This is a genomic window from Ruminococcus bicirculans (ex Wegman et al. 2014) (assembly GCF_000723465.1).
Lineage (GTDB): Bacteria > Bacillota > Clostridia > Oscillospirales > Ruminococcaceae > Hominimerdicola > Hominimerdicola aceti.
In genome coordinates this window covers 115,343-173,013 of sequence record NZ_HF545617.1, presented here as the reverse complement: position 1 = coordinate 173,013, position 57,671 = coordinate 115,343, and the positions used below count along the sequence as shown (strand labels likewise).

Genomic DNA, 57,671 nt, shown 5'->3' with positions numbered 1-57,671 from the left:
CGCTGAAAACAAACTTTCCGCTTGACGCGTCATAGTTTCCTGCACCCTCAGGTGAAACAGTGAAGCTTCCGTCAACAGCATCCTTAAAAAGCTTGTCCTCGATCCTGTCAAGAGGCTTCTTTGCAGGATTGTCCACTGTGATAGTCCACCTAACTCCGTCAGCAGTTTCGCTTGCGTCCTTTATAGCAGACATAGTGAGCGGAGTAAAACCGTCTATTTCAACCGTCTGACCGCCTATCTCAACTGTGGTCTTATCACCTGTATCTGTATCCTTACGCTTTACATTACCCTCAAAGCTTGCCTTGCCGCTTATAGCGTCCTTCTCATTTTTATGTTGATACCGCTCGTCAAACTCAATAAAAAGATACTTCTTTCCATCTATCTCGTCGACTCTGTACTTACCTGAAATTCCATGTCCTTCATCGAAGTGGGTATCCTCGACATCGCCCCAGGTTCCGTCTGACGGTATACCGCCCTCGGGCAGGCTAACATTATCGTCGATAGGGAAATAAATATACCTATTGGTCATTGCGCCCTTGTCAAAATTAAATTCCACATTGAATTCGATCTTTTTAGATTGGTCTTTTCCTGAACCGACCGCATCATAGGATTTTATCGTGACGCTATTCGCATCCTTATAAGAATAGCTTCCGCCGTTATAGGAAACATCCCCACCTGCCACGGAAGTACCCTCAGTGGCACTTATTGCAGGCATAACAAGACTTGCCAGCACTGACACTGTCATAACTACAGACAGCACCACACCGAACAAGCGGCTGCGTTTTTTCCTTTCATTTTCTTTTAGATATTGCCGAACTTTACCGTTAAAATTCTGCAAAACGGATCACTCCCTCCGAAATTATACACTATTTATAATAAACGCTAGTCCACTGTGCCTATCCTTTTAAAAGGATATATCCTCAGTGAGACCTTTCCAAGCACTGCTTCCTCAGCAATACAGCCTATCCTCTTTGTACGGCTGTCAACAGACGTAGATCTGTGGTCGCCCATAACGAATATTCTCTCGTCAGGCACCTGATAAGGCAACTCGATATCACATTCTCCCAGAGCTTTACCATCAACATACGGCTCATTCAAGGTTTTTCCGTTGACGATAACAGTACCGTCCTCCTTGATATCCACCACATCTCCTGCTGTAGCGATAACACGTTTCAACAGTATCTTATTATTGTAATAAAACGCAACTATATCGCCCTTCTGAAAGCTTCCACGCTTTCTGCACACCACCAGCTCGTCGTCATGCAAAGTCGGCGTCATACTTGTACCCGTTACTCTCAAAACAGGCAAAAATAACATTGATATAATAACTGCTGCCGCTGCCACAACAAGAAGCGACGCCACAGTACTGCGGAGTATCCTCAGATATTCCCGCCTTTCATGACGCTTTTTTACCACACGCTCAAGTGTCTGGACATCAGGAAGCTCAGGTTTTTTTAACACCTCGTTCTTGCTATCTGCCGCCATGATCTTCCTCCGCTACCGGCTGCTCAACAACCAGCTTGTGACCTGTCAGTGCAGCTACCTGCCGCTCCAGCCTGTCAAGTCGGTCAGTGATACTTTTTTTATCTTCGAGCTTTTGAAGAAGCTTTTCATTCTCTGCGTTAAGCTTATCATATTCTTTTCGCAGATAAAGCATTAACTCGAGCAGCTCATTTTTCGACAATTTTTCAAGCGCCTTATCCTTCAAAAGCCTCACCTCCGACGCAGTATGCCTATATAATTACAAGTATTATATCACTTGATTTTCCATTTGTCAATCCCACAATATATCATATTTGTATTTTATTACATATAAATATACTGATAGTTTACACAATATTGATTTATCATTTTCATAGTGTCGGCAGATGATAAAACGGCATATTTATTAGCCTTGAACATGAAACAATACGAAACCTGCGTTTTTACGCTAATTGCAACTTTCCCCCAAAAAAACTTTCCTATTTTGATTATAGCAGCCTGCATAGTCAATATTTTAACATTGTATACTAATACTGTATTTATTAATATTTTGTAAACTTTGATAAATAACTTTCTATCATTAGCCAAATATTAATTCAACCCCAGATTGGTCCTTGTTTAGCGACAAATGTTCACTGCAAAGCAAACAAACTTTACACATCTATATTGACAAGCTTTCGAACTTTACACGTTCAACAAAGCAAGAAAAAATCGGCAAATTTCATGTATTCACCGATCTATCATCAATTTTGCTTTCTCACAACAGCATATTCATCATCAAGCCTGTAATAAGGACAGCTATATTCGCTGTCGCTCATTGATCTGTATGCTTCGTCCTCATCAAGATCGACCATGCAGCAGTAACATTCACAATCCTCATCAAAAACGTAATTCACACAGCTTTCGCAACGGCTGACTATTTTCTTTGCCTTTGTCATAACAGCCTCCTATTTAAGCACCTTTTTAAGTATACTATTTATAAATACAAGTGCGTCCTTCATTTTTTTCATATCACTATCTGAAACGCTGGAAAATTTACCAAGTATATCATCAAGTATCTCGTTTTTCATCTTTTCCATAAAGCGCATAGCTTCGTCAGTGAGCCTGATGTTGATAACTCTGCGATTATCAGGGTTTTGCATTCTGATAACAAAGCCCTTGTCAACAAGCTGTGCCACTGCCCTTGTTGCCTGCTCATTAGAAGTGTTTATCTTGCTTGCAAGCTGTGACATTGTGAGCGTTCCCTCAATACATAGTGACAGCATTATTATCTGCTGAGTTCTTGTTATATCATACTTTTTCTTATCAAACGTATCAAATACCAATTTTCTGCTGAGAGGGTATATCTCATACATTGACATGATACATTCACGACGTACATTGTCTACCATTTTTACTTCCTCCACATAAAGCTAATTACAACATATTTTCGTTGATTTTTCCACACACAGTAATTATAACATACGCTTATCATTTGTCAATAGCAGAAATATATCAATATTTGATTTTGTTAAGTCATTCTTTTAGGGGTTTTGTTTATGAAGATAGATTATATTCACATGACAAGTTTTATAATTTTACATATTAACAAAAAGTTCAGTCAAAATTTTGTAAATTATAGCTGCCAGCTTAACACAAGACGGTAAGAATGTGGTATAATAATTAATGAAGTAAAAATAGATTATGGAGGTTTAAAGTATATGTTGTGTACTGAGTGTAAAAAAGAGCAAGAAAAACGTATTTCTAACGAGGAAAAAGAAAATGCACAGCCCGCCGAAAAAGTGTGCAGCGACGTACATACAACACTGAAATCAAAGCGTTCAGCCGCTTTGATACTTTTGACTGGTGCAACGCTTATGCTTATAATGGTGTTCATTCTTTTTTGGCTTATCATGTTGCCGAATCTGCCACAAGACAACAGCGTCCTTGCGAATAACTGTGCAAATATATGCCAGACCGCTAAGGAATATATCGGGATCTGATCTTCAAGACGATCTGCTCCTGCCTTCGGGCGGGAGTTTTTTTGTTTTATGGCGATTTTACAAGCTTTTTACGGCACCTGCATTGACATCATATTCGTTTGGCGGTATAATAATACAGTATGATATAAGATGCCTTTCTTACGATAGGAGTTAGGAGAAATAAGAATATGAATAACAGGGTCTACGATAACAGAGAGTTATCATGGCTTAAATTTAACGAGAGAGTTCTTGAAGAAGCTCAGGACAGTGCTACACCGCTTCTTGAAAGATTGCTTTTTCAGTCGATATTTGCAAGCAATCTTGACGAGTTTTTTAGGGTGCGTGTGGGCTCGCTTTATGATTCCTCGCTTGTGGACGACGATCATAAAGACAACAAGTCTAAAATGCGTCCATCTGAACAGCTTTCAGCAATATTTGAGCGTGTTCATGAGCTTATACCAATAAAAGATAAGACATACAAAGCTATCTGCGAGGAACTGGAGCTTAAAAATATAGTACATAAAAACATAAAGGCTCTCACTGAACAGGATAAGAAATTTCTTGAAGCTTATTATGCCTATGAGGTCAAGCCGTTTCTTAATGCGTTTATCATTGATAAAAGACACCCTTTCCCATTTCTTGCAAATCAAAGTATTTATGCGGTCGCAAAACTCGCTTCAAAATCTGCCGTCACAGTGGGTATAGTTAGCTGTAACGAGAAATTCCAGCGTGTGATCTTTCTTCCTGATGACGAGGGGTGCATAAGCTATATCCTTGTAGAAGAGCTTATTCTCCATTATGCTGACAAGGCATTTGAGGGCTATAAAATAGAAGAAAAGGCTCTTATGAGAGTGACACGAAACGCCGATATCGACGTTGACGAGGGCTTTGACTCGGAACTTGATTTCAGACAAAATATGTCTGAGCTTATCAACAAGCGTAAACGCCTTTGCCCTGTGAGATTACAGCTTTCAAAGCAAATATCCGACACTGTGCTGAACGAACTGCTTTCAAGGTTGGAGCTTTCAGAAAAGCAAGTCTTTGTGGAGAAAACTCCCCTTGATATGTCCTATGTGTTCGCTGTGTTTGACAAGGCGGCAGACAGAAAAGAGCTTTTTTTTCCGAAGCAGGAGCCTCAGCCCTCTGCGATGATAGACCCGTCAAGGTCAATGATAGAGCAGATAGACGAAAAGGATCTTTTTCTGCACTATCCTTATGAGTCCATAAAGCCTTTTATCAGGCTGCTTGACGAGGCGGCAAAGGATGATAGCGTTACGTCTGTCAAAATGACTTTGTATCGTGTGGCGAAGAACTCCAAGGTCATAAAGGCGTTGTGCAACGCCGCAGAAAATGGCAAGGACGTGCTTGTGCTTGTGGAGCTGAGGGCACGTTTTGATGAGGAAAACAATATAGGCTGGTCAAAGCTTCTCGAGGAGTCAGGCTGTCATGTAATGTATGGTCCGCAGGGACTTAAAGTCCATTCAAAGCTTTGTCTTATTACAAGAAAAGTTGGCGACAGCGTAAAGTACACTGTTCAGGTGGGTACAGGAAACTACAACGAAAAGACCGCAGGGCTTTACACAGACCTTTGCCTTATGACATCAAACAATGACATTGCTCAGGACGCTTGCGAGGTGTTCAGAACGCTGTCAATGGGCGAGCTTGTGGAAAGCTCAAAGGCACTTATGGTCGCTCCCCACTGTCTGCAAAATAAGGTAGTGGAGCTTATGGATAATGAGATAAGCATTGCAAGAGCAGGCGGTGAGGGATATGTTGCCGCAAAGCTCAATTCTCTTACTGATAAGGTGCTTATGGACAAGATAATAGAATGTTCTCAGGCAGGCGTGAAGGTAGAGCTTGTTATAAGAGGTATATCCTGCCTTGTGGCAGGCGTGGAGGGCGTTACTGACAATGTGCAGATACGCTCCATAGTAGGACGATATCTTGAGCACGCAAGGATATATATTTTCGGCACAGGTGTTCGCAAAAAGGTATACATATCCAGCGCAGACTATATGACAAGAAACACCACAAGGCGAGTTGAGGTCGCCGCACCTATCCTCAGTGAAGAAGTAAAAAAACGTGTCCTCGATATTTTTGACACCCAGATGCAGGACAACGTAAAAGCAAGGATAATGCAGCCTGACGGAAAATATGTCCGTGCAGAGCGTGGAGATATCGCCATTGACGCACAAAGCAGATTTTACGCTGAAGCATACGCCAATGCACCAAAGCCTGCTCCTGTTAATGATTCAAAGGCTGTTGAGCCTGAAAAGGAGAAAAAGGGCTTTTTAGGCTGGCTCAAAAGGCTTTTCAGAAGAAAAAAGAAATAATATACAATGCGGTCATATTCTATATGGCTGCATTTTTTGTACAAAAAAAGGGGCAGACTTTCACCTGTCCCTTAAATTTTTATTCATTACTTCTTATCTGCAAAAGCGTTGTTGATAGCTGAAACAAGACCCTTGATAGAAGATACGATGATATCTGAGTGTCTGCCGACGCCCCAATACATCTTATCACCGCAGGAAATTCCAACATACGAAACAGCCTCAGATGTTGACTTTCTTTCAAGAGCGTGTTCTGTGTATGTTTCCACGGTAAAATCAAAGTTCAAAGCCTGCTTGATAGCATTTGCCACAGCGTCAAGACGTCCGTTGCCCTCTGCTGTATGATCGTCTGTTACACCGTTTACTGAAGCTGTGATAGCGGCGCAGATAGTGCCGTTCTGCTTCTGAACATAGTGTGCTTCAGGAATGTCAACAGGTGCGCACTTGTTGAGGTACTCGTCCTTGAATATCTTGTAGACCTCATCAGGCATAAGCTCCTTGTGCTTGTGGTCTGAAACAGCCTTTACCTTGTAGCCAAAGTCCTCTCTCATCTTCTTTGGAAGATCATAGCCGAACTGATTTTGGAGGATAAAGCCAATTCCTCCCTTGCCTGATTGCGAGTTTATTCTGATAACGTCACCGTCATACTCTCTTCCAACATCATGTGGGTCGATAGGCAGATAAGGAACAGTCCACTTGTCACAGCTCTTTTCTTTTCTCCAGTTCATGCCCTTTGCGATAGCGTCCTGATGTGAGCCTGAGAATGCAGCGAATACAAGTGCGCCTGAATATGGGCTTCTGTCATAAACCTTCATTCTTGTAACTCTCTCATAAAGCTCTACCAGTGCAGGCATATCTGAGAAGTCCAGCTTAGGGTCAACTCCGTGAGTGTACATATTAAGTGCGATAGTAACGATATCGGCATTGCCTGTTCTCTCACCATTGCCGAAACAAGTACCCTCTATTCTGTCAGCACCTGCAAGCAGACCCATTTCGCAGTCTGCCACTGCACAGCCTCTGTCATTATGTGGGTGAAGTGAAACTATAACGTTCTCTCTGTTGTGAAGAGTGTCGCACATATACTCTACCTGCTGAGCATAAACATGAGGCATTGACATTTCAACTGTTACAGGCAGGTTGATGATGACCTTGTTATCAGGTGTAGGCTGCCAGATGTCGATAACAGCGTTGCAGATATCTCTTGCAAACTCAGGCTCTGTGCCTGTGAAGCTCTCAGGAGAATACTCGAATACGATATTGCCCTTTGCGTGCTTCTTATACTCGTTACAGAGCTTTGCACCGTCTGTAGCTATCTTTATTATCTCTTCCTTAGACTTTCGGAAAACCTGCTCTCTCTGTGCAACAGATGTTGAGTTATAAAGGTGGACAACAGCGTTCTTTGCACCGTCGATAGCTTCAAATGTTTTCTTTATGATATGCTCTCTTGACTGTGTGAGCACCTGAATAGTAACATCATCAGGTATCATGTTCTTCTCAATAAGTGTGCGGCAGAACTCATACTCTGTTTCAGAGGCGGCAGGGAAACCTATCTCTATCTCCTTGAAGCCTATCTCAACGAGCTTTGTGAAAAACTCCAGCTTTTCTTCAAGGCTCATAGGAATGATAAGAGCCTGATTTCCATCTCTCAGGTCAACAGAACACCATGCAGGAGCGTGGTCAACATACTCTTTTTCAGCCCACTTCATGCACTTTACAGGAGGCATATAATAGCCTCTCTCATACTTTTCTACGTTTTTCATGTCAGATCCTCCTTATAAATATAAAGCCGATAATTATTTTGATAGTGATGTGGAAAAGGGCATAAAAAAATCGCCACTCCTACCGAAAAGGAGAGACGAGCTTCGCCGTGTTACCACTCTCATTCATATACGGCTCACACCGCATATCTCAGCCGCATCTATCAATGCGTATCTCTATAACGGGAGAACCCGTGAGCGGCTAATAAGATTTCACCGTTCAGGCTCGGGGACGAGTTATCACAAATTCCGCATACCGACTTGCACCCACCGACGGCTCTCTGTAATGTCAGAACTTTGCTTTTGTTCCTGTCAACGCCTTTATCATATTGTTTTTATTATACTCATACTTCCCGCTTTTGTCAATAGGACAATTGCCGATTTAACAATTTGTTAATATTCGGTGCTAAATCGTTTTCCCTGACGTTAAATGTAGGGGCTGGCGTCCCCTGCAAAATAATCTTAAAATATTCTTATTACGCTTTTCAAATGCTTAAAAGTATCTTAATTAGCCTGTCTGTCGGTTGACAAAGAATAAGCAATGGTCTATAATAATAGATGCTGGCTGAGGGGGTTACCACTCATACTTTTGTACAAAAGGGGATCTATAACATGATATTTGAAAGCATTAAAAAGCTTGTAACATATGGTCTGGAAAGCGGACTTATTGAGGAGAGCGACAGAGTTTATACTACAAACAGGCTTCTTGAAGCCCTTGACCTTGAGGAATATGACGAACCAGCGGAGGAGTTTTCTGACGTTGATCTTGAAAGCACTCTCAAAGAGCTTCTCGATTACGCTGTGGAAAAGGGCCTTACAGAAAATTCTATTGTATACAGAGATCTTTTCGACACAAAACTCATGGGGCTTCTTACTCCAAGACCGTCAGAGGTAGACACAAAGTTCTGGGGACTTTACAACCACCAGTCTGCAAAGGTCGCAACTGACTATTTCTACAAGCTTTCGCAGGACACGGACTACATAAGAAGATACAGAGTTAAGAAAGATATGCGCTGGATAGCTCCAACAGAGTACGGCGACCTTGATATAACTATCAATCTTTCCAAGCCTGAAAAAGACCCGAAAGCCATTGCAGCGGCAAAGCTTGCAAAGCAGTCGGGATATCCTAAGTGCCTGCTGTGCTATGAGAACGTGGGATATGCAGGACGAGTGAACTCCCCTGCAAGACAGAACCACCGTGTTATATCCCTTAAAATAAACGGCACAGACTGGGGACTTCAGTATTCCCCATATGTTTATTACAACGAACATTGTATCCTTTTCAATAAGAAGCATACTCCTATGGTAATAGACCGTTCGGCATTTGAGAAGCTTTTTGACTTTGTTAGACAGTTTCCGCACTACTTCATAGGTTCAAACGCTGACCTGCCTATCGTTGGCGGATCTATCCTTTCGCACGAACATTTTCAGGGCGGTCATTATACTTTTGCAATGGCGAAAGCCCCTGTTGAAGAAAAGATAGTTTTCAAGGGCTTTGAGAACGTTGACGCAGGTATCGTTAAATGGCCTATGTCCGTTATCAGGATAAACAGCGAGGACAAAAACGCTCTCGTTGACCTTGCTGACAAGATACTCAAAGCTTGGAGAGGCTACACCGACGAAGAAGCGTTCATTTACGCTGAAACTGAAGGCGAGCCGCACAACACTATCACCCCTATCGCAAGAATGAGAAACGGCAGATATGAGCTTGACCTTGTGCTTAGAAACAACATCACAACCGAGGAATATCCTCTTGGCGTTTATCACCCCCATCAGGAGCTTCATCATATAAAGAAAGAAAATATCGGTCTTATCGAAGTAATGGGTCTTGCAGTGCTTCCGTCAAGACTTAAAGGCGAAATGGAGAAGCTTGCTCAGGTTCTGGTCACAGAGGAAACAGCGGGTGTACGCCGTGACAAGCTGATAGAAAAGCACGCTGACTGGGCTGAGGAGATATCAAAGAAAAACAATATAACAGCCGAGAACGTTCATGAGGTCTTGCAGAAAGAAATAGGCATCGTGTTCGCAAAGGTGCTTGAACATGCAGGCGTTTATAAGAGAAACAAAGACGGAAAAGCTGCATTTGAAAGATTTATAGACTATGTGAACAACAAGTAATAAAGAAAGAGGTGAACGCCCGTATCTCGCAGAAGGGATCCTGCAAGGGTGCGGGCATTTTTATGCTCAGATTTACAAGACGGCATATAAAGGAAACAGCAATAATTCTGGCAATAGTCATTTTTATAGGCACACTGTGGTTTTTAGGCTACAAAAGGCATATAAGAGATACGATCAATCAGGCTTACGACGTTACGCCTATATCCGCCATACAGTTACAGCTTGCTTCGTCATCAAAGGCTGATAAGCTTATGATAGTGGCTCACCCTGATGACGAAGTGCTTTGGGGCGGAGGACATCTTTATGATAAAGGCTATCTTGTTGTGTGTGTAACAAACGGAAGAAATAAGGTGCGTTCTCAGGAGTTCAAGGACGTGGTGACTGCCTCGGGCAACGAGTGTATAATGCTTGAATATCCTGATAAAGTCAGGGGTAAGCGTGACGATTGGGCGCTTGTTAAGGACGGTATCGAATCTGACCTTGAAAAGATAATGACCTGCAAGGATTGGAAGCTTATAGCTGTGCATAATCAAAAAGGCGAATATGGTCATATCCACCATGTAAACGTGCATAATTACGTCACTGAGATATACGATAAGAACGATATCCAGTGCGACCTTTACTGCTTTGGCAAGTATTACAAGGCTAGCCGTCTGAAAGTGGTGGGCAACACTTTGCCAAAGATATCAAAAGAGAGATACGAGTTCAAGAAAAAGCTTGCGGATATGTATACCTCTCAAAAGAAAACTGTAAACAAGCTGTGGCATATGGCTTATTATGAGGATTGGACGCTGTATAAACGCTACAGCGAACACCCTGAAATGAAAAAACAAACTGCAACTGCGCTGGGAGTGGCTGTGAATGAAGCTCAGTAAGAAAAATATAATACATCTTTGTGTGCTTACGGGGATATATCTTCTGTTTGTCCTTGCGCTCACAAGGTTTAAATACGCCTATGGCTCTGAGCTTGATTGGGGCGGACAGCACTATGCTATCCCTGATTATTTCAGAAAGCTCTTTTACAAAACAGGTGACTTTTTTCCCTCCTTCGCCCCGAACATAGGTTGTGGTGAGAACATCTATAATCTGTCATATTATGGGCTTTATTCGCCTTTAATACTTTTTTCTTATCTTCTGCCCTTTGTGAAAATGTCCACCTATATACAGATAGTATCCATAATAGGCATTATAGCAAGCCTGTGGATATTCTATATATGGATGCGTCAGAAATTCACAGACAACACAGCGTTTGCACTGAGCTTTGTGTTTCTCTTTTCAGCACCCCTTATCTTCCACAGTCACAGGCACATAATGTTCGTGAATTATATGCCGTTCCTGCTTTTAGGTTTTATGGCTATCGAGGATTATTTTGAGGGCAAGAGAAAATACATGGTGACGCTTTGGGCATTTTTGATGCTCATGACAAGCTATTTCTTTGCAGTGTCGGGTCTTGCGGCAATGGCAGTGTATGGCGTTTATCGCTGGCTGAAAATAAATGAAAAGCCAACTTTCAAGAAGTTCTGCAAAGACGGAACAGCATTCGCTTTCAGGCTTATCCTGGCAGTGATAATGGCGTGCGTACTTATCCTGCCGACACTGCACTGTATGCTCTCCGGCAGAGAGGCAGGCAACAGCCATGTTGATCTCAAGTCGTTCATACCAGGTGTAAACTTGAAATTCCTGCTCTATTATCACTACTCAATGGGACTTTGCCTTTTCACAGTGCTTAGCATAATATCGGCGGTGTTCTCAAAACAACGCTATAGAAGATTTCTCGGGATCGTTATGATGGTAATAGCCACCTGCCCTATAATAGTCTATATGTTAAACGGCACACTGTATGTTGACCCGAAAGTTCTTATACCTTTCCTTCCTCTTGGTATGCTCCTTTTCGGACACACCTATTTTGATATAATAAGAGGAAAGCTAAAGCTTAAACCACTTGCAGTGATAACCCTTTTAGTTGCATTGGCAGGAGTTTTCTGGTTCAAGACCACCAAAAAAGTGGAGTTTTATATTATCCTTGACTTTGTTGTACTTATGTCGAGCCTGTTTGTATACAGACGCTGCAAAAAAGAGTTCATACTTAATATAGGAATGTCCCTTTGCCTAGTGGTATCCACAGTATATGCAAACTTTGCAGACAAGCTCGTGCCTTTAAGTGAGCTTGAATATGATAACAGCAGTGATATGAATACACTTGCAGATTATGTCGGCTCGCAAGAGGAGATATCGAGGACTTCAAACTGCGTTGACGAAGTGAACACAGTGAACATGATATATAATGCAGATTATTACACCATGTCAATATATTCCTCACTGCACAATAAAGATTACAACAAATTTTATTACAGCGAGATATACAACGAAAATTCATACCGCAACACTTCCCTGACCACTCAGACACGAAGCCTTATTGCTGATATGTATTTTTCAAACAGATATCTTATCACTGACGACCCGGTAAAGGCAGTGTCAGGCTACAAGAAGATAAAAGAGAGCGGAAGCCTTTCACTTTATGAAAACAATGACGTTCTGCCTTTCGGATATGCTACCAATGCTCTTATCGGCAGAAAAGAATATAATTCCCTGAATTATCCTTACTCAGTGGAAGCTCTTTTCAATAATATAATAGTTGAGGATAAGACGGAAAAGTCATTTTCATCTGATATCAAAAAGGTACGCTCCATCAACTTTACAGAGTGCGGCCAGATAAAGCGTGAATGGGGAAAATACACCATTGACGCTAAAAAGCCTTTCACTCAGGAGATAACGCTTCCCGAAATGCTCACGAACAATGAGATAATGTTTGTATCTTTCAATGTGAACAACGATATAAAGGGTGGCAGAAAGGACGCTTGGGTGTCCATAAACGGCAATAAAAACAAGCTCACTGCACCTGATTGGAAGTATTACAATAATAACAGACGTTTTGAATATGTCATAACCACAGGTCAGGACTATAGTGCAGACAGCGTTAAAGTGAATTTCTCTGACGGCAAGTATGAGATAACCAACGTTCGCTGTTATGTCATCGACAAAGACAGCCTTGTGCGTGACGTTGACCCGTTCATGATAGACAAGAAGACCTCTCACGGAGATGTGATAAACGGCACTATAGACGTTAAAAATGACGGCTATTTCACCATCTCCATTCCGTATACCGACGGTTTCACCGCCGAGATCGACGGCAAAGAAGTGCAGTGTGAAAAGACCGACACTGCATTCCTTGGCTTCAAGATACCAAAAGGCAGCCACAGCATAAAGATAACCTTTACCGCACCGTTGCTCCACAAGGGCATAGTTCTCTCAGGGGCAGGATTGCTGATATTCATAGCATGCGTTATTATTGACAGAAGAAAAACAAAAGCTTCAAAGTAGGAAAAAAATAAAAGCGACAGAAATCCAGATCTGTCGCTTTTTTTGTCGTATGTTTAGGTTTGTCTATTCACTTATTACATAAAATATGATAAAATAACAGAGTGATTGTGTGACTTTTGTCAAAGGTTCTGTCTGAATCCCTCACCAATGGTAACATTTTCGTATGCAAGCTCACGCATTTTCAGCATTACGTCATGTGGAGTTTCTCTCATTCCGCCCGTTGCCCAATCTATTATTATTCCGCAATAGCCATGAGAATAAAAATCGGCAAAGAACTTCGCCTTATCGGAACGCTTTCTGGTTATAGCAACAGCGTGATAGAAAAATCTGATGAACAGCTTGTGCATACTTCTGAAAAGATAATGCTCAAATATCTTTTCGTTGCTTTTTAGCGTGTTTGAGTAAAAGCGCTTGTCTTTGAGCATATTTACAAGAAATCCTTCAAGACGCTCATACCAGTTGTCGTAGTTTACGCCTTTGGTGATGTCAGCGAAAAGCTCGTGAAGATAGATATAGCTCAAAAGCTCATATTTATCCTGAAAATGGTAATAAAAAGACTGGCGGTTAAGACCGCACTCACCTGTTATATCGGATATGGATATTTTATCAAAGGGTTTTTGCTCGCAGAGTTTTTTCAGTGAATCACACAAAGCACTTTTGGTTATCGCAGAGCTTGACATTTAACTACATTCCTTTCAGATTCATAACGACAAAAGGTCTTTTTTGAGAAAAAATCAGACTAAGCTGAATTAATGTCAAAAAAGCAGACAATTCGCGCTAACTTTCATTATATCATAAATTTATGAAATTTCAATAACTTTTTATAAATATTTTATCATTATCATATTTTTCACAGGGGGAAACGGCATGAAAAACAATATCATCACAGAATTTATAAATGGTCAAAGCTGTAGAGCGTATGAAGCCCTGGGGGCAGTAAAAATAGAGAACGGCATAAGATTTTCCACCTATGCGCCCCATGCAAGGAAGGTAGAGCTTTGCCTGAATGGAGATATTATCCCTATGGAATGTGATGAACGTGGGGTATGGAGCGTTGAACGCCCTGCAAAAGAGGGTGACATTTATCAGTATGTTATCACAACGCCTACTCTTGAAAAGCACTACCGCTCAGACCCTTTTGCGGTGTACAGCGAGGTAAGACCGAAAAATGCGTCTGTGGTGTATGATATCAACAGCTATAGCTGGAATGACCAAGAATGGCTCTCAAAGCGTGACAAATGCTATGAAAAGCCAATGAACATATATGAGGTACATTTCGGCTCGTGGCGCATAAAAGAGGGAAAAGAAGAAACCGACCGCTTTTACACCTATGAAGAAATGATAGACCTGCTCATACCTTATGTAAAGGAAATGGGCTATACCCATATCGAGCTTCTGCCACTGACGGAATATCCTTATGACGGCTCATGGGGCTATCAGGTGTCGGGATATTTCTCCGCAACCAGCCGTTACGGCGACCCTAGAGGGCTTATGAAGTTCATAGACGCTTGTCATGCGGAAAATATCGGCATTATTCTGGACTTTGTACCCGTACATTTTGTCCGTGATTTCTATGCCCTGCACATATATGACGGAAGCTTCCTCTTTGAAAGCGACAACGAGTATGACAGATACTCCGAGTGGGGTACTGCCCTGTTTGACTACACAAAGCCTCATGTGCTTAGCTTTGTAAAATCTTCAGTTAATTTCTGGATAGAAAAATATCATGTTGACGGATTGAGATATGACGCAGTTGCAAACCTTATCTATCGTCACGGCCACACTGATGACGCTGTGAACGACAGCGGTATATGGTTCTTGAAGAACACTAATTACGCCATTCAGAAAATGCACCCTGACGTTATGCTTTTCGCAGAAGATTCCACAAACTACACAAAGGTAACTGCCCCTGTTGAGTTCGGCGGTCTTGGTTTTGACTATAAATGGGATCTGGGCTTCATGAACGATACCATCAATTATATAAAGACTCCGCCTTTTGAACGCAGAAATCATCACAATAAAATGACTTTCTCAATGAGTTATTTCTATAATGACCTTTTCATTCTTCCTTACTCCCACGACGAGGTAGTTCACGGCAAGAAAACCATGGTGGATAAGGTGTTCGGCAGTCAGCAGGAGCAGTTTGCTACCATAAGAGCACTGTATACTTTCCAGTTCACTCACCCCGGCAAGAAACTCAATTTCATGGGCAACGAGCTTGGCGAATATCTTGAATGGCGTGATGAAAAAGAACTGGGCTGGAATTTGCTCACATATCCTATACATGATTCATTACACGAGTATGTGAAAGCACTCCACAAGCTTTATCTTGAACAGCCTGCACTGTATAAGTCCGACTATAATTCCACATCTTTCCGCTGGATAGACGCAGACAACAAAAATCAGTGCATTTATGCCTACCGCAGAAGCGACCCTTCCGGCAAGACGCTTTATATGGTGTTCAATTTTTCCGGAAGCTATCAGAACTATAGCCTGAAGGTCGAGCAAAACGGAGCCTACAAAGAGCTTCTCAACTCTGACCGTGATATTTATAGTGGATCAAACTGCATAAACAGCGGTCTTTATACCACAAACTATAAGCTGCCACTCAGACTCGCACCTCTCAGCAGCGTTATAATTACCACAGAATGAGAAAAAAATATTAAAAATCATAAAATACTATTGCAAAATGGCGAAATATGCGTTATAATATGAGTGTATGTAATATACAACATTTACACCAAAATCATTTGAGAGGAGTTATGTAAATAATGGTTTATTCTCACGAAGTTGAAACAATGTGCCCTATCGCTCAGGGCGTTGCTCACGGTGCAGCTCCAATTCCAGAAGAAGCAAAGTGGGTAAAAGCTAAGGAAATCAAGGATATCTCAGGCTTTACACACGGTATCGGCTGGTGTGCTCCACAGCAGGGCTGCTGCAAGCTGACACTTAATGTAAAAGAGGGCGTTATCCAGGAATGTCTCGTTGAAACTATCGGCTGCTCAGGTATGACACACTCTGCTGCTATGGCATCAGAGATCCTTCCAGGCAGAACAGTTCTCGAGGCTCTTAACACAGACCTCGTTTGCGACGCTATCAACACAGCTATGAGAGAGCTTTTCCTCCAGATCGTTTACGGTCGTTCACAGAGTGCATTCTCTGAGGGCGGTCTTGTAGTAGGCGCTGGTCTTGAGGACCTTGGTAAGGGACTTCGTTCACAGGTAGGTACTATGTATGGTACACTTGCAAAGGGTCCTAGATACCTTGAAATGACAGACGGCTATGTTACAGGTCTTGCACTTAACGAAGATGACGAGATCATCGGCTACAAGTTTGTAAACTTCGGCAAGATGATGGACTTCATCAAGGCTGGCGACGATGCTAACACTGCTTTTGAGAAAGCACAGGGTCAGTACGGCAGAGTAGCTGACGCTGTTAAGATCGTTGACCCAAGAAAAGAATAAGGAGGATTTGTTACAATGGCTTTATTTGAATCATATGAGAGAAGAGAAAAGCAGATCCTTGCTGTTATCAATCAGTACGGTATCAACACTATCGAAGAGTGTGCTGACGTATGCAAGGCTAAGGGTCTTGACATTTATAAGCTCGTTGAGGGCATTCAGCCTATCTGCTTTGAGAACGCTAAGTGGGCTTACACAGTAGGCTGCGCTATCGCTATCAAGAAGGGCTGCACAAGAGCTGCTGACGCTGCTGCTGCTATCGGCGAGGGACTTCAGGCTTTCTGTATCCCTGGCTCTGTAGCTGACCAGAGAAAGGTTGGTCTTGGTCACGGTAACCTCGGCAAGATGCTTCTTGAAGAGGATACAGAGTGCTTCGCATTCCTCGCAGGTCACGAATCATTCGCTGCCGCTGAGGGTGCTATCGGTATCGCTGAGAAGGCTAACAAGGTTAGAACAAAGCCTCTGAGAGTTATTCTTAACGGTCTTGGCAAGGACGCTGCACAGATCATCGCTAGAATCAACGGCTTCACATATGTTGAAACAGAAATGGATTACTACACAGGCGAAGTTAAGGAAGTATTCCGCAAGGCATACTCTGACGGTCTGAGAGCTAAGGTAAACTGCTACGGTGCTAACGATGTTACCGAGGGCGTTGCTATCATGTGGAAAGAGAACGTAGACGTTTCTATCACAGGTAACTCAACAAACCCAACAAGATTCCAGCATCCAGTTGCAGGTACATACAAGAAGGAAAGACTTGAGAAGGGCAAGAAATACTTCTCAGTAGCTTCAGGCGGAGGAACAGGTAGAACTCTGCACCCAGATAACATGGCTGCTGGTCCTGCTTCTTATGGTATGACAGATACAATGGGAAGAATGCACAGCGACGCTCAGTTTGCTGGTTCTTCTTCAGTTCCTGCACACGTTGAGATGATGGGTCTTATCGGTATGGGTAACAACCCAATGGTTGGTGCTACAGTTGCTTGCGCAGTTGCAGTTGAAGAGGCTATGAAGTAAGGTTTTAAACCACTTCACAAGTCTTGTAATGTGGACAACGATAAGACTTCGTGTTCAAAAGAATATCAGTAAGGCGTTAGATTTTGTTCTAACGCCTTATTTTTATGCACAAAAAGACCTCCCAATGCTGTAAGAAAGGTCTGACGGCCAAACTAAAGCGCAGGAAGGTCAATATCACAAATACAAGCTAAAAACGCATAACGACCATATTAAAAGAACTTTGCGATGTCCTCAACAGCTCTCCTTTTAGGTCTGGCAGGGGCTTCTGCAGGATAACCAACGGCTATAACCGATACTACGATCTCGCTTTCAGGTATTTCAAGCACCTCACGAAGCTTTTCTCCGTCCCTGATGCCCATTACAAGCGAGCCTAAGCCAAGCTCAGCCGCTTTGAGAAGAAGTATCTCATTGTGCAGACCAAGATCGTAAAAACCCCAGCCATTGCCGACTTCATTATCAGGATCACCCTCTTTGTCAAAACCTGCTCTTGTATGTACAAAAGTCGTTACAAGAAGCGCTGCATTTTCGGACCTTTCTCTGTTAAATCCGGGCAAGCACTCCTCTCTTACCCTCTTTGTCATCTCATCACTGAGAACGCAGTAATACCTTGCAGTTTCAGAGTTTTTCCACGATGGTGCTTCTGTTGCGGCAGATATGAGCGTTTCTATCTGCTCTTTTGTTACCTTTTTACTGCCGTCATATTTTCTTATGCTTCTTCTGCTTTCAATAAGCTTCTGAAATTCCATTTATATCTCTCCTTGTCAAAATGTGAGGCTCACGCCTATTTCAGATACAATTATAACATATCACTTCCACCATTTCAAGTAGCAAAAGCCCTTGAAATGTTCATATTATTGTGATACAATAACGTAAAGACAATATGGGGGTGCAGACTATGAGCTTTGTAAAATTCGAGAACGTTTATAAAAGATACAAAATGGGCGAGATAACCATAAATGCCGCAGACGGTGTTTCATTTGAGATAGAAAAAGGCGAATTTGCTGTTATAGTAGGCGCAAGCGGTGCAGGAAAAACTACTATACTTAATATGCTCGGCGGCATGGATACCTGCGACGAGGGCAAGATCCTTGTTGACGGCAAGGACATTGCCACTTTTAATAAAAAGCAGCTCACAACATACCGCAGATATGACATAGGCTTTGTTTTTCAATTCTATAACCTTGTGAATAATCTTACTGCTAAGGAAAATGTAGAGCTTGCCACACAGATATGCGCACATGCCTCAAAGCCTGAAGAAGTGCTGAAAAAAGTGGGACTCGAGGACAGAATGAACAACTTCCCCTCCCAGCTTTCAGGCGGCGAGCAGCAGCGTGTTTCTATCGCACGAGCATTGGCGAAAAATCCTAAGCTTCTTCTTTGCGACGAACCAACGGGCGCTCTTGATTACAACACAGGTAAAAATATCCTCAGACTTTTGCAGGATACCTGCCGAAATGACGGTGTGACAGTTATAGTCATCACCCACAACTCCGCTATCGCACCAATGGCTGACAGAGTTATAACCGTCAAAAACAGCAAGGTAGACAAAGTTGAGATAAACAAAGACCCTGTTGACGTTTCTACTATCGAATGGTAACGGAGAAATATATGAAACTTCTTTCACCTGTCAAATACGAATATGGCAATCTGAAAATAGGCGGAGGCGGCTTTGTGACAGGTATCACTTTCCACCCCACCGACAGCAAAACGCTTTATATACGCACCGACATCGGTGGTATCTACCGCTATGACTTTGATAAACAAACTTGGGCGTATCTGGCAGACAAAGTTACCGCAGACGACCCTGCACAGACCTATCCCCTTGCAATAGCCCTTGACGAAAACGACCCAAATAAGCTGTTTTTCACCTGCGGAGATAAACGCTCAAATTATATCTGCATATCTGATGACAAGGGAGAAAATATAATTCAAAAGACACTGCCATGCAGCGTTCACGGAAACGAAGTTGGCAGAGCCACAGGCGACAGACTTATTTACAAAAACGGCAGGCTGTATTTCGGCTCGCAGACCGCAGGAATTATCTATTCTGAGGATATGGGCGAAAGCTGGCAAAACATAGACCTGTTTGGTGAGAAAAACATCTCGCTTATATGGACAAACAGTGAGGGCAAACTTTTTATAGCAGGCTGTTCAGGTGAAGCAAACTCCCCTGACGGTGTAACAAGAGGTCACACTCTGTATTGCTCCACAGACGGCTTGAAAAGCTTCGTTCCCCTCACCGCCCCCGATCCTGTGAAATACGAAAACTCCTCCTATTATGGCTTCGTGCCACAGCGTATCACCAGCGACAGCAGATATATATACATCACTTTTGCTTCAAGCGGAGAAGTATTCTACGGTGGCATGGGTGCTTATGCTTGCGACACAGGCTCGCTTTCAGGCGGCAAGGTATACAGATACCGCATCGAAAATGGAGTGACTGTTTTTGACAAAGACATAACCCCCGAGGACCATATCCCATGCGGCTACAGCGGAATATGTTCCAACGGCAAAATGCTCTTGCTATCAACTGTCTGCCGAAAAAATGGCGGAGATATGATCTATACAAGCACCGACAGCGGTGAAAGCTGGAAGATAATAATGAATAGGCTTGAATATAGCCGATTCGATTGGAATATCCCATACATGAAGCCTTCATACAACGGCGGCGGAAACTGTGTCCACTGGATAAGCGACATAAAGTTTTCACCTTTTGACAGCGACACAGCCTTGTTCAACACAGGAACAGGTCTGTTCATGATAACAGGTCTTGCAAGCGGAGATGTGCTTGTCAAACCATTCTGCGAGGGCATAGAGGAAACTGTTCACCTTAATGTATACACCACTCCCCATGGCAGGAATCGCATTATAGATATCATTGGCGACCTTGGTGGCTTTGCCTTTGAAGATTATGACAGTGAGTGCGAAAATTCCTTTGCAAACGAAAATGGCGACCGCTACATCACCTGCCTTAATGCTGATCTCACCCTCAGCGACCCCGAATACATCGTCGCAACTCCCCGTGGCAACTGGACAGGCAAAACAAAAGGTGGTCTGATCTTATCCAAAGATTGCGGTTCAACATGGGAAAGACTTCCCATGCCCCGTGGGCTTTCTGAGTTTATAGACAAAAAACTTGACAACATCGAAAAGCCTAATGTAGACTCAGGTTGGACAGCGATATCTGCCGACGGCAAACGCATAATGTGGGCTGTTGCAGGCGGCAGAGGCTTTTCTAACAAGGCTGTCTGCTATACCGACGATGAGGGCAAAACATGGCAAAAGTCCATTTTTACGGACAGTAGTGGAAACTCAGCAGATGAACACAACGTAAAAATTTTCTCGGACTATTACAACAGCGATCTTTTCTTCGCCATAGCAGAACGAGGAAATCTGGGGCTTTACATCAGCCGTGACAAAGGTGCAACTTTCAGAGAAGTGTCCATAAAAACGGACATAAAGTGTCCACGATACGCTCACTATCAGCTTTCAAGACAGCCAGATAAAAGCGGAGTATTCTGGCTTGCAAACGGCATAAAGGGACTTTACCGCTTCGAGATAAAGAGTGACAGCGTGTGGATAAGTGACATTCTCCCTAAGGACAGGATAAACTGCATAGGCTTTGGAAAAGGGCTTGAGGAAACTCCTGCAATGTATGTCACAGGAAATATCAGTGGTGAATACGGCTTTTATATTTCTGATGATCTGGGCGAAAGTTTCGCACGTATAAATACCGATAGACAGCAATACGGTGTTATACACTCAATATGCGGAGATATGCGAGAACACGGCGTTTTCTGCCTTGCCACAGGCTCTCACGGACTTATGTTCGGCAGACAAAAAAGCCTTGCAAAGCCGTGAAAAATGTGGTATAATCAAAGTAACATAATTGAAAGGAAGTTCAATATGACCTACAAGGAAGAATTTATAAAATTTATGGTAGACAGCGGAGTTCTCACATTTGGCGACTTCACTCTTAAAAGTGGCAGAAAAGCTCCGTATTTCATCAACTGCGGAAACTATAAAACAGGCGAACAGCTTGCAAAGCTGGGCGGCTTTTACGCTGATTGCATAGCTGACAACAAAATACCTGTTGAAACACTTTTCGGACCTGCATATAAGGGTATCCCTCTTGCTGTTTCAGCCGTTATCGCACTTGCAACAAAGTATGGCATTGACGTTTCTTACTGCTTTGACAGAAAGGAAGCTAAGGATCACGGCGAGGGCGGAATGTTCGTTGGAAAGAAGCTTGCAGACGGAGAAAAGGTAATAATCATCGACGATGTTATGACATCAGGAAAGGCTCTCAGAGAGTCAATGCCAAAGCTCAAAAGTGCCGCAGACGTAAACGTAACAGGCATGGTGATAACAGTTGACAGAATGGAAAAGGCACTGGATACTGACCTGTCAGCTGTTGAACAGGCTTATAAAGACTTTGGCGTAAAGGTATACTCTATCGTAAACATCAACGATATCATCAAGGCTATTCAGGACGGTGTTGTTGAGGGCAAAGAGTATCTTGACAAAATGCTGGAATACCGTGCAGCATACGGAGTTGACCACGAATAACAAGCCTGCTTTGAGGAAAATTTAAGATTATTTTAAAGTTACAAATTGAAATAATTTGTAACAGTATTGTAGTGAAATGTAACTTGTCTGTTCTTGAAGTTACAGCCTCTAAAGGCTATAATATGTAATGTAGAACAGAGAAAGAAAAAGAATGTAAACACTAAGATCAAACTCTTAGCTCGTTTCATCCTCTCCAAAATTTTTACACAAGCAAAGGGCAGCCGATGGGTTGCCTTTTTGTTTTGTCGAAACGAGCAGGATAAATGTAAAAAAAGTGTTAAGTGCTTGACAAGTGACGTATATAATGGTATAATAATAAAGCTGATTTATTCAGCATATTGATAAATACTACATAGAACTACTGTCTAAACTGAAATGATGGGCTTCTATGAGTCATAATTTTAGTTTGGAAGGAGGAAGTCAAATGAGAGAAGGAATTCACCCAAAGTATGAGGAAACAACAATTACTTGCGCTTGCGGTAATGTTATCCATACTCGTTCTACAAAGAAGGATATCAAGGTTGAAATTTGTTCTAAGTGCCACCCATTCTACACAGGCAAGCAGAAGCTCGTAGATACAGGCGGACGTGTTGACAGATTCAAGAAGAGATTTAATCTTGACTAATTTTCAAAGGGAACGGATAATTCCGTTCCCTTTTTTCTTTTATATGAGGAAACCAAATGGGATATACAACAATCTATGAGGAAGCTCAGGCGAGCTTTACGGAGAAAAAGTCCGAATTTATCGGGCATATCGCACCTGTCAGCACCGCTGATGAGGCTGTCGCATTTATAAACAGGATAAAAGCCGAAAACCGCAAGGCTAGGCACAACGTCTATGCCTATGTGTTGAGAGAGGGTAACGTTTCACGATACAGCGACGACGGCGAGCCACAGGGTACAGGCGGAGTGCCTGTGCTTGATGTAATAAACAAATCTGGGCTTACAGACGTTTGTGTGGTGGTGACACGATATTTTGGTGGAATACTTTTGGGGGCAAGCGGTCTTACAAGAGCCTATTCTCAGGGTTGTTCAATGGCGGTGAACGCTGCAAGAAAAATGAAAATGTGTGAGTGTTCAAGAATATCCTTTTCCTGCGACTATACACTTTATGGCAAAGTCAGCTATGCGCTGCCTGAATATGGCGTGATTATGGAAAAAGAGGACTTTGCCGATTCTGTAGATCTTGCGTTTCTTGTGAAGTCTGAATTTTCAGACAAGCTGAAAAAACAGCTTACGGATATATCCTGCGGCAAGCTTGAATTGTCAGAAGAAACAAATCTTCTCGCCGATTTTGCATGAAATCTGTACGACTATACAAAAATATTCAGCCTTTATGTAAAAATAAAGGCTTTTTTGAACTATTATAGTATATATTATGTAGAGTTAGTATGTTTTATATACTGTAAGGGGGAATTTTTGTGCTGCCGAGAGAACAAACCGAGTTGTTTGAAAAACAATTTCTGAACGAAAACGCCTGCTTGTCTGTGGATTCAAAAGGGCGTAAAGAACCTTGCGAACCTTGTCCGCTGAGGACGTGTTTCCAGCGTGACCGTGACAGGATACTTCACTGCAACTCTTTCAGACGGCTGAAGCATAAAACTCAAGTCTATCTGTCCCCTGCAGGCGACCATTATAGAACACGACTTACTCATACCCTTGAGGTAAGTCAGATCGCACGGACTATCTCACGGGCTTTGCGGCTCAACGAAGATCTCACCGAAGCTATCGCACTGGGTCATGACCTTGGTCATACGCCTTTTGGTCATGCAGGAGAAAGGGCTCTCAACGAGCTTAGCCCTGACGGCTTTCACCACTATGAGCAAAGCCTGCGTGTAGTGGATATTTTGGAAAAAGACGGCAAGGGTCTTGACCTCACAGAAGAAGTCCGTGACGGAATATTAAAGCACACTAACATGATAGCCGACACGAAAGAGGGCTATGTTGTGCGATTTGCAGACGTTATCGCCTATATAAATCACGATATCGACGATTCCGTTCGTGCAGGCATTATGACCGAGGAGGATATTCCGAAAAACATCACAAAGGTTCTTGGCGGATCCAAGTCTGAGAGGATAACCACTCTTGTGACCTCGCTTATCAAGGGCGGAGCCGAAAGCCTGCATATGGACGACGAAGTGAGTGACGCCTACACTGCACTGCATAGATTTATGTTTGACTTTGTGTACACAAATCCAAAGTGCAAATCAGAAGAAGTCAAGGCTAAAGACATGATAGCAAAGCTCTATGACTACTATGTTCATCATATCGAAAAGCTGCCTGCCTTTTATATGAATCTCGCCTATCAGTTCGGAATTGACCGTGCTATCTGTGATTACATATCAGGCATGACAGACGGCTTTGCCATTGAAACCTTTAAAAATCTGTTTATCCCATTGGGGTGGACAAAGTATTAGCGCATACCCAAGGAGGAAGAAATTTGCCGCTGCCTATAGATTTTATAGAAAGACTTAAAGCTGCCAACCCTATCGCAGAGGTCATGAGCAGCTACGTCACCCTCAAAAGAACAGGCAGAGATTATGTTTGCCTCTGCCCTTTTCACAACGAAAAAACCCCGTCCTGCCATATTCACCCTGACAAAGAGTATTTTCACTGCTTTGGCTGCGGAGCAGGCGGAGATGTTATCACTTTTACAATGAAGTACAATAATCTGGACTATTGGGAAGCTGTCAAGCTCCTTGCAGAACGTGGCGGAGTGCCGCTTCCGGAGGATAACGGCTATGACAGCAAGCGCACCGATACCAGAAAGCGCTTCTATGAAATGAATAAAACAGCCGCAAGGTTTTTCTATCATCAGCTAAAGACACCACAGGGCAAGGAATGTCTTGACTATCTTATAAACAAACGTAAGCTCAGTATTGAAATCATAAAGAAATATGGAATGGGCTTTGCTCCAAACAGTTGGTCTGCCTTGAAAAGCTATATGCTCTCTGAGGGCTTTACCGAGGAAGAATTGGAGCAAGGCTCGCTTATCTCACGTTCACAGAAGAATACCCGAAATACGTTCGATTTCTTCGTAAATCGTGCAATGTTCCCTTTTATCGACCTTGCAGGTCATATAGTGGGCTTTGGCGGAAGAGCGCTCACACCTGACGATAAGAGAAAATACCTTAACTCAAAAGATACCATTGTGTATTCAAAAAACAGATTTCTTTTCTCCATGAACTTCGCAAAAAACGCCGCAGTGAAAGATAAGACCATTCTTCTGTGCGAGGGTAACCTTGATGTTATTTCCCTTAATCAGGCAGGCTTTGAAAATGCCGTAGCTTCCTGCGGAACTGCGCTCACCCCTGAGCAGGCGAAGATAATATCCAACTATGCAGACAACGTTGTCATATGCTATGACGCAGATGGCGCAGGTCAGAAAGCCACAACGAGAGCAATAAAAATTCTAGGTGAAACTGGTCTTAAGACCACAGTTATAAAAATGAACGGTGCAAAAGACCCTGATGAGTACATAAACAAATTCGGAGCAGACCACTTTCGCCATTTGCTGAAAAAATCAGACGGCGCAATAGAGTTTGAGCTAGAAAAATGCAAAGACGGCATTGATATGGACACTGATATAGGCAGGATAGATTATCTCAAAAAAGCCTATAAAGTCCTTGCGGATATAAGCTCCCCTACTGAGCGTGAGATATACGCAAAAAAGGTGGCGGCTGAACAGAATGTGAGCATCACAACTGTCAATGCAGAACTTAATGCTATACTTAAAAACCGTCGCTATCAGTATAGCAAAAAGGAATGGACCCGCACTATAACCTTCGCTGACAAGCGTGACACCATAAACCCCGAAGCCAATGAACACAGACGAGAATCCGCCGCCGAAGCGGGTATCATATATTATCTCTACAATAATCATGACGCCTGCGGAGATGTTCTCAAAAGGCTTCCGCCCGACAAATTCGTTACCAGCTTCAATAGGCGTGTTTACGAAAGCCTGACGAGCAAGATAACCGATTTGCAGGATTGCTCTGTATCATCTTTTAATGGTGAATTTTCACCCGAGGAAGTGGGTAAGATAACGGAGATACTGGAAAAATACAGCGAACTGGGCATTGACGCCAAGGTCGCTGAGGATTATATAAATGTGCTTTTAAACTACAAGCCGAAGGAGAAACAGGAGGATATATCCGACGATGACTTCTTCAAAAAGTTTGAAGAAATGCGCAAAAAGAATTAGCAAAGATCAACCGATGTAAAAATTGAGATTGGAGTGTTTGAAATGACAGACAAGAAACAGATACTTGATAACCTTATGGAACACGGCAAGACTACAGGCAAGCTCACTACAAAAGAGATAACTGACGCTCTTGAAAAGCTCGACTATGACGTCGAGCAAATGGACAGCTTCTATGATAGCTGTGCCGCAAATAATATTGAGATAATTGATGATATCATCACCGACGACAGCCTTGACATGGTAAACCCAGAAGACGATCTGGATCAGGACGGCGTTGATATTTCCCTTTCAACCGACGGGATCGCTATCGACGACCCGGTTAAGATCTACCTTAAGGAAATAGGCAGAGTGCCGCTTCTTACCTCCGAGGAGGAGATACAACTTGCAGAAAAGATGTCTAGCGGCAATGAAAAGGACGCTAAAAAAGCAAGAAAAAGACTTGCAGAAGCAAACCTCAGACTTGTTGTTTCTATCGCAAAGAAATATGTGGGCAGAGGAATGAGCTTCCTTGACCTTATCCAGGAAGGCAACATGGGTCTTATCAAAGCCGTTGAAAAATTCGACTATACAAAGGGCTTCAAATTCTCCACATATGCCACATGGTGGATAAGACAGGCTATAACAAGAGCAATCGCCGATCAGGCAAGAACTATCAGAATACCTGTACACATGGTAGAAACTATCACAAAGGTAAAGAAAGTATCCTCACAGCTTCTCCACAAGAACGGTCATGATCCGTCACCTGAGGAAATAGCAAAAGAGCTTGATATGAGCGTTGAAAGAGTAAGAGAGATAATGCGTATCGCTCAGGACCCTGTTTCTCTTGAAACACCTATCGGTGAGGAGGAGGACTCACATCTTGGCGACTTTATCCCTGATGATGACGCTCCGGCTCCGGCAGAAGCCGCTTCACTTGTGCTTCTTAAAGAGCAGATAAATCAGGTGCTTTCCACTCTTACAGAGAGAGAAGAGAAGGTGCTCAGACTGCGTTTCGGCCTTGAGGACGGACGTTCAAGAACTCTTGAAGAAGTAGGTCAGCAGTTCAACGTTACCCGTGAGAGAATACGTCAGATAGAGGCAAAGGCTCTCAGAAAGCTCCGTCACCCTAACAGGAGCAACAAGGTAAGAGATTATCTTGACTAAGTTTCGGAGGAAATAAATGTTTATAACACTTGAGGCGGATTACGCAGTAAGAATAGTATCCGTTCTATGCCGCGAAAGAGACAAAATGGACGCAAAGACCATTTCCAATGATGCCTGCGTTACACTTCGATTTGCGCTGAAGATACTGAGAAAGCTTGTTGCGGCTGATATAGTGAAGTCATATAAAGGCACGCAGGGAGGCTATATCATAAATAAAGACCCTGCACAGCTTACTTTGAAAGACGTTCTTGAAGCCATAGAGGGTACATATTATTTTTCAAGATGTCTTTCCCCAGACTGCACCTGCAACAGAGGTGCAGACGGTATCTGCTGTTATCAGAAAGCTTTTAACGAGATATCTGAAATGGTAAGGAACAAGCTTGACACATATACCTTTGCGGAGCTTATCGCAAATTCTGAGGAATTTAACCGAGAGGATACTGCTAATGAAACGCAGCAAGAAATTCAAGCTTGACAAGGAAGCAATAAACAAAATAGACAGCGAGTATGACGATCGTGACCTTTCAAACTACACAAATTACGAGGTCTACGAGGAAGAAAAGCCGCGTCACAGATTTCTGAAAAAGCTCGTAAAACGGCTGATAATACTGTGTGCAGTTGTGCTTGTGATAAACCTTGCGGTGCTTTTGTATACAGGCAGACTGTGGTTCAATGAGCCGAAAAAGCGTGACTATCCAATAAGAGGACCTGTTGTAACAGAGTCAATGGGCGAGATACGCTGGAAGAGTTTTGCTAAGCAGAATATCCAAACCGCCTATATTAGAGCCACCAAAGGCACTACCTTTGAGGACGGTGCGTTCCGTGACAACTGGAACGGCTCAAAGGACACTGATATATCAGTGGGAGCATATCATGTGCTTGAGCTTGATACTGACGGCACTAAGCAGGCAGAGCATTTCATAAATGCTGTGGGCGAGGATCTAAGCGGCAGGCTTATCCCTGCAGTGGAGGTAAGACTGAGAGGACTTTACAGACTTCTGCCCCCTGACTATTACGAAGCCGCAGATAACCTTGCAGACTTCTGCGACAGGATAGAAAAGCAATACGGCATAAGACCTGTCATATACTGCACAGAACGGACGTACAAAAACATCGTTGCTTCAGACAGCAGATTTAACAAGGACAAGATATGGTATGAGAGCCTGTTTTCAAAGCCTGACGAGGATATGGATTGGACGTTTTGGACTTATACCAACCGTGTAAAATTCTCATTCTATGAAAGCGGCGAATATCTACACATGACGGTATTTAATGGCAGCGAAGATGATTTCAAAAAGCTTATAATATAAAAAAAGCGTGTATGTCATTGGCATACACGCTTTTTCTATCACATAAAATAAAAACAGGACAAACACTTTCATGTCCGTCCTGTCTGTTTCATAATATTACTACAAATATGTAATTACTTAGCTTCACCCTTGAGCTCTGCCATACAAGCTGCACAAATTGTCTTGCCCTTGTATTCAACGCACTCTTCACCGCTTCCGCAGAAGATACAAGTTCTCTGGAACTTCTTCAGAATGATCTTGTCATCATCTGTATAGATCTCGATAGCGTCCTTAACAGCAAGGTCGTAGGTTCTTCTGAGCTCGATAGGAAGAACAATTCTTCCAAGCTCGTCAACTTTTCTTACAATTCCTGTAGATTTCATAAAATCAATCCCCTTTAAATTAATTTGAAACACAAAAATAGTATTTCATTTAACATAAATCTTATGATAAACATATTATAACAAACATAATTACATTTGTCAAGCGTTATCACCAAAATTTCACACTTATTGTCAAAGTTTTTTATATATTAACTTGATATGAATACTAGTTGAAAGGAGTGTTAATTATATTAAGCGTAATAATTGTGATATTGTCCCTATCCGCCTTGTTATGCGGTTTTCTTAAAGGCGACATGACAGCAGTATCAGCGGCTTCTCTTGAAGGCTGTAACAAAGCGGTGGAGCTTGTCATATACCTGAGTGGCTCGATGTGTCTTTGGGGCGGACTTATGAAGATATGTGAAAAGGCTGGCATAACAGCGGTCATTGCCCGTATGCTATCCCCTGTCACAAGGCTACTATTCAGAGATGCCGCACACTGCCCCGAGGTCATGAATGCTGTGACAATGAACCTGACCGCAAACCTTTTAGGATTAGGCAATGCCGCCACACCCTCAGGCATAGCCACAGTGAAAGCCATGCAGAAGCTTCCGCCCACGGCACGAAAGAAGTGCATTTCTATGCTTGTGGTGCTTAACACGGCTTCCATTCAGCTTATCCCCTCCACCATTGCGGCAATGCGCCTTGAACACGGTGCAGTATCCCCCTTTGACGTAACGCCTGCTATCATTTTCTCCTCCCTTATCTCCGTGACCGCAGGCTGTCTTATGGTCTATGCCCTCAACCTCAGAAAGGACGAACGCCATGAATTTCGGTGACATTTTCGTGCCTGCGCTTATGGTTTTTATACTTTGCTATGGGCTTGTGAAGAAGGTGGATATAGTGAATGTGTTCTGCGAGGGTGCGACTGAAAACCTCAAAATCGCCGTGGGGCTTATACCAATGCTAATTCTGCTTATGACAGCAGTTGGAATGTTCACATCATCAGGGGCGGCTGATATTATAGCAAAACTGCTCCGACCTGTGACCACTTTTCTAGGCTTTCCAGAAGAGTGCATACCCCTTGCCATAGTCAGACCCATTTCAGGGAGCGGCGCACTCGCCTGCCTTGAAACCATTCTTTCAAGCGTTTCCCCTGACAGCTACAGCGGACGTGTGGCAAGCGTTTTAATGGGGTCAACGGAAACGACATTCTACACCATAGCAGTATATTTTTCAGCCATAAAGCAAAAAGCTTACCCCTCGGTATTTGCTGCGGCGTGCCTTTCAGACCTTATGGGATTTGTGTTCTCTGCACTGGCTGTAAGGCTGTTTTTCTCATAAAACTCAGGAATAAATTTCACATATCGGTACATAATAGACCTATCACAAATATACGGAGGTCTTACCAGTGAAAGATATGTTTTGTTTCCAGTGTCAGCAGACAGCACACAACACAGGCTGTGACGGAAAAGTAGGCGTATGCGGCAAAAAAGCCGACACAGCAGTTTATCAAGACGAGCTTATCGGTGCACTTATCACCCTTGCAAACGCCGCAGAAAATGGCTCGTCAACTGAAAAAACAGATATGCTCATACTCAAAGGGCTTTTTACGACTATCACGAACGTGAACTTCAATAATGTCACCATAAAACAGCTCACAGAGGAGATACACATTGAGCGAAACCGCATCAACTCTCAGAAGTTTGATGACTACGACATGAAAAAACTGTGGAACGATCATGAGGATATCCGCTCGCTGAAATCACTTATCCTCTTCGGAATAAAGGGTATGGCGGCGTATGCTTATCACGCACAGGCACTTGGCAAAACTGACAGCGAGGTGACAAGCTTTTTCTACAAAGCTCTGCGTGCCATAGGCAGTGAGAACGACCCTGAAAAGCTGTTGGGGCTGGTGCTTGAAACAGGCAATGTGAACCTGAAATGTATGGCACTTCTCGATGCCGCAAACACTGACGCATACGGTGACCCTGTCCCTACAGAAGTTCCACTGACCATTGAAAAAGGGCCTTTTATCGTCGTGAGCGGTCATGACCTGCACGATATGAAACTTCTACTTGAGCAGACCAAAGATAAAGGAGTGAATATCTACACTCACAGTGAAATGCTCCCTGCCCATGGTTATCCAAAGCTCAAAGCCTATCCGCAGCTAAAGGGCAATTTCGGCACAGGCTGGCAAAATCAGCAGACGGAATTTCACAATATCCCTGCACCGATACTTTTCACAACAAACTGCATAATGCCTGTCCGTCAAAGCTACTGCGACAGAGTTTTCACCACCTCTATCGTGTCATATCCTGAGCTTGTGCACATTGGCGACGACAAGGATTTTACGCCTGTTATAGAAAAAGCCATTGAGTGCGGCGGCTATGACGAGGACAGAGAAATGACAGGTATGAACGGCGGTCACACAGTAACAACAGGCTTTGCACACAACGCAGTGCTGTCAAATGCCGAAAAGATAATAAGCCTTGTGAAAGAGGGCAGGATAAAGCACTTCTTCCTCATAGGCGGCTGTGACGGTGCGTCACCGAGCAGAAGTTACTATTCCGACTTCGCAAGGCTCACGCCGCCTGACAGTCTTATCCTCACTCTTGCCTGCGGAAAATATCGCATAAACGATATGGATCTCGGCACTATCGACGGCATACCAAGGATACTTGACTGCGGACAGTGTAATGACGCATACTCAGCCATAAAGATAGCCATTGCACTTGCCGAGGCGTTCGACTGCGGTGTGAACGATCTGCCGCTGACACTTGTGCTTTCATGGTATGAGCAAAAGGCAGTGTGCATACTTCTCACCCTGCTTTCATTGGGCATAAAGAACATCTACCTCGGACCGACCCTCCCTGCATTCGTTTCAAAGGGCGTGCTTGACGTTTTGGTCGATAAGTTCCAGCTTACTCCTATCAGCACACCAGAGGAAGATATAAAGAAAATACTCGGCTAAATTTTCGCAGGAGCGTGATTTTTTTACTTTTCTGCTGAGAGTGCTGAAAAACCGAGCAAGCGGGACGTCGAGGGCGCCGTCCCCTACAAATGACGTAACTATTTTATGTATGGGCGACCTTTGTGCCGCTCTCTAACTTTTGGCTTTTTAATAAATTGGCAGGAGCGTGATTTTTACGTTCCTGCTTTTTTGTCGTAAAAAAAAATCTTCTTCATTTCTTGTATAGGAGAATAAAATATGGTATAATCATATTAAAGAAAAAATAAGAAATCGGAGGTACATAAAATGTCTGAAATAAAATGTCCCCACTGCGGAGAGGTATTCAAAGTTGACGAGCAGGGCTATGCGGCTATCGTGGCACAGGTAAAAACTGCGGAGTTTGATAAAGAGCTTGACAAGCGTGTGGCTGATGAAAAAGACAAGGCTTTGAAGCTTGCTAAGCTTGATTTTGACAGCAAGTATACAAAGGCTGTCAATGATAAGGATATGGAGATACAAAAGCTGAAAGCGGCTGCGGCTAATGGCGAGAGTGAAAAGACGCTTGCAGTCACAAAGGCTCAGGAGAGCACAAGAGCCGAGTATGAAAAAACGCTTGAGCAGCTAAAAGAGCAGATAAGTCAAAACGAAAAGCTTATTGCACAGCTTACCGCTCAGACCAAATCTATGACCACAGAAAAAGAACTTGCCATATCAATGGCTGTGGAGAAAGCAAGATCGCAATTCAACAGCGAAAAGGACAAGCTCAGGCAGGAGATATCTCAGCGTGATATGCAGATACAGCAACTCAATTCTGAGCATACTCTGCAAATGCAAAAGTCAGAAAATGAATATAAAGCGGAGATAACACGTCTTGAAACAGATATCAAAAATAAGGATACTGAAAAGGCTTTGGAGCTTACCACTGCACTTTCAAAAGTGGAAAGTGAGAAAAATTCCACTATTGCAGAGCTTAATGCACAGATAAAAAGTAAGGACGAAGCTATCGCATACTACAAAGACCTAAAAAGCCGTCTGTCTACAAAAATGGTGGGCGAGAGCCTTGAACAGCACTGCATGAACGAGTTCAACAAGATAAGAGCTACCGCATTCAGAAACGCTTATTTTGACAAGGATAACGACGCAAGCTCAGGAAGCAAGGGCGACTTTATCTACCGTGAATGTGATGAAAACGGTGTGGAGATAATATCCATAATGTTTGAAATGAAAAACGAGCAGGATACCACCTCCACCAAGAAAAAGAACGAGCATTTCTTCAAAGAGCTTGACAAGGACAGACGTGAGAAAAAATGTGAATACGCTGTACTTGTTTCACTTCTGGAAAGCGACAGCGAGCTTTATAACGCAGGTATCACAGATGTTTCATATGCTTATGATAAAATGTATGTAGTCAGACCTCAGTGTTTTATACCAATAATCACCATACTGAGAAATGCCGCCATGAATACCCTTTCCTATAAGGAAGAGCTCGAAAAGGTGCGCAACGAGAATATCGACATCACAATGTTTGAGCAAAACATCAACACTTTCAAGGAGGGCTTTGCCCGAAACTATGAACTTGCAAGCAGACGTTTTGGCGAAGCTATCACAGAAATAGACAAGTCTATAGCACATCTCACAAAGATAAAAGAAAACCTTATTTCATCAGAAAACAATCTGCGCCTTGCAAACAAAAAGGCTGACGCTCTCACTATCAAGAGTCTTACCAAAAATAACCCTACCATGCAGAAAAAATTTGCCGAGCTTAAAGGAGAATAATTGCTGACATATGAAAGGAGTGGCAAAGCCATGAAAAAAGATATCAGAAAAGACATTTTCACAATTATCGCCGTGACTGTCGCCGCCTTTCTGATGGCGCTAAACACAAAGACCTTTGTAAACACAGGCGGTCTTTACCCAGGCGGAATGACAGGAATGTCCATACTCATACAGCGTGCAGTGAAACAGCTTGCAGGCATAATGCTTCCGTTCAGCATCATAAACATAACTCTGAACATAATCCCCGTGTATATCGGTTTCAGATTTATCGGCAAAAAGTTCACGGCTTTTTCCTGCGTGATGATACTGCTCAACAGCTTTTTCACCGACCTTATCCCCAATCACATAATCACCCAGGACGTGCTTCTCATAAGCATCTTCGGAGGAATGATAAACGGCGTTGCCATTAGCCTCTGCCTTAATCGTGGTGCAACATCAGGTGGAACGGACTTTATATCCATTTATCTTTCAGAGAAAAGCAATATGGACACATTCAATGTTATACTTGGCTTCAATGCGGTCATATTGTGCGTTGCAGGCTTTATGTTCGGCTGGGACAAAGCACTGTATTCTATCATCTTTCAATATGCTTCAACAACTGTTTTGCATATGCTCTACAAAAAATTCCAGCAAAGCACCTTGCTTATCGTAACAAACAAGCCCAAAGAGATAGCAGACGCTATTTATGCAGTGAGCCAGCATGGCGCGACCATACTTGACGGCGAGGGGTCTTATGAACACTGCGAAAGACAGATCGTCTATTCAGTAGTATCAGCGGCACAGACCAAAAAGATCATACACGCTGTAAAAGAAGCCGATCCGAAAGCCTTCATAAACGAAGTAAAAACACAAAAACTCTCAGGAAGATTTTATCTGCCAAAAGAGAGCTGATATAGAAGCGGACTGAAAAAAGGTCCGCTTTTTATTAAAAAAAATCTTGTTCATGTAGGTTTGTCAATCATATTGGACACTATTATTAAGAAATTCGATAGGCGAAAACCATTTGAGGGGACGCATAGGACGGTTGTTTGTTCGACTTAAACGTGCAGCTAGCTGCACGTTTAAGTCGTCGCAGGAATAAAACCTATGGCACGAATAGAATTTGTTGTGATCTTCTCGGTGACTGCGCTCTACTTTGCCATTGTGCCTGGGCGTATATGGACGAATGAGTTTGTGTTCAATGCCAAGTTGTGAGAGCGTATTCTCAAACAGCGTTTTCTTGTCTCTTTTGCTTGGCGAAAAGCGGTTAGTAAATTCAAATCCATTGTCGGTCTGAATACATTTCACCGTTATTCCTCTGCGTTTGTACCATTTCACCAGCCTTTTTACAAAGTCTGCTGAAGAATAGGTGCTTTGCTCCTCATATCCGTATAAAAATCTTATCCTGGTATACTCATCGATCGCCGTGTATTGGTACAGCTTCATCTCTGGGTCAGCTATACACTTTCTCGGAACTACCTTTACGTCCACCTGAATACGCTCTCCGGGGTATGTCATCTGCTCGTATGGCTTTGGTTTATACGTCGCTTTCTTCGGCTTTTTCGGAAGCATTCCTAGTTTTTTCATAACCCTGTAAAGACTTTCAAGACAGCGTGTATACCCTTGTTTTCTGAGACGATGCCATAGTTCGGGAAGCTCAAGCGTTGGGTTTCGTTTGTGATACCTTTTGATAAGATCTATTTCTTCCTTGGTATGCTCGTTGGGATGATGATGCGGTCGGCGTGATTTAACTGCGAGGGACTCCACACTTCCGTCCCAGCGTTTCAGCCAGAAATATATATATGAACGTGATTTATTGTATTTTCTGCTCGCTCGGCTCACTCCATATTTCTTTGCGTAATTCATTAAGGATTGACGAAACTTCATATCTTGTGTTATACTATTCATGAGAGATAGGCTTCCTTTCTGATTTGAATTTGGTGTGGTAACTTTATTTTATCAGATTTTTGTCTATCTCTCTTTTCTTTTTTCTTAATTTTGTCCAATATCTATTGTAGCACTACACTTTTTATTAAAAAAAATCTTGTTCAACCCTTGTACTTTGCGAAAAAATATGATATACTATTAATGTATATAAAATCATCTGTATTTGTTTTGTTTTTTTCATTACATTTACAGAAATTATCGAAAGGGTGTGAACTATGCTTGACAGTATCGCTTATGTTATAAACGCTATTTGGGGCGTTTTTACATCAATAGGTCTTAATGACATTGTCGATATTGCTATCCTCTCCTTTCTGATATTCCACGGCATAAAGCTTATTCGCGAAACAAGGGCGCAGCAGCTCACAAAAGGTATCCTTATACTTATAGGTTGCTACCTGCTTGCAGTATTCTTTAATTTGCAAACTATTAGATTTTTGCTGAGGATCTGCTTCCAGTGGGGCTTCCTTGCTCTTATCATAATGTTTCAGCCTGAACTCAGACGTGTTCTTGAAAAGGTTGGACGAACAAGTCTAGGTGGCTTTAATTTCTTTAGCTCAAGTGACTCTGACGACAACACCGAACATTGGAAAAAAGCTATTGACGCTATATGTGATTCTGCCGCAAGTCTTTCTTCCACCAAAACAGGTGCGCTTATAATCTGTGAGAGAAAGACAAAGCTTGGGGAACAGATAGCTACAGGAACGATACTCAACTGCATACCGTCAACAGCGATATTCGGAAACATATTCTTCCCGAATACACCGCTCCATGATGGTGCTGTAATAATCAGAGACGGAATAATACTTGCGGCAGGCTGTTTCTTGCCAAGACCGCAGAAAGACGAACTTATAAACAAACAACTCGGTTCAAGACACCGTGCAGCTATCGGAATGAGCGAAAACTCTGACGCAATAGTCGTCGTGGTATCTGAGGAAACAGGCAACATCTCAGTTGCCGAAAACGGAGAGCTTACCAGAGGATATTCAAAGGACTCTCTGAAAAGACTTCTGGACAATCGTCTTTTGCCTGAAAAGGACGCTAATTCCATTAGAGAAAATTCTTTTGCAGGAAGGGTGATTTCAAAATGGAAAAAGTAAAAAAGGCTAAAAAAGAAAATCGCCATGGTGCAGACTTTGGTCTGAGAATACTTTCCATAATCATTGCTGTAATAATATGGTTCGCCCTTTCTATCACTCAGTATCCTACAATAAATAAGACTATAACAAACGTTCCTGTTGTGTTCTCACTTGACGGAACGCAGGCAAAAGAAAAAGGACTTTCCGCACTCAACTATAAGGACATCTCCGTAGACGTTGAGATAAAGGGCATGAACTATGAGATAGGCAGCTATACTGCCGCAGATCTTGTGGCAACTGTCAATCTTGATGACGTAACAAAAGAGGGTACCTACGACCTTGACATCGATGTCAAGTCATCACATTCCACCGACAAGGTAACTGTAGTTTCTGTCAACCCTGACACTGTTTCTGTGGAGTTTGACAGACTTACCACAAAGACTATCCCACTCACCGCAGAAGCCCCGCTCATAAGCGCTGAGGAGGGCTATATCCTTAAAGAAACTACCACATCGCCAAGCGAGATAACAGTTGAAGGTCCGAAAAATGACCTTGACAACATAAGCAAAGCAGTGGCACAGATCTCAAAATCAAAGAAAATATCCGAAGACACGACTATCAACACACAGGATATAGTATTCTATGACGATGACGACAACGTTGTTGATCCATCTAAAATAGAAGTCAAGGATACAAAGTCTGTCGATGTGAATTTTGTTATCTACAAGAAAAAGACAGCAAAGCTAAAGGTAGATATCTCTAATTGTACGGATAATTTTGATGTCAGCTCACTGCCACTGAAGCTTTCCGAGGAAGAGATTTCTGTGGTATCGCCAAATCTTGACGACTCAGATACAGAAACGCTCACTATCGGCTCCATAAAACTTTCAGAGATAAACCTTGCAAAGGTGTTCAGCTTCAAGATCCCTCTCAACTCAGGTGAGATCAATATGAATGGCGATGAAAACGTTCGTGTATCCTTTGACTCAGAGGGATACACCTCGAAGGAGTTCACCATAACATCAGACCATATCATCGCAACGGGCAAGCCGTCAGGCAAGTCCACTGAGATAGAAACAAAAAAGCTCACAAACGTCAAGGTCTACGGTCCTGAAGATGTGATAAACAATCTTAAAGACAGCGACTTATACGCTGAGGTCAATCTAAGCGACATAATTGACTCTGGTTCTTATGCTCGAGAGGCTATAATCTATTCACCGACCTATAACAACGTTTGGGGTTTCGGCAAAAACGAGATACAGATAGTTGTTTCAGACTAATAGAATTTTATCGGGACGATCTATTCGTCCCGATTTTTCGGTAAAAACGCAGGAGGATATATGCCAATAATAGTAAATCAAATAAGTTCCCCCCTTAACGCAACAGAGCAGGAAGTTATCTCCACCACTTTGAAAAAGCTAGGCAGTGCCTCAAAGCACGCCATAGACTGCGAGATACACAAAAGCTCTCTTGATGCACGAAAGCGCAACGACATTCACTTTGTCCACTCAGTTTTCGTGACACTTGACAGTGCCGACCTTGAAAAGAAGCTTTGTGAGAAGAACACTTCCCTGACCTATGTTGAGCGCAGTGTTTACAAGCCTGTCATATCCACAAAAAAAGCAGAGGGCAAAGTTGTCATTGCAGGTTTTGGACCAGCAGGAATGTTCGCAGGGCTTGCCCTTGCCGAGCAGGGATATAGACCGATTATTTTAGAGCGTGGCAGCTCAATGGAAAAACGTACTGCATCGGTACAGAAATTCTGGCTCACAGGCGAGCTTGACACCAATTGCAACGTGCAATTCGGTGAAGGCGGTGCAGGCACATTTTCTGACGGCAAGCTCACCACACGAATAAAAGACCCTCTTTGCAGATATGTTCTTGAACGCTTCGTGGATTTCGGTGCGCCGAAAGAGATCCTCACAAAAGCTAAGCCGCATATCGGCACTGACAATCTGCGAAATATCGTCACGGCTATCCGAAAAAGGATAATAGAGCTTGGGGGCGAGGTAAGATTTGACACTGCCCTCACTGATCTGGCTGTTGCTAACGGCAAAGTGCATACTATATCAGCAGGTGACAAGAACGAAAAAGTGTCTGCCGTTATACTTGCTATTGGTCATTCCGCAAGGGATACTTTTGAGCTTTTGCAGTGCAAAAACATCTTTCTAGAGCCTAAGCCGTTCTCTGTTGGCGCAAGAATAGAACATAAGCAGGCGGCTGTTGATGAAAGCTTATACGGTGACCATGCAGGCAATCCACTGCTTCCAAAGGGTGAATATCAGCTTTCATGGCGTGATAAAAACGGCAGAGGTGTTTACACTTTTTGTATGTGTCCAGGCGGTACAGTTGTGCCGTCAGCTTCCGAAAGCGGAGGCACTGTCACAAATGGCATGAGCGAGTTTGCCCGTGACGGTGAAAACGCAAACGCCGCAGTTGTCGTGGCCGTTACCCCTGACGACTTTGGCCACTGCCCGCTTGACGGAGTGGCTTTCGCACGGTCTATAGAGCAAAAAGCTTATACTCTCACAGGCTCATATAAAGGCGCAGGCACGACAGTTGGCGGATTTCTTGATGGCAAGCCTGAAATAGCAGGCACAGTTTCACCCACTTATGCACTTGGCTGTAAGGCGACAGAGCTTCGTGATGTATTCCCTAAATTCGTGACTGATATGCTGGAGGGCGGCTTGCAGAATTTCTCACGAAAAATGAAATGCTTCGGCGATAAAGGTGCAATGCTCACCGCACCTGAAACCCGTACAAGCTCCCCTGTTCGCATAACACGAAACGCAGATATGGTATCTCTCTCAGTGGAAAATCTCTATCCCTGCGGCGAGGGTGCAGGCTATGCAGGAGGCATAATGTCCGCCGCCGTTGACGGTCTAAAAGCCGCAATGCAGATAATGTCAAGACAAGCACCGTGTGATAAATAACCAAAAAAAGCCGTTTAATGTACGAATTTTTGTACAGTAAACGGCTTTTTATTGTAGGGGCGAACACTGTTCGCCCGTTTACCTACACTCGTTTATATAAGCCGAAATATCACACAAAAAGGGACGGAAAAACCGTCCCTTAAATTATGTCTGAAATTAAAGCTCAACTGGCTCAAATCTGATACGGATATTAGGAAGCTTCTTGATCTCTGTGTAGCTGTTCATAAGTCCGTCCTCAATAGACAGATCATTCTCACCGCTTGCAGGAGGAGCAAAAAGTCTGAGAGTAAGATCAGCCTCACCCTCCAGCGGCTTCTCAAAGAAAGCTGCCATAAGGTCGATTGTCTTTGCCTCAGGTGACTTATAGAACCACTTGCCGTTTATCTCCATCATGATGTTTGAATCATCATCAAATGTAACCTCGCAGAAATGTGGATTCTTTTCAAAGTGGAGAGGGATCTCAAGACCCTCAGCGTCCTCAGAACCGCCCCAACGAAGCGTGCATGGCAGTGTAACCTCGTCGCCTCTTGTCATTGCAGGCTTGAAGAAATCATCGTGGATTATTTCCTTGTATGTCTTCATAACAGGCTGCTCGATACCGCAGTCAGCATAGTTAGGATCCTGAATCTCAAGACCAAGACGTCCTCTGTCTCTGAACTGATAGAAAGTAAATCCTGAGAACCAGTCCTCGCCGTCAGCCTTGAGCATATCGCAGAATTCCTTTACCATTGCTGCCTGATCGTATGGACCTGTAACATCACCGTCAGCGTTGAACTCGCTCATTACCATTGGCTTTGTAACGCCTCCGTTTATCTCCTTGAATCTCTCAAAAGAACGCTTTGTCATATTGTATATGTCCTTGACCTTGCTTCTGCTGTGGCTTGTGCCGCCTCTTTCAGCAACGTCATAAGGCCAACCCCAGTGAAGAGCCATGTACTTGTCAACAGACCAGATGTCTGTCTCCTTGACAGCCTGTGAAAACTCTGCTTCCTTTTCGATCTCGTTCTTGTTAAGATCTTCAATGCCACCGATACAAAGAATAGTAGAAACGTTTGGTGCATATTCCTTAAGTATCTTATTGAAACGGCAGTAGAAATCAGCAACTTCCTGATAAGTGCATCTCTTGTTGAATGAGAACCAGTTGCCTGTAGCTTCATGGTTTATTCTAAGAAGAAGTCTGCCGAAAGGTCTAAGGTCATTTGCGATAGCGATAAGCTGTTCGTCTGAAACGTGTGGGTCAACTGTGAGTGTGAGTGTAACGTCCTGTCCATGACGTCTTACATCTCTCATGAAGGTAAAAGGCTCGCCCTCTGTGTTGCCCTCAAGACCGCCCTTGTATGTGAAATAATCATCATATGGATAATCCCATGCAAAAGAAACATCTTCGTCTTTCATTACCTCAGAAATTCTTCCAGGGAACTCCTTATCCAGCGGATAGTAGCAGTACATAAGGCTTATGCTTCTGTGTGGTCTGCCCATTTTGTTGAGAATGTAATCCTGATTTACATACTCTCCACGCTCAGAGCCATCGCCCAAATCAACAGCACATTTTGCCTTACCCATATGCAATGAGTAGATCTTGTATTCGCTCATAAAATTTCCTCCTATTTTAAAGACAGGACTTTCCTGCCTATTCTGTTACTAAAAAAATTTCGTTAATATCGTCCAACACCATTGCAAGCTCAACCCTCGGCTCAACGCACATAAAAGCCAGGCACTGCCGGAATTTTTTTCACACATGGACTTGGTTTTAAGTTTACCACAATAAGCTCATAAAGTCAAGAACTGTGGCTCGGCTAACGTTATTAATGTAATTTACAATATAAGCCGTCATGTCTAATATAATAGCATTTGTGTTTCATATTCTTATATCAAGTATAAAATCTTCTGATTTTAAGCCTTAATTCATACGAAAGCAATGTTAAAATCTTTATGTTCTAAAGAGTAGTATAGCAGAGCTTAATACAAATTTATAGTGAAATAAACAAATAAATAATGAATTTTCAGTGAATATAAAAAGCGAACAGGCATCCACCCGTTCGCTTTAATTGATATGATTAAATTAAATCTCCGAGCTTGTGTCTGCACTGTCGACCGCACTCTCAGAAACCTCAGAACTATCCGCACTGCCTGCAAAAGCATTGCTGTTTTTATTCTCTCCGTAGGTAGACATATACACCTTTGTGAATTGTATGTCCTCCCTAGGCTTCAGCGTCTCAGAGTCAGCCACATCAGTACCGCATATCTCGTCATAAATATCCATACCGTCATATACCTGACCGAAAACAGTATACTGCTGAGAGAAATTCAGCACACCGCCATATTTCTCAAAAGCATCGGTAATATCTTCAGGGATATTGTTGCTGTCTGCAAGCTTGCTGTCAAGCTCCGCCTGCTCCTCCTCGGTAAGGTCATAGTTGTCAACAAAAAGAAGATAGCTGTTTGAAACCTTCTTCTTGCTGAACAAGTGACCTTGCTCCTGCGTGTATGCACAAAGCGCACCTTTTAAAGGCCACAGGTTTTTTGAATACTCCGCCTCGATAGTGGTGGTGTCAGTGTCAGAAGTTGTCTGACCGTCAGCCTGCTTTGTTCCGCCTATAAAATACACACCGTCCTGCACCATGCTCACATAAGTGCCGTCATAATAGCCCTTTTCCACAAGTCCAGTGAAAAACTTGCAATAGTTCGGTGCTTCATCAGGGAAAAGCACAGCCTTGAAAGTTCCCTTGTTTGTTTCAAAAACCACCACAGGGCTGTCATCGGCAGGTTCGTCCATCTGTATCACCTTTGCATCAGTATAGTCTATATCGTTCTTGCTGCTGCCAGTGCAGGCGTAAAAGAGAACAAAGATTATAACAAAGCAAATTGCTATAAGTGAAAACTGAAAATACGTCTGAAACTGTTTTCTGCGGTATGGACCCAGATCCTGTTTATTTTTGCTCATTTAACGCTCCTTTACTTTTTCTTTATCTTTGTGCCCTGTCTTGTTTCCTCAACGATATAGCCAAGCTCGCCTATCTTATCTCTCAGTTCGTCAGCCTTAGCAAAGTCCTTTGCCTTTCTTGCAGCCTTACGCTCCTCAACAAGCACCTTGACCTCCTCAGGGATATCCTCTTCACCGTCAGCACTGAGCTTCTTTGCAGCTTCAATCAGACCAAGTGAAAGCACCTTGTCAAAATCCTCGATAAGGGCAAGCTTTGTTTCATTGTTAGTGTCAGCTTTAAGAACGTCATACAGAACAGTGATAGCATTTGAAGTGTTTATATCGTCATCAAGTGCCGCCTTGAAGCTACCCTTGAACTTCTCAAAATCCTCAAGCTCCACCACCTCGTCAGGCTTCTTGTCAGCCATAAGCTGTGCTATCCTTGCAGTGAGCTTGTTGTATGCTGTCTTTGCATTGTCAAGGTTTTCGTATGTGAAAACAAGTGACTTTCTGTAGTGTGACTGCAAGCAGAAAAATCTGTATACCAGTGGGTCATAGCCCTTTGACTCCAGCAGTGAAACAGTAAGGAACTCGCCCTTAGACTTTGACATCTTTCCGCTGTTTGTGTTAAGGTGCAGGATATGGAACCAGTAGTTGCACCACTTGTGACCAAGATAAGCCTCAGACTGTGCTATCTCGTTTGTGTGGTGTGGGAAAGCGTTGTCGATACCGCCGCAGTGAATGTCAAGTCTTTCGCCAAGATGTTTCATTGAGATACATGAACACTCGATATGCCAGCCAGGGTAGCCCACACCCCAAGGGGAATCCCACTTAAGCTCCTGATCGTCGAACTTAGACTTTGTGAACCACAGTACAAAGTCAGCCTTGTTGCGCTTGTTTGTGTCCTCCTCAACGCCCTCACGAACGCCGACCTCAAGATCTTCCTCATTAAAGTTGTGGAAAACATAATACTCCTTCAGCTTTGAAGTATCAAAATAGATGTTTCCACCTGCCTCATAAGCATAGCCCTTGTCCATAAGAGCAGATATCACCTTGATAAAATCACTAATACAGCCCGTTGCAGGCTCAACAACGTCAGGTCTTTTGATATTTAGCTTCTTGCAGTCCTCAAAGAAAGCGTCAGTGTAGAATTTTGCGATCTCCATAACAGTCTTATGCTCACGCTTTGCGCCCTTGAGCATTTTATCATCGCCTGTATCGCCGTCAGAAGTAAGATGACCAACGTCCGTGATGTTCATTACTCTCTTTACGTCATAACCGTCATAGCGGAGATACTTTTCCAAAACGTCCTCCATTATATAGCTTCTCAGATTGCCGATATGGGCATAGTGATAAACTGTAGGACCGCAGGTATACATTGACACCTTGCCCGGCTCGTTTGGTACAAATTTTTCGATCTTGTGAGTAAGCGTGTTATAAATGTTCATTTATCTTTACCTCTTTCCTTATATTTTACTGCTCTTTCTTTCCGATCTTTTCAAGCTCAGCCACTCTCTTTTCCAGCTTAGCTATCTGTATTCTTGTCTGGCAAAGCTCCTGAGCCACAGGATCAGGGATATGCACCTGATCCAGGTCGCAGGTGCGCTTGCCATTCTGCTTAACTATCCTTGCAGGCACGCCCACAGCAGTTGAGTTTGCAGGCACAGGCTCAAGAACTACCGCATTTGCGGCTATCTTTGCATTGTCCCCCACAGTGAATGGTCCAAGCACCTTTGCACCGCACCCTACCATAACATTGTTTCCAAGGGTCGGGTGTCTTTTACCGTGGTCTTTACCTGTTCCGCCAAGGGTACAGCCCTGATAAAGCAGGCAGTAATCGCCTATCTCAGCGGTCTCACCTATAACAACACCCGAGCCGTGGTCGATAAGCAGACCCTTGCCTATCTTAGCACCTGGGTGTATCTCGATACCTGTCAACATTCTTGCAAACTGCGAAATACATCTTGCGATGACCTTGTGCTTGTGAACATAGAACCAGTGCGACACCCTGTAAAAAGCCACAGCGTGAAGCCCCGAATATGTGAGGATCTCCAGCGTGCTCGTTGCCGCAGGATCTCTGTCCTTTATAGTCTGAATATCATGCTTTATGTTTTCCAAAATCGTCATATCTATCTCTCCCTTTCTAAGAAAAAACCTCCGGAATGGCGTTTCACCACTCCGGAGGCAGATTATGATCTACGGTCCCACTCCGATTTCCTGTACAAAATTTTGTACAGCTCAATATCTTTAACGCAGACCCTACGGAGAGGAATACTAAGCTTTCGCCGTTGTTCGCTCCCTGCTGTCAGCCGCACTTCACTGAAAGTCCTTGAAGCCTTGCACCAAACGGCTTCTCTCTGAAAATTACCTCACAGCTACTCTTGCTGATACGCATTTATATATTAAGTTATCATATGCCGCAACACGTCGGCAGGCCACATTATTTGCCCGAATCTATATACTTCCAGTATCCCTTAAGATAAACTGCGCCAGAAATGACTGTCAGCACAACAGCAATCCAAATGAGTATCTCGTTTACAAGGAATATCGGTGTTCCCCAAGTGAAATCAGGGCTTCCTTTTTCCGCAGGATTAACGATCTGCAAAACCATTATAGCAATAAGAGCAACCATAGTGAAAGCCGTTTTGAGTTTACCCCATATTCCTGCAGCGACCACAACGCCCTCGCTTGCCACAACAAGTCTAAGACCCGTTACCATAAACTCTCTTGCAAGTATCAGTACCACCGCAACAGGGTCTATCCAACGTTCAAATGTGAAGCAGATAAGCGCCGTCATAACAAGAAGCTTGTCTGCAAGCGGGTCAAGAAACTTTCCGAAAGTTGTAACAAGATTGTGCTTTCTTGCTATCTTACCGTCAAACCAGTCTGTAATTGAAGCCGCAGCGAACACGATAAGCGCAAACACCATGTGATGCGGTATTCTGAAAAGCAGCACGAACAGCAGGAAAAACGGTATCAATATTACTCTAAGCACTGTAAGTTTATTTGGCAGGTTCATATCAAGTTCCTTTCATCTACATTTTTGAGCCGATAAGGTCATAATCCATAGTATCGTCAATTTTTACCTTGACATACTCGCCGACCCTAACTTTATCCTCGCTCAGGAAGAATATCTTTCCGTCTATCTCAGGTGCGTCCGCCTGACTTCTGCCGTAGTAACACTCGGCATATCTGTCAAAGCCCTCGCAAACCACCTCGACTTCGCTGTCGAGAGCAGCCTCATTAAGGCTGTCGGAAATAATCATCTGTTCTTCCATTATTATCTCCGCTCTGCGCTCTCTGTCCTTTAAAGGCACCTGATCTTCAAACTTCTCCGCAGGCGTACCCTCCTCAGGCGAGTAAGCAAAACAGCCGAGCCTTTCAAAGCGAATTTCCTTTACAAACTCGCAAAGCTCTTCAAACTGTTCCTTAGTTTCCCCTGGGAAGCCTGTGATAAGAGTTGTCCTCAGCGTAACGTTCGGTATCTTTTCTCTTATCTTCTTTATAAGTGCCGTAAGGGTCTCTCTGTCCCCATGGCGGTTCATTCTTTTAAGTATGGTCTTGTTGCAGTGCTGTATAGGCATATCAAGATACTTTACAAGCTTGTCCTCTTTAGCGATAACGTCCAGCAGTTCGTCCGTTATCCTCTCAGGATAGCAATAAAGCGTTCTTATCCACTTGAAACCGTCTATCTCACAAAGTGCCGTGAGCAATTCAGGGAGCATAGACTTGCCGTAGATATCCTCGCCATAGCGTGTTGTATCCTGCGCCACAACTACAAGCTCCGTAACGCCGTTCTCAGCCAGCCATCTGGCTTCCTTGACGATATCCTCCATGCGTCTGCTTCTGTATTTTCCTCTTATAGACGGGATAGCGCAGTAAGTGCAGTTGTTGCTGCAACCCTCGGCTATCTTTATATACGCATAGAAAGGCTCAGTAGAAATAATTCTTCCGCCTTCCATGGAAAGCTCAGTTTTTGCGCCATAAGAACAGACCGCCTGCTTATCCAGCAGTATCTCTCTTATGATATCGCAAATTTTTCCGTTAGAGCCTATTCCCACAACAGCGTCAAGCTCAGGAATCTCCTTTTTCATTTCGTCACGGTATCTTTCAGCAAGACAGCCCGTAGCTATTACCGCCTTTATCCTGCCCTCCTGCTTGAGAGTACAGAACTCAAGTATAGTGTCTATAGCCTCCTGTTTAGCCGACTCGATAAATCCACAGGTATTTATAATGACCACATCAGAAAGGGCTGCGTCAGAAACTATCTGAAAACCCTCTTTGCGCAGATCATAGAGCATATGCTCAGCGTCCACCTGATTTTTAGGACATCCGAGAGAAACCATTCCCACTCTAGTTGCCATGAAAAAATCTCCAATCCTACACCGCCAACGGACGGCATAAAGTATCACAATAATCTATCTTATTATCTCACTTTTACACAGTTTTGTCAAGCCCTTTTAGTCACTATTGTATGACAAAAATCAAAATATTTATGAATTTCCCACAAAGCCAAAAGCATACAGAAAGTAAGTCCGGCATGATCCCAAAAGAAACCCCCGAAAGCTGCAACTTTCGGGGGTTTCATTTGTGTGTCACTGTGAACACAATCAATCTCGTGGTTACCTATATTATACACCACTCAATTTATTTTGTCAAGCACTTTTGCGCCGTCAGTTTTTCTTCTCAGGATAAGTAACAGTTATCTCTGACCCTGCTTCCTGCGACCAAACAACATAATCAAGCTTTCCTTCATCAATAAAAACAGTAAAATATGTATCCTTAAGCTCATCAGGAAGCTGTTCCTTTATCTTTTCTATGAACTTATCCGTCTCTGTGGAAATGTAGTTCATGTACTCAAACTTGTAGCTCTTGTCTTTTGAAAGCTCCGTGACCGCCTTTTCTGCCGCCTCATATACCGCCTGAGCGTTAGCCTCTGCCCTTTCCGAGTTTTCGTCAGTGATTATGCCGTCTGCGTAAGCCTGCGCCTTTGAGCCTGCAAAGCAAACTTTCCAATCATTGTCCTTATCAAGCACCATAAGAATATACTGCGATGACGTGACCTCTCCCTCAGAGCTGTCATAAGCTATGGTCACATAAAGCTCCGCCGCCTTTGAATACTCCTCCGAGATGTTCACCTTGTCGATAAAGCCGCACTTATCCTTGTCAAAGCTATATCTTACTCCGCTTATCTGCTCGTCCTCACCGTATTCATTGTCGCCGCCCATGTTCTTTTTCATATATTCATAGTCAGCGGCATAATCGTCTGTCATAAGCTTAACCATTGATTGGTCAAACTCAGCGTTTGCGGCTTTAAGATACATTGCCGCAACGTCCTTTGCCTCTTCAAGCGGGTCAGCGGCTTCTTCGCTTTCCGTATCAGTTCCCTGCGTTGTCACAGCGTTCTCACTGCCCTGAACATTTTCCGCAGGCTGAGAGCTGTCTGTGCCGTCAAAGCTCAGCGAACAGCCTGTCATGATCCCCGCACTCAGTATAGCCGCCGCAAAAATGATCTTTTTCATTCTTTGCTCCTTTATTCGTCGCCGTACTCCTGTTTTATGTCAGCAAGCACCTCTTTTATTATGTCGTATGAATACCCCAAACGCACAAGGGCGTTTTTTACCTTTATGTCACCCTTTTCTCCGTCAAGATATCTGAGATACTTTCGCTCCACAAGCTCATACAGCCGCTCGTATGTACCCTCGCTGTATTCCTCCAAAGCTTCCTCTATTATAGGCTTCGTAAGCCCTTTTTGTCTCATCTGCTGATAAGCACGGTAATATCCGTATTTACGCACTTCCACATAATTCCTCGCAAGCCCCTGAGCATACCGTCTGTCATTGACCGTCCCAAGCTCCAGCATCTTATCCATTACGGCGTCGCATATCTCCTCGCTGTAATTTTTCTCAAGCTTCTTGTAAAGCTCCACATAAGAATAGTCCCTGTAATCAAGGAGATACAAAGCCCTTTCCTTAGCCTTTCTGAACTCGTTGTCAAAAACTATCTTCTCCCAAGCAGACTCAGGCATATCAAGCCCTGCTCTCAGACCATAGGCAGACACTATCTCATAGTTGAGAAAAGCCGTTTCGCCCTCCTCAAACTCTATCATATATGTGCTGCCCTTGTATTTTGAAACGCCCGTTATTTTAAGCATTTATCAGTCACCAAGCTCGCTTATGTCCACAGGAGCGAACTCCTCGAAGTCCTCCTCAGGCTTTGCCACAACAGACTTGTCGCTTGCCGCCTTGCGTATCTTCTTTTCAGGCTTGTCAGCAGCCATATCTTCATTTGCACTCTGAGCCGCCGCACCTGCGTTAGCCTTTTCTTCAAGCTTCTTGGCCTTTTTATCTTTCTGCGCCGCAAGCACAAGCTCCGCCTGATGTTCCTTTATCTTGGCTTCTATCTCGTCCATGATATCAGGATTGTTCAGCAGAAACTCCTTAGCGTTGTCACGTCCCTGACCAAGCTTCATATCGTTGTAGCTGAACCAAGCTCCGCCCTTCTTAACGATATCAAGATCGACCGCCATGTCAAGCACCTCGCCCACACGGGAGATACCCTTGCCGTACATGATATCAAACTCACACTCCTTGAACGGCGGTGCTACCTTATTCTTTACCACCTTGCACTTTGTTCTGTTACCAATGACCTCAGAGCCGTTCTTTATCTGTTCTCCACGTCTGACCTCTATTCTTACAGAAGCGTAAAACTTCAAAGCACGTCCGCCTGGAGTAGTTTCAGGGTTTCCATACATAACACCTATCTTCTCACGGACCTGATTGATAAATATAGCCGTTGTATTGGACTTTGCGATAACAGATGTGAGCTTTCTCATAGCCTGAGACATAAGTCTTGCAAGCTGACCAACGTGAGTGTCGCCCATTTCGCCGTCTATCTCAGACTTTGTTACCATTGCCGCAACCGAGTCGATAACGATACAGTCGATAGCACCGGAACGAGCCAGAGCCTCGGCTATCTCCAAAGCCTGCTCACCGCTGTCAGGCTGAGAAACAAGCATATTGTCGATATCAACGCCAAGCTGACCTGCATAAACAGGGTCAAGAGCATGCTCAACGTCGATAAAAGCTACCTCACCGCCCATTTTCTGCGTTTCTGCGATAACATGAAGTGCGACCGTTGTCTTACCTGATGACTCAGGTCCGTATATCTCAATAATTCTTCCTCTCGGCACTCCGCCTATGCCCAGCGCCATATCAAGGGTCATTGAGCCTGTCGGTATAGCCTCGATATCCATAGCCTTAGCCTCACCAAGCTTCATGATCGCACCCTTGCCGAACTGCTTTTCAATATATGCTATCGCTGTGTCAAGAGCCTTTTTCTTTTCCTCTGCGTCAGTTATTTTTACTACCGTCTTAACGGCTTCTTTTTTCTTCTTGTCTATCGCCATTTTATATGACCTCCCTATCTTATCGGTGTTTTATCCGTATCTATATCATATCACACTAACTGTCCGTTTGTCTGTACAGTAACCGCAACTTATCTATCTGTACAAATTTTCGTACTATTTCTCATAAATGCCCGAAACACAGCGGTAAACACCGCACAAGTCTTTCCTGCATCTCACGTTCTTAAAGCCGTGCTGTATCATCAGCCGCATTACCTCGTCCTCCTGACCGATACCGATCTCAAAAAGCATAACGCCGCCGATTTTAAGTTTTTTCTTCCACTTGCGAACTATCTCACGATAAAAGTCCAAGCCGTCCTCACCGCCGAAAAGAGCTTCCGCAGGCTCAAAAGTGACCTCACGCTGTAAAGCGTCCATGTCCTCTGTAGTGAGATAAGGGGGATTGCACACTATAAGGTCAGCCTCAGGCATATCCTCCACAAGCTTTTCGTCTGTAACGTCGCCCATGACTATCTCAGCCCCCGAGCCGTTCAGACTTATATTCTCACGGAGATACTCTGCCGCCTTTTCAGACTTTTCCACACACACTGCCCGACCGCAGTCAAGCTTCCTTTCAAGGGTGATACCAATGCACCCCGAGCCTGAACAAAGGTCTATAACAGTGATATCCTTCTTGCCTGCAAACATCTTCAAAGCCGTGTCAACAATAGTTTCCGTGTCCTGACGTGGTATCAGCACGCCCTCGCCCACCTTGAAAGGCAGACCATAAAACTCCCACTGTCCAAGGAGATACTGCAAAGGATAGCCCTCGCATCGGCGTGTAACAATGTCGCTTATACGCTTTTCCTGCTCAGGAGTGATATCCTCCCCCTCAGCCACATCTTCAAACACCCATGTGACCTCGCAAGCAGCGTTCTCACCCAGACCGCTTTCTTCAAGCAGTCCCACACATTTATCAAACAGTTTCTTTTTTACCATTTGTCATCTTCCTTATTTTCAGGTATACAAGCTTTCAGTGCTGCGATCGCACATTCTATCTGACTTTCATCAGGCTCGCTTGTAGTTATCCTCTGTATCCACAGACCCGGTGCAGAGATTATCTTAGTGAAAATATTGTCATATTTTCCCGCAAGCCTTATAAGCTCGTAAGCAATACCCGTAACGATAGGCAGAAGCGCTATCTTTATAACAACTCTCAGCAAAATGCTTGCCCATGATACTCTGAATATTGTGTTTACAAAAATGCTTATGAACAGCACAAGGAAAATAAAGCTCGTTCCACAGCGAGGGTGAAAACGTGTGTATTTCTTCACATTCTCAACCGTCAGCTCTTCTTCATGCTCATAGCAAGCGATAGTCTTGTGTTCAGCACCGTGATACTCATATGTACGCCTTATATCCTTAGTAAGAGCAGTCAAAGCCGTGTAGCCTATGAAAATAGCTATCTTCAGTATTCCCTCGATAAGATTCTTTCCAAAAGCCGACAGGTCAATGAACTTGCTTATGAATTTAGACACCAGCGACGGCAGATACATAAACAGCAATATCGCCAGCCCCACACCCAGCACCATAGATATCGCCGTGATGATAGGACCGAGCTTGTCCCCAAGCTTATCGTCCAGCCACTGTTCAAACTTGGTCTGCTCCTCCTTATCGTCCTCCGTCATCTGCTTCTCAGCCGACCTTGTAAGGCACTTGTAGCCGTCTATAAGAGAAGTAAGGAAGCTGAAAATGCCCCTCACAAAAGGCGTTTTCCTATACCAAGGCGTATCTTTTCCGCCTTTTATCGCCCACTCCTCCAGGTCTATGGTGCCGTCAGGCAGGCGGCAAGCCATAGCCGCCTTGTGGATGCCACGCATCATAACGCCCTCGATAACAGCCTGTCCACCGATCTTTGACTTGAATTTTTCCTTGCTTTGTGCTTTACTGCTCATTTTCTTTCCTTTCAAGGCGGTGTGTGCGTCTACTGCACGTTGTCGTTGTTTTCGATAGGCTCAGAAGAAATAAGCTCCACGTCTACAGTTGCCTGGTTGTCAGGCTTTTTCTTCTGCTCGATACAAGGGAGCGTTATCATCACTGTTGTACCTACTCCCTGCTCACTGTTTATCTCCAGCGTACCGCCATGCCGCTGAATGATCTCGTCTGCCACCGCAAGACCTATTCCCGAACCACGTCTTGTGTGGTTTGCCTTAAAGAATTTCGTCTTGACCTTTGGCAGGTCATCCTTTGATATTCCCATACCCGTGTCGGAAATGGAAATACATACCTCATTGTCCTCCTCATAAGCCTCCACCGATACAGTGTCGCCCTTGTTGGAGTATTTGATAGCGTTGTCCACAATATTTATGAATACCTGACGAAGCCTGTTCTTGTCGCCGTAAACAAACGGGAGCATTTTCGGCTCGTAGTAATTGAGTGTTATACCAAGCGCCTTGGCCCTCTCCTGATAGATAAGCACAGTTTCCCCAAGCTCCGCAAGAATATCTATAGTATCCATAATAAGCGTGAGTCTGTTGTCCTGTATCCTCGAAAAGTCAAGAAGCTCCTCAACCATTTGCGAAAGCCTCTCCGTCTCACTTGTGATGACCCTCATACCCTTCTTGAAGGTTTCCTTGTCCTCATACATACTGGTAACAGTTTCCGTCCAGCCCCTTATAGCGGTAAGCGGAGTTCTCAGCTCATGGGATACAGAAGATATGAACTCATTCTTCATCTGTTCCGTATTAGAAAGCTCCTGCGCCATGTAGTTGATAGAGTCGCAAAGCTCGCCAAGCTCGTCATTTCGTTTCTTTTCAAGACGTTCGCTGAAATCTCCCGTAGCATACCGCCTTGTTATGCTGTTTATGCTTCTTATAGGCAAAACAATAGATTTGATAAAAAACATTCCCGAGAAAAACATGAGCATTATGACAGCCACAACGATAGCCGTGATTATCATAGACATAATAAAGATCTGATGGTCGATATTTTTCATGGAAGACAACATTCTCAGTGCCTCATATTCTCTTCCCTTCGGGGATATGACCGACGTTATCGCCATGACCTTTTCCCCTGTTGACAGCTCATATATCTGTGTGCCTATTCCCGTGTCGGACTTCTTTGCGTCCTCATAATCGGTCATGTTGTCATTCTCCGAGGGAGAGAAGCCTGATGATGTAACATCGACCTCACCGTCGGTCTTGATAGCCATAAGCTCTATCTTGTCTTTCTCGTCATAGCTTTCCACAAGGGAGCGTATCTGAGAATTATAGTTAGTCTGCTCGTCACCTGAAGCGTTCACTACCGCTGTGGTGACTATCTTCATTTTAGATGTAAGATACTGCCTTGTGGAGCTGTAGTAATAATTTCTCACCACCACGATAAGCAGTATTTCAAGCACCACAAGTATTCCCACGACCACCCCGAGGTTGTTCCTCAGCCAGTGCTGTGTGATACTGAGTCTGCCGCTTTTTCTTTTTTTTCCGCTCAACTGATAAAAACTCCGTTCATCATGTTTTCACAGCTCAGTTAGAGCCGCCTGCCCACTTGTAGCCAAAGCCCCATATAGTAAGGATATACTTAGGATTAGAAGGCTCGTCCTCTATCTTCATTCTTATTCTTCTGATATTCACGTCCACTATCTTATCGTCGCCGTAATAGCTCTCGCCCCATATGTGATTGAGTATACTTGAACGGTCAAGTGCAGTATTCTGATTTTTGAAGAAATACTCCATTATCTGATACTCCACCTGTGTAAGGTCTATCTGCTCACCGTTCTTGAAAACAGTTCTGCTCTTAAGATTAAGCGTAAATGGACCTGAAACTATCTGTGAAGCCTCCTCAGGCTTAGAGCCTGAACGATTTACACGCCTGCAAACAGCGTCAACTCTTGCAATAAGCTCAGAAATAGAGAACGGCTTTGTGATATAATCGTCAGCACCGCTCATAAGGCATGATATCTTATCCATTTCCTGTGATTTTGCCGAAAGCATGATAATGCCGATAGTGTTGCTTTTCTCTCTTATCTTCTTGCACACCTGCATTCCGTCGATGCCGGGCATCATAATATCAAGCAGAGCAACGTCAAAACCGCCGTCCTTTTCGTCATAGGCTTTGAGAGCGTCCTCACCGCAGTTTACGTCAACTACCTCGTAACCGCTTCTTACAAGGTTTATGACCACAAATTCTCTAATTGAATCTTCGTCCTCGCAAACCAAAACTCTTTTCATTACATTTACTCCTCTCCAAGATCAGTTTATTATGTAAAAATTATTCTGAATTTCGTCAATAGTCGGTATGAGCTTTTCACGCCTGTCAAGAGGAAGCTTCACAAAATAATCAAGTTGACCCTTGCTGTCGATAAGCTCATATCCGTCAGAGATATAATCCTCCGAATCATTCTTTGAAGACACAGCGATACGCATTATCTCCTCGTTGCTCTCGTTTATATCTCCCGTGTATTTATAGAAAACAAGCTCGTTTGTGTCGCTGTCCTTTTTCACCGTAACAGAACTGTTCCAGCGTTTTGGGAACGTTACAAAATATCCGTCAGATATGGCATAATAGCCTGTGTATTTTGTTTTCAGATCATAAAAATCCTCGTAAACGCTCCATGTAGTCATATAGAGCATTTCGTCTGCCACAGCGTTTTCATAACCCACCATAGGCGAAGTTGACGGTATCTCCACATCACCGTCGCCGTCCATGTCCTCACTGTAGTAGCCCGCTGGTCTTGTGCATAAAGGCAGCAGCTTTTCGCTTCTAAGCTGCATAGGATTTTGAAGTCCCGAATATCTGTAGTATATTATCTCCGTCTGCAATTTTCCGTCAGCAGTCAGTCCGTCAATAAAAATAGCACGCCTGCCGCTGTCAAGCATTCCCGTCTTTGATGACACATAAGAAGTCACATTATCGCACATATCAACGTTCTCGCCGCGGGTTATCTCATTGTTTTTCATGTTGAGCATAGAAGCCTTTGCCGTCACCGCACCTGTATCATTATTGGTGCTTCTCTGAATGGTGATAAGCTCTATATAACCATCATTGTTTATATCCAAAGGCTCCAGCACCGAATAAGTATCAAGCGCCACACGCTTGAAATCTCCGTCGGTATAGCTGTATATCTCCATGGTCTTTTCATCATTAGTAAGATTTTGATATCCCACAAAAACGTCCGTCTGGTTATTGCTTCCCATAGGCGAGATAATGACCTGATCTATGTCCGTGCCTGCGCCTGCAAGCTCTTTCACAGAATACCATTTGCCGTCCTCGTCCTTGTCGAGAATGTTCACCCTCAAGCCGTCCTCCTCAGATCCGTTTGAAGTGTACTCATAGAAGACCATAGCCTCGTCCGTAGGCTCATCGTCGATATTTGCGATAACATAAGCCGAGCGGTATTCACCGTTTTTAGGATATTTCAGAGTTATATTACTGCCCACGCTCTCGATAAGCGCCTGATGTATCTCGCTTTGCTCAGAGGTAAGCTTCGGGGCGTTTATAAGTCCCTCAACAGAAAAATTCAGTGCCGAACAGCCTGTCATAGTAAGACAAGAAAGACAAACAGCAGCCAATTTAAGATTTTTCAAGCGATCCCTCCTGATACACCAAACAAAAAAATAGAACCGGGCATATACCCGATTCTATTATATCATATACACAAAAATATTTCAAGCCTTTTCCGCCCATTAGGAACAGGTAAAAATTATTTTGCTTATCTTTCGTCCAATGGGATATACTTCTTCTCACCTGAGATAGCCTTGTATGCAGGACGGATTATCCTCTTGCCTGTTACAAGCTCTTCAAATCTGTGTGCGCACCAGCCTGCCATTCTTGAAACAGCGAACATAGGCGTGTAAAGATCCTCAGGAATACCCAGCATACTGTAAACAAAGCCAGAGTACATATCAACGTTAGCGCACATTGCCTTGTCACTGCCCTTGATCTTCTTGAACAGCTCAGGAGTAAGTCTTTCCACCGCTTCAAGAAGCTTGTATTCTCTCTCAAACTCAGTGTTCTCAGCCATTTTCTTGGCATTCTCTCTGAGTATGACAGCTCTAGGGTCAGACAATGTGTAAACAGCGTGACCCATGCCATAAACAAGACCTGTGTGGTCAAAAGCTTCCTTGTTGAGTATCTTTGTGAGGAAATCAGCGATCTCGCCCTCGTCCTCCCAGTTCTGAACGTTGTCCTTTATGCACTGGTGCATTGCCGCCACCTTAAGGTTAGCGCCACCATGACGTGGACCTTTCAGTGAACCGATAGCCGCAGAGTATGCAGAATAAGGATCTGTTCCGGAAGATGTAAGCACACGGCAGGCAAAAGTCGAGTTATTTCCTCCGCCATGCTCAGCGTGGAGCATAAGTAACAGATCAAGTATCTTAGCCTCTTCCTCAGTGAACTGTCTGTCCGGACGCAGTGCCGACAGTATCATCTCCGCAGTAGAATGTGTAGGTATCAGAGGGTGCATGAACAAGCTTTCACCGTCATAACAGCGTTTCTTTACCTGATAAGCCGAAACCATGATGTTAGGCAATTTAGAGATTATAGAGATAGCCGTAGCCATTTCATACTCAGGAGAACGATTTTCAGGGTTATCGTCATAAGAGTAAAGAGCCAGAATCGCTCTCGCCATTTTATTCATGATGTTCTTTGACGGAGCTTTAAGTATCATGTCCTCAAAGAAGTTGTTAGGGAGCGGTCTGTTTTCAGCCATCATTCCCTTGAACGCAGTAAGCTCCTCCCTGTTAGGCAGATCGCCCATGAGCAGCAGATACACTATCTCCTCATAACCAAAACGGTTCTCCTTCTGAGCGTTGGACACCAGATCATTTATGTTGTATCCTCGGTATATCAACTGACCTTGAATAGGAGATTTTTCACCCTCGTTCACCACATATCCGTGTACGTTACAGATATTAGTTAGACCTGCCATAACGCCAGTGCCGTCAGAGTTTCTCAATCCTCTCTTTACCACATATCTGTCATAGAGTTTTGGGTCGATAGTGTTGTTTGCTATAAACTGTTCGCATAAAAGCGACCTTGCTGCATTATTTATCATTGAATAGATCATCTCGCTTTCAAGTATATTATAAATATAAGTTATATTATACACCTTTTTCAGATTTTTGTCAAGTATTAAGATAACATGTCAAATTAAAACCGCATATCTCCGCCATTTAAAAATTTGCAGTACAAAAATTTGCCCTGTATGAATATTTGCTCCACTGCATGAATATAATATAGTACCCCAAAAAAGAAAGGACAAACCATATGAAAGACCTGATACAGATAATGGCAGTATTTGCTGTTATCCTTATAATAATACCGACCATAGTATTTCTTCGCCCAAACGAGTCCGCATCGAAACCTGCATTTTCAGAAAAAGAAAAAATAGCCGTATATTTCACCGAAAGCGGCAAGACCGAAGACTTCACCCTTGAAGAATATATGATAGGCTCAGTGCTTGCACAAATGCCTGCGGACTTTGACGAAGAAGCCCTGAAATCGCAAGCCGTCCTCGCCCATACCTACATATGCCGCCGTCAGCTCTCCGAAGCCCAGTCACCTACTCCCGCCTTGAAAGGCGCACTCATCAGCGATGACAGCACCCTCTACCAAAGCTTTTTCACCCTGAAAGCCGCCAAAGAATATTACGGCAACGACTATGAAAAGGCATACAAAAAGGTAAAGTCAGCCGTGAAGTCA

General features: G+C 43.5%; 52 protein-coding genes and 2 other annotated features (2 of these 54 running past the window's edge). Of the genes, 27 read left to right on the top strand and 25 right to left on the bottom strand.

Annotated elements, in window-relative coordinates; genetic code table 11:
- The 5 genes from RBI_RS11300 to RBI_RS11275 all read right to left on the bottom strand — a co-directional run.
- Window positions 1-838, bottom strand: partial view of a Cna B-type domain-containing protein gene (locus RBI_RS11300; protein WP_148303615.1) — the 5' end (the start) only. Its footprint begins 4,922 nt before the window's first position; the window shows 838 of its 5,760 coding nt (coding positions 1-838); the start codon lies at window positions 836-838; its stop codon lies off the left edge, out of view.
- A 44-nt stretch (window positions 839-882) separates the two neighbouring features.
- Window positions 883-1,485 (bottom strand): signal peptidase I, encoded by a 603-nt coding sequence (lepB, locus tag RBI_RS11295; RefSeq protein ID WP_041337256.1) that lies wholly within the window; start codon window positions 1,483-1,485, stop codon window positions 883-885.
- A complete protein-coding gene (locus RBI_RS11290) occupies window positions 1,472-1,708 on the bottom strand; it encodes a hypothetical protein (protein WP_041337255.1) in 237 nt (78 codons plus the stop codon). The genes lepB and RBI_RS11290 overlap by 14 nt, the downstream gene beginning before the upstream one ends.
- A 517-nt stretch (window positions 1,709-2,225) precedes the next feature.
- Window positions 2,226-2,420, bottom strand: coding sequence for a DUF6472 family protein (locus tag RBI_RS11280; RefSeq protein WP_022288298.1), 195 nt, complete (start codon window positions 2,418-2,420; stop codon window positions 2,226-2,228).
- 9 nt (window positions 2,421-2,429) lie between these two features.
- Window positions 2,430-2,873: a MarR family transcriptional regulator gene (locus tag RBI_RS11275; protein WP_022288297.1), complete on the bottom strand. Its 444-nt coding sequence runs from the start codon at window positions 2,871-2,873 to the stop codon at window positions 2,430-2,432.
- 309 nt (window positions 2,874-3,182) lie between these two features.
- Between RBI_RS11275 and RBI_RS11270 the strand changes: the two genes are divergently transcribed.
- Window positions 3,183-3,464, top strand: a complete 282-nt coding sequence (locus RBI_RS11270; RefSeq protein WP_041337252.1) for a hypothetical protein — start codon at window positions 3,183-3,185, stop codon at window positions 3,462-3,464.
- 167 nt (window positions 3,465-3,631) lie between these two features.
- Entirely contained in the window at window positions 3,632-5,776 is a 2,145-nt protein-coding gene (gene ppk1, locus RBI_RS11265; RefSeq protein ID WP_081856048.1) for a polyphosphate kinase 1, read from the top strand.
- An 86-nt stretch (window positions 5,777-5,862) separates the two neighbouring features.
- On the opposite strand, the gene RBI_RS11260 is transcribed toward ppk1, so the two are convergent.
- Window positions 5,863-7,533 carry a 2-isopropylmalate synthase gene (locus RBI_RS11260; protein WP_041337251.1) on the bottom strand — a complete coding sequence of 557 codons (1,671 nt, stop codon included), beginning with the start codon at window positions 7,531-7,533 and terminating at the stop codon, window positions 5,863-5,865.
- A gap of 88 nt (window positions 7,534-7,621) precedes the next feature.
- Window positions 7,622-7,855 (bottom strand) — a binding site (T-box leader).
- A 287-nt stretch (window positions 7,856-8,142) separates the two neighbouring features.
- On the opposite strand from RBI_RS11260, the gene galT reads away from it, so the two are divergent.
- The 3 genes from galT to RBI_RS11245 all read left to right on the top strand — a co-directional run bounded on the left by galT (window position 8,143) and on the right by RBI_RS11245 (window position 13,029).
- The gene (gene galT, locus RBI_RS11255) at window positions 8,143-9,648 is read left to right on the top strand and encodes a UDP-glucose--hexose-1-phosphate uridylyltransferase (protein ID WP_041337250.1); all 1,506 of its coding nucleotides are present in this window, start codon (window positions 8,143-8,145) and stop codon (window positions 9,646-9,648) included.
- A 62-nt stretch (window positions 9,649-9,710) separates the two neighbouring features.
- Window positions 9,711-10,523: a PIG-L family deacetylase gene (locus RBI_RS14275; RefSeq protein WP_148303614.1), complete on the top strand. Its 813-nt coding sequence runs from the start codon at window positions 9,711-9,713 to the stop codon at window positions 10,521-10,523.
- Window positions 10,510-13,029, top strand: coding sequence for a YfhO family protein (locus RBI_RS11245; protein ID WP_041337249.1), 2,520 nt, complete (start codon window positions 10,510-10,512; stop codon window positions 13,027-13,029). Before RBI_RS14275 ends, RBI_RS11245 begins: the two co-directional genes overlap by 14 nt.
- Before the next feature lie 119 nt (window positions 13,030-13,148).
- Here the strand turns inward: RBI_RS11245 and RBI_RS11240 are convergent, their stop codons facing one another.
- Window positions 13,149-13,709: a TetR/AcrR family transcriptional regulator C-terminal domain-containing protein gene (locus tag RBI_RS11240; protein ID WP_022288290.1), complete on the bottom strand. Its 561-nt coding sequence runs from the start codon at window positions 13,707-13,709 to the stop codon at window positions 13,149-13,151.
- A gap of 187 nt (window positions 13,710-13,896) precedes the next feature.
- Between RBI_RS11240 and glgB the strand changes: the two genes are divergently transcribed.
- The 3 genes from glgB to RBI_RS11225 all read left to right on the top strand — a co-directional run bounded on the left by glgB (window position 13,897) and on the right by RBI_RS11225 (window position 17,507).
- Window positions 13,897-15,681, top strand: a complete 1,785-nt coding sequence (gene glgB / locus RBI_RS11235; RefSeq protein WP_041337248.1) for a 1,4-alpha-glucan branching protein GlgB — start codon at window positions 13,897-13,899, stop codon at window positions 15,679-15,681.
- A 119-nt stretch (window positions 15,682-15,800) separates the two neighbouring features.
- Window positions 15,801-16,493 carry an iron-sulfur cluster assembly scaffold protein gene (locus RBI_RS11230; RefSeq protein ID WP_022288288.1) on the top strand — a complete coding sequence of 231 codons (693 nt, stop codon included), beginning with the start codon at window positions 15,801-15,803 and terminating at the stop codon, window positions 16,491-16,493.
- Between the two features lie 15 nt (window positions 16,494-16,508).
- Window positions 16,509-17,507, top strand: coding sequence for a GGGtGRT protein (locus RBI_RS11225; RefSeq protein WP_022288287.1), 999 nt, complete (start codon window positions 16,509-16,511; stop codon window positions 17,505-17,507).
- Window positions 17,508-17,716: 209 nt separating this feature from the next.
- Here RBI_RS11225 and RBI_RS11220 read toward each other — a convergent pair whose 3' ends face one another.
- Window positions 17,717-18,253, bottom strand: a complete 537-nt coding sequence (locus tag RBI_RS11220) for a nitroreductase family protein (RefSeq protein WP_041337247.1) — start codon at window positions 18,251-18,253, stop codon at window positions 17,717-17,719.
- A 149-nt stretch (window positions 18,254-18,402) separates the two neighbouring features.
- On the opposite strand from RBI_RS11220, the gene RBI_RS11215 reads away from it, so the two are divergent.
- The 10 genes from RBI_RS11215 to RBI_RS11170 all read left to right on the top strand — a co-directional run bounded on the left by RBI_RS11215 (window position 18,403) and on the right by RBI_RS11170 (window position 28,733).
- Complete coding sequence (locus RBI_RS11215; RefSeq protein ID WP_178086268.1) at window positions 18,403-19,104, top strand: ABC transporter ATP-binding protein; 702 nt, start codon at window positions 18,403-18,405, stop codon at window positions 19,102-19,104.
- Window positions 19,105-19,115: 11 nt separating this feature from the next.
- Entirely contained in the window at window positions 19,116-21,368 is a 2,253-nt protein-coding gene (locus RBI_RS11210; protein WP_041337245.1) for a sialidase family protein, read from the top strand.
- A 45-nt stretch (window positions 21,369-21,413) separates the two neighbouring features.
- On the top strand, window positions 21,414-22,076 hold the full coding sequence (gene pyrE / locus RBI_RS11205; protein ID WP_041337243.1) for an orotate phosphoribosyltransferase: 663 nt from the start codon (window positions 21,414-21,416) through the stop codon (window positions 22,074-22,076).
- Between the two features lie 424 nt (window positions 22,077-22,500).
- Complete coding sequence (rpmE, locus tag RBI_RS11200; protein WP_022288282.1) at window positions 22,501-22,701, top strand: 50S ribosomal protein L31; 201 nt, start codon at window positions 22,501-22,503, stop codon at window positions 22,699-22,701.
- A 56-nt stretch (window positions 22,702-22,757) separates the two neighbouring features.
- Window positions 22,758-23,378 carry a YigZ family protein gene (locus RBI_RS11195; protein WP_041337241.1) on the top strand — a complete coding sequence of 207 codons (621 nt, stop codon included), beginning with the start codon at window positions 22,758-22,760 and terminating at the stop codon, window positions 23,376-23,378.
- Window positions 23,379-23,497: 119 nt separating this feature from the next.
- Window positions 23,498-24,493, top strand: coding sequence for a deoxyguanosinetriphosphate triphosphohydrolase (locus RBI_RS11190; RefSeq protein ID WP_041337239.1), 996 nt, complete (start codon window positions 23,498-23,500; stop codon window positions 24,491-24,493).
- Between the two features lie 23 nt (window positions 24,494-24,516).
- A complete protein-coding gene (gene dnaG, locus RBI_RS11185; RefSeq protein WP_041337237.1) occupies window positions 24,517-26,280 on the top strand; it encodes a DNA primase in 1,764 nt (587 codons plus the stop codon).
- 42 nt (window positions 26,281-26,322) lie between these two features.
- A complete protein-coding gene (gene rpoD / locus RBI_RS11180; RefSeq protein ID WP_022288278.1) occupies window positions 26,323-27,423 on the top strand; it encodes an RNA polymerase sigma factor RpoD in 1,101 nt (366 codons plus the stop codon).
- A gap of 16 nt (window positions 27,424-27,439) precedes the next feature.
- A complete protein-coding gene (locus RBI_RS11175) occupies window positions 27,440-27,898 on the top strand; it encodes an RrF2 family transcriptional regulator (protein WP_041337236.1) in 459 nt (152 codons plus the stop codon).
- Entirely contained in the window at window positions 27,870-28,733 is an 864-nt protein-coding gene (locus RBI_RS11170; RefSeq protein WP_041337235.1) for a glycoside hydrolase family 25 protein, read from the top strand. The genes RBI_RS11175 and RBI_RS11170 overlap by 29 nt, the downstream gene beginning before the upstream one ends.
- A gap of 113 nt (window positions 28,734-28,846) precedes the next feature.
- Here RBI_RS11170 and RBI_RS11165 read toward each other — a convergent pair whose 3' ends face one another.
- On the bottom strand, window positions 28,847-29,095 hold the full coding sequence (locus tag RBI_RS11165; protein WP_022288275.1) for an AbrB/MazE/SpoVT family DNA-binding domain-containing protein: 249 nt from the start codon (window positions 29,093-29,095) through the stop codon (window positions 28,847-28,849).
- A 254-nt stretch (window positions 29,096-29,349) separates the two neighbouring features.
- Here RBI_RS11165 and RBI_RS11160 point away from each other — a divergent pair, with 254 nt between their 5' ends.
- The 5 genes from RBI_RS11160 to RBI_RS11140 all read left to right on the top strand — a co-directional run bounded on the left by RBI_RS11160 (window position 29,350) and on the right by RBI_RS11140 (window position 34,655).
- Window positions 29,350-29,874: a nucleoside recognition domain-containing protein gene (locus tag RBI_RS11160; RefSeq protein WP_051706864.1), complete on the top strand. Its 525-nt coding sequence runs from the start codon at window positions 29,350-29,352 to the stop codon at window positions 29,872-29,874.
- Window positions 29,861-30,379 carry a spore maturation protein gene (locus tag RBI_RS11155; RefSeq protein WP_041337233.1) on the top strand — a complete coding sequence of 173 codons (519 nt, stop codon included), beginning with the start codon at window positions 29,861-29,863 and terminating at the stop codon, window positions 30,377-30,379. Before RBI_RS11160 ends, RBI_RS11155 begins: the two co-directional genes overlap by 14 nt.
- Window positions 30,380-30,446: 67 nt before the next feature.
- Window positions 30,447-32,009 carry a hydroxylamine reductase gene (gene hcp / locus RBI_RS11150; RefSeq protein WP_041337231.1) on the top strand — a complete coding sequence of 521 codons (1,563 nt, stop codon included), beginning with the start codon at window positions 30,447-30,449 and terminating at the stop codon, window positions 32,007-32,009.
- A gap of 285 nt (window positions 32,010-32,294) precedes the next feature.
- Window positions 32,295-33,764 (top strand): DUF2130 domain-containing protein, encoded by a 1,470-nt coding sequence (locus RBI_RS11145; RefSeq protein ID WP_022288271.1) that lies wholly within the window; start codon window positions 32,295-32,297, stop codon window positions 33,762-33,764.
- Window positions 33,765-33,794: 30 nt separating this feature from the next.
- Window positions 33,795-34,655: a YitT family protein gene (locus tag RBI_RS11140; RefSeq protein ID WP_041337230.1), complete on the top strand. Its 861-nt coding sequence runs from the start codon at window positions 33,795-33,797 to the stop codon at window positions 34,653-34,655.
- A 63-nt stretch (window positions 34,656-34,718) separates the two neighbouring features.
- Here RBI_RS11140 and RBI_RS11135 read toward each other — a convergent pair whose 3' ends face one another.
- The gene (locus RBI_RS11135) at window positions 34,719-35,651 is read right to left on the bottom strand and encodes an IS481 family transposase (protein WP_038671142.1); all 933 of its coding nucleotides are present in this window, start codon (window positions 35,649-35,651) and stop codon (window positions 34,719-34,721) included.
- 254 nt (window positions 35,652-35,905) lie between these two features.
- Between RBI_RS11135 and cdaA the strand changes: the two genes are divergently transcribed.
- The 3 genes from cdaA to RBI_RS11120 are packed head-to-tail and all read left to right on the top strand — an operon-like array spanning window position 35,906 to window position 39,699.
- The gene (gene cdaA, locus RBI_RS11130) at window positions 35,906-36,787 is read left to right on the top strand and encodes a diadenylate cyclase CdaA (protein ID WP_041337229.1); all 882 of its coding nucleotides are present in this window, start codon (window positions 35,906-35,908) and stop codon (window positions 36,785-36,787) included.
- Window positions 36,775-38,046 (top strand): CdaR family protein, encoded by a 1,272-nt coding sequence (locus RBI_RS11125; RefSeq protein WP_046440777.1) that lies wholly within the window; start codon window positions 36,775-36,777, stop codon window positions 38,044-38,046. The genes cdaA and RBI_RS11125 overlap by 13 nt, the downstream gene beginning before the upstream one ends.
- 60 nt (window positions 38,047-38,106) lie before the next feature.
- On the top strand, window positions 38,107-39,699 hold the full coding sequence (locus RBI_RS11120) for an NAD(P)/FAD-dependent oxidoreductase (protein ID WP_041337228.1): 1,593 nt from the start codon (window positions 38,107-38,109) through the stop codon (window positions 39,697-39,699).
- Window positions 39,700-39,855: 156 nt separating this feature from the next.
- On the opposite strand, the gene RBI_RS11115 is transcribed toward RBI_RS11120, so the two are convergent.
- The 15 genes from RBI_RS11115 to RBI_RS11045 form a co-directional block, all read right to left on the bottom strand.
- A complete protein-coding gene (locus RBI_RS11115; protein WP_041337227.1) occupies window positions 39,856-41,292 on the bottom strand; it encodes a hypothetical protein in 1,437 nt (478 codons plus the stop codon).
- A 469-nt stretch (window positions 41,293-41,761) separates the two neighbouring features.
- Window positions 41,762-42,643, bottom strand: a complete 882-nt coding sequence (locus tag RBI_RS11110; RefSeq protein WP_051706861.1) for a peptidylprolyl isomerase — start codon at window positions 42,641-42,643, stop codon at window positions 41,762-41,764.
- An 11-nt stretch (window positions 42,644-42,654) separates the two neighbouring features.
- Window positions 42,655-44,070, bottom strand: a complete 1,416-nt coding sequence (cysS, locus tag RBI_RS11105) for a cysteine--tRNA ligase (protein ID WP_041337226.1) — start codon at window positions 44,068-44,070, stop codon at window positions 42,655-42,657.
- 25 nt (window positions 44,071-44,095) lie between these two features.
- Window positions 44,096-44,812, bottom strand: coding sequence for a serine O-acetyltransferase (gene cysE, locus RBI_RS11100; RefSeq protein WP_325206966.1), 717 nt, complete (start codon window positions 44,810-44,812; stop codon window positions 44,096-44,098).
- Window positions 44,800-45,021 (bottom strand) — a binding site (T-box leader). (Overlaps the previous gene by 13 nt.)
- Window positions 45,022-45,062: 41 nt before the next feature.
- A complete protein-coding gene (gene pgsA, locus RBI_RS11095; protein WP_041337225.1) occupies window positions 45,063-45,641 on the bottom strand; it encodes a CDP-diacylglycerol--glycerol-3-phosphate 3-phosphatidyltransferase in 579 nt (192 codons plus the stop codon).
- 16 nt (window positions 45,642-45,657) lie between these two features.
- Complete coding sequence (gene rimO / locus RBI_RS11090) at window positions 45,658-46,986, bottom strand: 30S ribosomal protein S12 methylthiotransferase RimO (protein ID WP_022287056.1); 1,329 nt, start codon at window positions 46,984-46,986, stop codon at window positions 45,658-45,660.
- A 309-nt stretch (window positions 46,987-47,295) separates the two neighbouring features.
- A complete protein-coding gene (locus RBI_RS11085) occupies window positions 47,296-48,144 on the bottom strand; it encodes a hypothetical protein (protein WP_041337224.1) in 849 nt (282 codons plus the stop codon).
- Window positions 48,145-48,155: 11 nt separating this feature from the next.
- On the bottom strand, window positions 48,156-48,776 hold the full coding sequence (locus RBI_RS11080) for a regulatory protein RecX (protein ID WP_041337223.1): 621 nt from the start codon (window positions 48,774-48,776) through the stop codon (window positions 48,156-48,158).
- Window positions 48,777-48,779: 3 nt separating this feature from the next.
- Window positions 48,780-50,030, bottom strand: a complete 1,251-nt coding sequence (gene recA / locus RBI_RS11075; RefSeq protein WP_051706859.1) for a recombinase RecA — start codon at window positions 50,028-50,030, stop codon at window positions 48,780-48,782.
- Window positions 50,031-50,144: 114 nt separating this feature from the next.
- A complete protein-coding gene (prmC, locus tag RBI_RS11070) occupies window positions 50,145-50,966 on the bottom strand; it encodes a peptide chain release factor N(5)-glutamine methyltransferase (protein ID WP_041337222.1) in 822 nt (273 codons plus the stop codon).
- Entirely contained in the window at window positions 50,960-51,922 is a 963-nt protein-coding gene (locus RBI_RS11065; RefSeq protein WP_041337221.1) for a DUF1385 domain-containing protein, read from the bottom strand. The genes prmC and RBI_RS11065 overlap by 7 nt, the downstream gene beginning before the upstream one ends.
- A gap of 29 nt (window positions 51,923-51,951) precedes the next feature.
- Entirely contained in the window at window positions 51,952-53,457 is a 1,506-nt protein-coding gene (locus RBI_RS11060; protein WP_041337220.1) for a sensor histidine kinase, read from the bottom strand.
- A gap of 34 nt (window positions 53,458-53,491) precedes the next feature.
- Entirely contained in the window at window positions 53,492-54,196 is a 705-nt protein-coding gene (locus RBI_RS11055) for a response regulator transcription factor (protein ID WP_022287063.1), read from the bottom strand.
- Between the two features lie 21 nt (window positions 54,197-54,217).
- Window positions 54,218-55,552: a hypothetical protein gene (locus RBI_RS11050; protein ID WP_022287064.1), complete on the bottom strand. Its 1,335-nt coding sequence runs from the start codon at window positions 55,550-55,552 to the stop codon at window positions 54,218-54,220.
- 125 nt (window positions 55,553-55,677) lie between these two features.
- Window positions 55,678-57,024, bottom strand: coding sequence for a citrate/2-methylcitrate synthase (locus RBI_RS11045; RefSeq protein WP_041337679.1), 1,347 nt, complete (start codon window positions 57,022-57,024; stop codon window positions 55,678-55,680).
- A gap of 212 nt (window positions 57,025-57,236) precedes the next feature.
- Here RBI_RS11045 and spoIID point away from each other — a divergent pair, with 212 nt between their 5' ends.
- On the top strand, window positions 57,237-57,671 hold the start of the coding sequence (gene spoIID / locus RBI_RS11040; RefSeq protein ID WP_041337218.1) for a stage II sporulation protein D. Its footprint extends 552 nt past the window's final position; the window shows 435 of its 987 coding nt (coding positions 1-435); its start codon is at window positions 57,237-57,239; the stop codon falls past the right edge of the window.

What these genes read in the sequence shown, in the direction of transcription:
- RBI_RS11110 (WP_051706861.1), bottom strand. Translation starts at nt 42,643, where the DNA reads ATGAGCAAAAATAAACAGGATCTGGGTCCATACCGCAGAAAACAGTTT.
- lepB (WP_041337256.1), bottom strand. Translation starts at nt 1,485, where the DNA reads ATGGCGGCAGATAGCAAGAACGAGGTGTTAAAAAAACCTGAGCTTCCT.
- RBI_RS11275 (WP_022288297.1), bottom strand. Translation starts at nt 2,873, where the DNA reads ATGGTAGACAATGTACGTCGTGAATGTATCATGTCAATGTATGAGATA.
- RBI_RS11170 (WP_041337235.1), top strand. Translation starts at nt 27,870, where the DNA reads ATGAAACGCAGCAAGAAATTCAAGCTTGACAAGGAAGCAATAAACAAA.
- RBI_RS11210 (WP_041337245.1), top strand. Translation starts at nt 19,116, where the DNA reads ATGAAACTTCTTTCACCTGTCAAATACGAATATGGCAATCTGAAAATA.
- glgB (WP_041337248.1), top strand. Translation starts at nt 13,897, where the DNA reads ATGAAAAACAATATCATCACAGAATTTATAAATGGTCAAAGCTGTAGA.
- RBI_RS11145 (WP_022288271.1), top strand. Translation starts at nt 32,295, where the DNA reads ATGTCTGAAATAAAATGTCCCCACTGCGGAGAGGTATTCAAAGTTGAC.
- rpoD (WP_022288278.1), top strand. Translation starts at nt 26,323, where the DNA reads ATGACAGACAAGAAACAGATACTTGATAACCTTATGGAACACGGCAAG.
- pyrE (WP_041337243.1), top strand. Translation starts at nt 21,414, where the DNA reads ATGACCTACAAGGAAGAATTTATAAAATTTATGGTAGACAGCGGAGTT.
- RBI_RS11220 (WP_041337247.1), bottom strand. Translation starts at nt 18,253, where the DNA reads ATGGAATTTCAGAAGCTTATTGAAAGCAGAAGAAGCATAAGAAAATAT.
- RBI_RS11230 (WP_022288288.1), top strand. Translation starts at nt 15,801, where the DNA reads ATGGTTTATTCTCACGAAGTTGAAACAATGTGCCCTATCGCTCAGGGC.
- RBI_RS11065 (WP_041337221.1), bottom strand. Translation starts at nt 51,922, where the DNA reads ATGAGCAGTAAAGCACAAAGCAAGGAAAAATTCAAGTCAAAGATCGGT.
- RBI_RS11195 (WP_041337241.1), top strand. Translation starts at nt 22,758, where the DNA reads ATGGGATATACAACAATCTATGAGGAAGCTCAGGCGAGCTTTACGGAG.
- RBI_RS11055 (WP_022287063.1), bottom strand. Translation starts at nt 54,196, where the DNA reads ATGAAAAGAGTTTTGGTTTGCGAGGACGAAGATTCAATTAGAGAATTT.
- cysS (WP_041337226.1), bottom strand. Translation starts at nt 44,070, where the DNA reads ATGAACATTTATAACACGCTTACTCACAAGATCGAAAAATTTGTACCA.
- RBI_RS11080 (WP_041337223.1), bottom strand. Translation starts at nt 48,776, where the DNA reads ATGCTTAAAATAACGGGCGTTTCAAAATACAAGGGCAGCACATATATG.
- RBI_RS14275 (WP_148303614.1), top strand. Translation starts at nt 9,711, where the DNA reads ATGCTCAGATTTACAAGACGGCATATAAAGGAAACAGCAATAATTCTG.
- rimO (WP_022287056.1), bottom strand. Translation starts at nt 46,986, where the DNA reads ATGGCAACTAGAGTGGGAATGGTTTCTCTCGGATGTCCTAAAAATCAG.
- RBI_RS11045 (WP_041337679.1), bottom strand. Translation starts at nt 57,024, where the DNA reads ATGATAAATAATGCAGCAAGGTCGCTTTTATGCGAACAGTTTATAGCA.
- RBI_RS11270 (WP_041337252.1), top strand. Translation starts at nt 3,183, where the DNA reads ATGTTGTGTACTGAGTGTAAAAAAGAGCAAGAAAAACGTATTTCTAAC.
- pgsA (WP_041337225.1), bottom strand. Translation starts at nt 45,641, where the DNA reads ATGAACCTGCCAAATAAACTTACAGTGCTTAGAGTAATATTGATACCG.
- prmC (WP_041337222.1), bottom strand. Translation starts at nt 50,966, where the DNA reads ATGGTAAAAAAGAAACTGTTTGATAAATGTGTGGGACTGCTTGAAGAA.
- RBI_RS11160 (WP_051706864.1), top strand. Translation starts at nt 29,350, where the DNA reads ATGACAGCAGTATCAGCGGCTTCTCTTGAAGGCTGTAACAAAGCGGTG.
- ppk1 (WP_081856048.1), top strand. Translation starts at nt 3,632, where the DNA reads ATGAATAACAGGGTCTACGATAACAGAGAGTTATCATGGCTTAAATTT.
- cdaA (WP_041337229.1), top strand. Translation starts at nt 35,906, where the DNA reads ATGCTTGACAGTATCGCTTATGTTATAAACGCTATTTGGGGCGTTTTT.
- RBI_RS11175 (WP_041337236.1), top strand. Translation starts at nt 27,440, where the DNA reads ATGTTTATAACACTTGAGGCGGATTACGCAGTAAGAATAGTATCCGTT.
- RBI_RS11225 (WP_022288287.1), top strand. Translation starts at nt 16,509, where the DNA reads ATGGCTTTATTTGAATCATATGAGAGAAGAGAAAAGCAGATCCTTGCT.
- RBI_RS11135 (WP_038671142.1), bottom strand. Translation starts at nt 35,651, where the DNA reads ATGAATAGTATAACACAAGATATGAAGTTTCGTCAATCCTTAATGAAT.
- RBI_RS11120 (WP_041337228.1), top strand. Translation starts at nt 38,107, where the DNA reads ATGCCAATAATAGTAAATCAAATAAGTTCCCCCCTTAACGCAACAGAG.
- RBI_RS11240 (WP_022288290.1), bottom strand. Translation starts at nt 13,709, where the DNA reads ATGTCAAGCTCTGCGATAACCAAAAGTGCTTTGTGTGATTCACTGAAA.
- RBI_RS11125 (WP_046440777.1), top strand. Translation starts at nt 36,775, where the DNA reads ATGGAAAAAGTAAAAAAGGCTAAAAAAGAAAATCGCCATGGTGCAGAC.
- RBI_RS11085 (WP_041337224.1), bottom strand. Translation starts at nt 48,144, where the DNA reads ATGAAAAAGATCATTTTTGCGGCGGCTATACTGAGTGCGGGGATCATG.
- RBI_RS11280 (WP_022288298.1), bottom strand. Translation starts at nt 2,420, where the DNA reads ATGACAAAGGCAAAGAAAATAGTCAGCCGTTGCGAAAGCTGTGTGAAT.
- RBI_RS11165 (WP_022288275.1), bottom strand. Translation starts at nt 29,095, where the DNA reads ATGAAATCTACAGGAATTGTAAGAAAAGTTGACGAGCTTGGAAGAATT.
- recA (WP_051706859.1), bottom strand. Translation starts at nt 50,030, where the DNA reads ATGGCGATAGACAAGAAGAAAAAAGAAGCCGTTAAGACGGTAGTAAAA.
- RBI_RS11140 (WP_041337230.1), top strand. Translation starts at nt 33,795, where the DNA reads ATGAAAAAAGATATCAGAAAAGACATTTTCACAATTATCGCCGTGACT.
- RBI_RS11245 (WP_041337249.1), top strand. Translation starts at nt 10,510, where the DNA reads ATGAAGCTCAGTAAGAAAAATATAATACATCTTTGTGTGCTTACGGGG.
- RBI_RS11260 (WP_041337251.1), bottom strand. Translation starts at nt 7,533, where the DNA reads ATGAAAAACGTAGAAAAGTATGAGAGAGGCTATTATATGCCTCCTGTA.
- galT (WP_041337250.1), top strand. Translation starts at nt 8,143, where the DNA reads ATGATATTTGAAAGCATTAAAAAGCTTGTAACATATGGTCTGGAAAGC.
- RBI_RS11155 (WP_041337233.1), top strand. Translation starts at nt 29,861, where the DNA reads ATGAATTTCGGTGACATTTTCGTGCCTGCGCTTATGGTTTTTATACTT.
- rpmE (WP_022288282.1), top strand. Translation starts at nt 22,501, where the DNA reads ATGAGAGAAGGAATTCACCCAAAGTATGAGGAAACAACAATTACTTGC.
- RBI_RS11115 (WP_041337227.1), bottom strand. Translation starts at nt 41,292, where the DNA reads ATGAGCGAATACAAGATCTACTCATTGCATATGGGTAAGGCAAAATGT.
- RBI_RS11215 (WP_178086268.1), top strand. Translation starts at nt 18,403, where the DNA reads ATGAGCTTTGTAAAATTCGAGAACGTTTATAAAAGATACAAAATGGGC.